This window comes from Agrobacterium sp. CNPSo 3708 (genome assembly GCF_028674915.1).
GTDB lineage: Bacteria > Pseudomonadota > Alphaproteobacteria > Rhizobiales > Rhizobiaceae > Agrobacterium > Agrobacterium cavarae.
This window is the reverse complement of record NZ_JAQZSF010000010.1, coordinates 1-57671: the sequence shown is the minus strand read 5'-3', so window position 1 is coordinate 57671 and position 57671 is coordinate 1. Positions and strand designations below refer to the sequence as shown.

The following is a 57671-nucleotide window of genomic DNA, read 5'->3' as shown; positions in this document are numbered from 1 at the left end:
AGGTGCCAGCCTTGAAGTAGGCTACATCGCCGGCGTAAAGATGATGCACGGAACCATCGGCTGCCGTCACATGCACGTCGCCCTCGATGATGTGAACGGTCTCATCCCACATGAAGAACCAACGGAATGTGCCCGCCGTGCAGTCCCATAACGCGGTATAGGCAGCTCGATCGCCGCTGCGGGAATGATCCGCCATGCGCGCCTGCGGATCACCGCCAATAATCCACTCCGGATTGATCGGTGCGGGCTTCATCTCCATCCGATCTGAAGCAGCCGAAACCACCGGCCGGGTCCGTCTCCGCCCCATAGCAATCGGCATGAGCGGCACAGTCCGCGACGCCATCGCAATAGCGGTCGCAATCATCATCTTAACAACCATCTTCGGTCCCCACCTTGATCGCTAACATCGTAGCAATGACGGGTGAGCAAAAGCTTCACAAATTATGTTGAATTGGAACTATCTCCATCCCTTAAGTGACGGAAAAAGGCGAGATGCTTCAATCTGGTGCTTATATTTGCTACGTCCACGCAAGACTTCGTCTACAATATGAATATATACTGATATAAGCTCATGCCTTGTATTGAATAATTCAACCAATGCTTTTACAGCATCATCTGAAAAGCGTTAAGCCGCAGCCGAAAGCCGCTCACCCGCGATTCGGTAGGAAATCGCTTCTGCCAGATGCAGGCGCCCTACAACGGGCTTATCGTCGAGATCGGCAAGTGTTCGCGCGACCTTCAGGATGCGGTGATAGCCTCTGGCGGAGAATTTCAGCTTCTCTGCGGCGTCGCGCAAAAGCTGGAGGCCGGCTGCGTCTGGTTCGGCGCATTTTTCGATGAGTGCCGTGGTGCAGCGCGCATTGGTGCGAATGCCTTGGAAGCCGGCGGCTGCGAAGCGTTCTTCCTGCATCTGGCGGGCACGCGCAACGCGGCGGGCAACATCGGCGCTGGCTTTGGCTGCCATCGGGCGGATAAGGTCTGCGGCCGAGACGGCGGGGACTTCGATCCGGATATCGATGCGATCCATCAGCGGGCCGGAAATACGCGCCTGGTAATCGGAAACGCATCTTGGACCGCGTGCACAGGTGAAGCCCGGTTCACCGGCCATGCCGCATTTGCAGGGGTTCATGGCGGCCACCAGCTGGATTTCGGCGGGATAGCTGACGCGATGATTGGCGCGCGCGATGATGCATTCGCCGGTCTCGAGCGGCTGGCGCAGAGCATCCAGCACCTGCGGGGAGAATTCGGGGAACTCGTCGAGAAACAACACGCCATGGTGAGCAAGTGAGGCTTCACCCGGCTTGGCTCGCAAGCCGCCGCCGACAAGCGCTGCCATGGTGGCGGAGTGGTGCGGGGTTCTGAACGGGCGCCGATTGGAGAGCTTGCCACCGGAAAGTTGTCCTGCGATCGAATGTATCATCGACACTTCGAGCAGTTCCGAAGCCGACAGTGGCGGCAGGATGGAGGGGAGGCGGGAGGCCAGCATGGACTTGCCGGAGCCGGGCGGGCCGACCATCAAGAGATTATGCCCACCAGCCGCTGCGACTTCCAGCGCGCGCTTGGCGCTTTCCTGACCCTTGATGTCGGCGAGATCGGGAAGATTATCAGGATTGGCGCGAATGGCCGGAACCGGTCTCGACAGAAGTTGCGTGCCGCGAAAATGGTTGGCGATAGCAATCAAGCTGCGCGGGGCGAGGATATCGATCTCAGCACCTGCCCACGCCGCCTCCGGACCGCTATCGGCTGGGCAGATCAGACCTTTGTCTTGAGCGTTGGCGGCAATGGCTGCCGGGAGAGCACCGGCAACAGCGCCGATCGTGCCATCGAGATTGAGTTCGCCCAACACGACAAAGCGTGTCAGCGCTTCGGCGGGAATGGCGCCGAGGGCTGCCATCAGGCCGAGCGCTATGGGGAGATCGAAGTGCGAGCCTTCTTTCGGCAGATCAGCGGGAGCGAGATTGACCGTGACCTTCTTGGCAGGCATGGCGAGACCTGATGCGTGGAGGGCTGCCTGTACCCGTTCACGGCTTTCGGCCACTGCCTTATCGGGCAAGCCGACGATCTGCATGCCGACCTTGCCAGGTGCCACCATGACCTGAACTTCGACAGGCACACCCTCGATGCCCTGAAACGCAATAGTATTGACGCGCGCTACCATGAAATGGCCCCCACAGCCGTAATCGCCGTCCGCACGGCTCTACCAGATCGCGTCCACAACTTGGCACAGGGATGAGAATAAAACAAGAACATGAGGGTGAGATTCAGTGGGCCAGAATGACAGCGGCGTTCGAAGTGGCGAATGCGGCAGTCTGTCCGACAACCAGTTGGCGCACGCGGCGCTCGGCGCACCGGCATCAATCCGTCATCGAAAAGACGCGAGACCTGTCCGTAAGCAGTTATGTTTGCGCTTGACAGAAAAGACAAACCTCCTAATAGCTTTCGCACGAAAAGGAGCGCACTGTTCATGCGGCATGTCCAGCACATGATTGTCATGCAAAGCCCGGCGGGTTCAGCCGGCGATCCTGCGCGCCTTTCTTATTCCATCCGAATTACGGCCAAAACGACGATTAAAACCGTCTGACGTCTCTGGCCCGCCGCTCTCTCCCCGGTTTGGCCGGGGAAAGGAAGCCGCAGTTTCGCGGCTCCCCCTCACCAAAAAGAGGAGAGGCAGAAAGAGAGCTTGATCATGGGTTTCAAAGTTGCAATCGCAGGCGCCACCGGCAATGTCGGGCGCGAAATGCTGAACATCCTGGCGGAACGTGGTTTCCCGGCGGATGAAGTTGTTCCTCTGGCTTCCGCACGCAGCCAGGGCACGGAAGTGTCCTATGGCGACCGCACGCTGAAGGTTTCCAATCTCGAGAATTACGATTTCTCCGATACCGATATCTGCCTGATGTCGGCCGGTGGCGATGTATCGAAGAAGTGGTCTCCGAAGATCGGTGCGCAGGGTTGCGTCGTTATCGATAACTCGTCTGCCTGGCGCTACGATCAGGACGTTCCGCTGATCGTTCCGGAAGTGAACGCCGATGCGGTAGAAGGCTTCAGAAAGAAGAACATCATTGCCAACCCGAATTGCTCCACGGCGCAGCTTGTCGTCGCTCTGAAGCCGCTTCACGATGCCGCCAAGATCAAGCGCGTTGTCGTCTCCACCTACCAGTCCGTCTCCGGTGCAGGCAAGGAAGGCATGGACGAGTTGTTCCAGCAGACCCGCGCCGTCTTCGTGGCCGATCCGGTCGAAACCAAGAAGTTCACCAAGCGCATCGCCTTCAACGTCATTCCGCATATCGATGTCTTCATGGAAGACGGTTATACCAAGGAAGAGTGGAAGGTTCTGGCAGAAACCAAGAAGATGCTGGACCCGAAGATCAAGGTCACTTGCACCGCTGTGCGCGTTCCCGTCTTCATCGGCCACTCGGAATCGGTCAATATCGAGTTCGAAAACGAAATCACCGCCGATCAGGCGCGTGATATCCTGCGCGAAGCACCCGGCTGCCTCGTCATCGACAAGCACGAAAATGGCGGCTACATCACGCCAGTCGAGTGCGCTGGTGAAGATGCGACCTATATTTCGCGCATCCGCGAGGACGCAACCGTTGAAAACGGCCTCAACATCTGGGTCGTTTCCGACAACCTGCGCAAGGGTGCGGCACTGAACGCCGTTCAGATCGCCGAACTTCTGATCAACCGTGGTCTGATCAAGCCACGCAAATCCGCTGCGTGATACGGTTTTTTAACAACTATTAACTATAACCCGTCCGTTACTTTCGAGAATGGGCGGGTTTCCAATCTTCGTGCCTATCACAGCCAGTTCATTTGCTGGTTATGAAGACGAACGGCAATTTGTGCCTTTCAATTCTCGCTAGTGGAATGAATTTGACGTTTGATACCCATCTGCGGTGATCTTGAGGATCAAATGTCACAGTCGGACCATTAGAAAGGCGAACATGGCGAGGGGCTGTCCCTCACTCTATCAAAGGCAGATACGGATGCGGGCAATAAAGGCTTTTTCCCTTGGTGCGACGGCAGTTGCGATACTGGCGGCGACGCCGCTTCAGGCGGCGCAATGCGGCAATACCTCGGCTGGTTTCGGCAACTGGGTGCAATCCTTCAAGCAGGAAGCGGCGGGCCGCGGCGTCAGCCCGGCAGTGCTTGATCGCGCTTTCTCCAACGTCAACTACAACCAGGCGACGATCCGCGCGGACCGCGGTCAGCACAGCTTCAAGCTTTCCTTCGATCAGTTCATGCAAAAGCGCGGTGGCCAGGCCATCATTTCACGCGGCAAGGCGATGAAGAAGAACAATGCGGCGCTGTTTGCCAATATCGAGCGCGCCTACGGCGTTCCGGCCGGCCCGCTTCTGGCGATTTGGGGCATGGAAACCGGTTTCGGCGGGTTCATGGGCAACCAGCACACACTGTCTGCCGTCGCGACGCTCTCTTATGATTGTCGCCGTTCCGACTATTTCACCGAGCAGCTTTACGCAGCCTTGAAGCTGGTGGGCAATGGTTCGCTCAACATCAACGCCAAGGGCGCAGCCCATGGCGAAATCGGCCAGACCCAGTTCCTGCCGCTTAACGTCGTGCGCTATGGCGTCGACTTCGATCGCGATGGTCGCATCGATCTCGTCGGATCGCGCGCCGATGCGCTGGCTTCGACCGCAAACTTCCTTGCTGGACATGGCTGGCAGCGTGGCGCCGGTTATCAGCCGGGCCAGCCAAGCTTTGCCGCGATCCAGGGCTGGAACGCAGCGACTGTCTATCAGCAGGCGATTGCCTACATCGGCAAGGCGATCGACGGGCAATAGTCGCGGTCAAAGCCGTTTGTAGAGCGGCTGGCGTGACATGATCCTCTACTTAAAGCGCCGTGTGTCCTATTGGACGCACGGCGCTTTACCTTTTGAGTTGAAGCACGGTGTTGTAGCCGGGGATCACGCTTCCGGACGACGGAAATCGCCGGTCTTGCTGTCCATCACCCACAATTCGCCAGTCGAGATATCGAACCAGGCGCCGTGCAGTTTCACTTTGCCTGCGGTCTCCTGCGCCTTGACGAAGGGGAAGCCACGGAGATTGTGGATGGAATTGCGGATGGAGACGCGCTCAAGCGCCGTCTGCCGTTCGCCTGAGGTCATCACATCATTGCTCTGGATTTGCTCGGCGGCGGATTTGACGAGGTTCATCCATTTGCCGATGAAATCGCCAGGCGAGAGCGACTCGAAATTCGGGTCAAGCGCCGCCTGGATGCCGCCACAGCGGCCGTGGCCCATGACCACGATGTCCTTCACCTTCAGAACCTGGACAGCATATTCGATGGCAGCCGAGGTTGCGTGATACTGGCCGTCCGGCTCGAAAGGCGGCACCATGTTCGCTACATTGCGCATGACGAACAACTCACCCGGGCCGCAATCGAAGATCGTTTCGGGTGCCGAGCGGGAGTCGCAACAGGCAATGAACAAGGTCTGCGGTTTCTGGCCGCTATCGGCAAGAGTGCGGTATCGGTCGCGTTCACCGGCATAACGGCCGCTCATGAAGTTCTTGTAGCCGTTCAGAAGATAATCTGGAAAATCCTTCATTCGATCTCGCAGTGCCGTTGGTCGCTACCGGGAACGCCTCGTCATGAAGCGCATGAAACTTGACCGCTATTTGCCCTTGCTTCGGGAAGGATGCAAGAGATGGCGCATCTGAACCATCGCCATGGGTGTGGAAAGGCTTGACGCATCTGTTTCGAGCGTCAGCTCGTTGGCGCCGCGCTTCATGGTGCGGGCCAGAATTTCAAAAACGCTGGCGGTTGCCAGTTGCAGTGCCTTTTCGTCATCCACGCCTTGAAGAACGCGGGCGAGAAAGACTGCCGCAAGCAGGTCGCCAAGTCCGTTCGGCACGTTTTCGATGGCGCGGTGTTCGGCAAGCAGCGCATGGCGTCCGCTGAGGAACAGATTGCCAATACCGTTTGCCATCATCGGAACAGCGGAGGTAACGAGCATCTTCGGCGGACCGAGCGCAAGGGCCGCATCCATGATCTCGCCATTGGTGTCGAGCTCAGCACCGCTCATCCAGGCCAGTTCATAGCGATTGGGCGTGGAAACGGTTGCAAGCGGCACGAGTTCGTCGCGTATTGCTTCAGCGGTTTCGATCGGGACATAAAGCCCGCCCTTGTCTCCCATGACGGGGTCGCAGACATAGATCAGATCGGGGTTGTTTTCTCTCAACGTGCGGATCAAACGCGCGACCGAACGCACCTGGTCGGCGCTGCCGAAATAGCCGGTGAGAACCGCTTTGACTTCTCCACGCCATTTCGATGCTGCCAGATCTCCCATGGCCGCATCGAAGGCCTCGCCATCGAAACGAAGACGGGTGGAGGGGCCTTGGCCGGGATGCCATGGCATCACGATCGTGGGCACAGCCCAGACAGGAAAGCCGAGCGTCTCCAGGCCAAAGACGGCAGCCCGATTGCCCACCGAGCCGCGCATGACATGGCTGGAAATGACGATGACGGAGCCGCTGATATTGTCTTGCACGAATGTCATTCCTTCATTGAAGGATCGGAGAGGCACACACTCTCTCACCCTAAGCAGAGGTATCGAAGTTTTTTAGGTTTTAGAGGGAGCGACATAGGGGCGCAAGGTCAGGACGTTTGGGATGGTTTCGAAGGAACGGATGACCTCAGGCTTTGCTGGTTTAGAGCTCACGCGGTCCCGCTTGCTAACCTGCGTAGCAGGAAAAAGCCCCGAACGATTGATCCGGGGCTTGTGGAAGAGACTATTGGTTGGCGGTGACGGTGACGCCCAGAACGCTCGGAACTGTGTTCGGCGCTCCCATTGCCGCGCCCATGATCATCGGGAAGGGAACGGGCTTTGCCGGCGCTGCCGAGATCGTGAAGTTCTTCGGGTCGTCGACATAGGTGTTCACAGCCGCAGATACGGCGTTCTGCAGTTCCGGAATGTTGAGCTGCGCGATCATCATAGGCGCCATGCCCTTGATCATCTGGGAAAGCTGCTCGCTCGTCGTGCCCTGCTCCTTGGCGGCGTAATCGATACCGCGCTTGGTAATGCCGGCATCATCAAAGCTGATCTTGGCATTGTTGAAGGTCAGCTGCTGCATGAGACCAAGCATGGCAAGGCCAAAGGCCTGATCTGCCTGTTCCTTGTTGGGGTTGGCTTCCTGCGCCTTGACGGCATCCTGCATCGACTTGATGAAAGCCATCGTATAGCCGGAGATGCTGAAGCTCATATCCAGGCGACCGACATTCTCGACGTCGATCGAGTATTCGTCGACATTGATCGTGCCGGGTGCAACTTCCCACGAACCGTTGACGGTGAGGTCGCCGCTCAAAGATTTCAGCTGAAGCGCGTCGATCGCCTCTTTCGACTTCGGATCGGTAACGCCGCTCAGATCGCCCTTGAAGCCCTCTGCGGTGAGATCGAAGCTAAGCGTGCCGCCATCTTCGCTCTTGGTCATCGTGGCATTGCTCTCGGCGATGGAGAACGCTTCCTTGCCATCGATCTTGACCGAGGCCGGACCGGTATGGGCTTCATCGTAAAACAGCATGGCATCGACTGTGTTTGCCGTTGCATCAGCTGGAACCACAACGCCAGTCATGTAAAGGTCGTCGATGGTGATCGCTACCTTTTCCTTGGCGTAGTTGACGTTCTCGAAGCTCATCTTCTCAATGGTGTAGCCGCCATTGTCCTCTTCAACGCCTTCGAGCGTGACGTTGCCAATCGGAAACTGCTGTGCCGGGTCAATGCCGCTGCCTATGACGACGCCGGACAGCGTGACATTGTCGCCGTTGGTGGCGACGGACTTGGCTGTGATTTCTGCGCCTTGCACGTGGTAGGCAGCATTCATTTTCTTCAGCACATCGGCGCCATCCAGGGCGAAAGCCGGAGACGCAAATGCCAGTACGGCTGCGCTGGCAAACAGGAAATTCCGTGTGGTTTCAAGTCTCATTCTGTCTCTTCCCTTAAGGCGCGAACATCCGCAACAAGAATAGGCACATCACGCGTTCATATATGCAGCACGAGCGCGATTGACCGAAGTGGTACTGCGCAACGAATGGCTGAATTGCGGCACAAAAACAAGGTTGCATAAAAATATAGGCTTAACGCTTGTCATCCACAGCGCAGAAAGCCCGGATTTCTTGCCGTAACCGCCTATTTCCGATAGGCAGTCGCCATGGGAAAAAATCTTAATCCGCCATCGGGCGGAGACGACGATCATATTGTGCCGGTCGATTTGAAGGCGGCGCTCGAAGAGCGTTACCTCGCCTATGCGCTATCGACCATCATGCACCGCGCGCTTCCGGATGTTCGTGACGGATTGAAGCCCGTTCATCGACGCATCGTGCATGCCATGAGCGAGATGGGTATTCGTCCCAATTCCGCGTTCAAGAAATGCGCCCGTATCGTCGGCGATGTCATGGGTAAATTCCACCCGCATGGCGATGCGTCGATCTACGATGCGCTCGTGCGACTTTCGCAGGATTTTGCCATTCGCTACCCGCTGGTTGATGGCCAGGGTAACTTTGGCAACATCGACGGCGATGGCGCAGCTGCCATGCGTTACACCGAAGCGCGTATGACCGATGTCGCGGCTCTGCTTCTGGAAGGCATCGAGCAGGACGCAGTCGATTTTCGTCCGACCTACAACGAAGAAGACGAAGAGCCGGTGGTTATGCCCGGCGCGTTTCCGAACCTGCTGGCCAATGGCTCCTCCGGCATTGCAGTCGGCATGGCGACATCCATCCCGCCGCACAATGCCCATGAAATCTGCGACGCGGCTCTTCATCTGATCAAGCATCCGGATGCGAGCGTCGAGAAGCTGTTGGAATTCATTCCCGGTCCCGATCTGCCGACAGGCGGCATCATCATCGAAAGCCGCGAGAATATTCTCGAGGCGTACAAGACCGGTCGTGGCGGTTTCCGCGTCCGTGCCAAATGGGAAACGGAAGATCTCGGCCGTGGCGGTTACCAGATCGTCATTACCGAAATTCCGTTCCAGGTGCAGAAGTCGCGGTTGATCGAAAAGATCGCCGAACTGCTGCTGGCCCGCAGGCTGCCGCTTCTGGAAGACGTGCGCGACGAATCCGCTGAAGACGTTCGTATCGTTCTGGTGCCGAAAAACCGCACGGTGGACGCGACACTGCTGATGGAATCGCTTTTCCGTCTGTCGGATCTGGAAAGCCGCATTCCGCTGAACATGAACGTGCTGTCGCTGGGCCGCGTGCCCAAGGTCATGGCGCTGAACGAGGTGCTGACCGAGTGGCTGGCCCACCGCAAGGAAGTTCTGGTTCGCCGCTCGAAGTTCCGCCTGGCGGCCATAGACCGTCGCCTGGAAATTCTCGGCGGCCTGCTGATCGCCTATCTCAATATCGATGAGATCATCCGCATCATCCGGGAAGAGGACGAGCCGAAGCCGGTGATGATGGCGCGATTTGGACTGACGGATAACCAGGCCGAAGCCATTCTTAACATGCGCCTTCGCTCTTTGCGCAAGCTGGAAGAATTCGAAATCCGTACGGAATTCGACGAACTCAGCAAGGAAAAGGGCGAGATCGAATCCCTCTTGGCATCCGACGAGAAACAGTGGCAGGCGGTCTCCTGGGAGATCGGCGAGGTCAAGAAGAAATACGCCAAGGCAACCGAACTCGGCCGCCGCCGCACGCAGTTTGCCGATGCGCCGAATGCCGATGTCGAAGCCATCCAGCAGGCAATGATCGAGAAAGAGCCGGTCACGATCGTCATCTCGCAGAAGGGCTGGATCAGGGCGTTGAAGGGCCATATGTCCGATACGTCGAGCCTGACCTTCAAGGAAGGCGACGGGCCGAAGCTGGCCTTCCCGGCGCAGACGACCGACAAGCTGCTTCTCGTGACCACCGGCGGCAAGGTCTATACGCTCGGCGCTGATAAGCTGCCTGGCGGCCGCGGCCACGGCGAGCCGGTACGCATCATGGTGGATATGGAAAATGATCAGGACATCCTGACCGCCTTTGTCCACGACGCATCCCGCAAGTTGCTGATCGTCTCGACCGGCGGCAATGGCTTTGTCATCCCGGAAACGGAAATGGTCGCCAACACCCGCAAGGGCAAGCAGATCATGAACGTCTCCATGCCGGATGAAACCAAGCTCGTGGTACCCGTCATCGGCGATCACGTCGCTGTCGTCGGCGAGAACCGCAAGATGCTGACCTTCCCATTGTCGCAAGTGCCGGAAATGTCGCGTGGCAAGGGTGTCCGCCTGCAGCGTTACAAGGATGGCGGCGTGTCGGATGTGAAGTGCTTCGCGATCGCGACCGGTCTTTCGTGGGAAGACAGCGCCGGGCGCTCCTTCTCCAAGGTCGGAGACGAGCTGCTTGAATGGATGGGCGATCGCGCCGGTGTCGGCCGCAGCGTTCCAAAGGGCTTCCCGCGCAGTGGTAAGTTCGGCGGCTAAAGTTGATAAATGACAGCTTCCGGGGACGGAAGCTGTCATCAATTAGCGGAATGCTACGGTGTGATCGTTGAAGAACGCGGTGATGCCCTTTTCGTCTATTTCACCCGCCGCCACGGCCAGAACGAATGCGATGACGGTGCTTTGATCGGCGACAATTTCGTAGCCATTGATCAGCAAGAACGTATAGGCGGCCAGAAAGCCGGTGCGCTTATTTCCATCAGAAAAAGGGTGGTTGCGGGCAATACCGAAGAGATATGCCGCAGCGAGCGCCATTAAATTTTCTTCGCCATACACCGCTTTGTTGACGGGCCGCGCCAGCGCCGCTTCAAGCGCGTTGTCATCCTTCAATCCAGGCAGACCACCATGTGCTTCGATCTGCTCTTGATGAATGATGGTTATGGCTGCTTTGGAGAGCCACTTGATCGTCACTTAGCAAGCTCCCGCAGGGCAACCTTGTACTTTTCCATGCCGCGACGAGCGGCTGCCAGTTGCTCTTGAAGATCAGATTGCTCTGGGACGAGCTCCAATTTCTGCCCGTCTTCACTCAATGTCAGGACATCGCCAGCCTTGACTCCAAGGCGATCCAGAACCTCTTTGGGAATGATGATCCCTTCCGAATTGCCAATCTTGCGAACCGTCACATTCATCTCAAACACTCCGTTATAACGCTGTTATAACATAATTTGAGAGATGCGGCAATGAGAGGGTTAAACCGTTTCTGGCGTGTATAATTCCCAGCCGCGCGGCGTCAGGTGCTCTTGGGGATGATACCGCGTCTTGTATCCCATCTTGTCTGAGCCATCGACCCAGTAGCCCAGATAGACATGAGGCAGACCAAGCGTGCGGGTGCGGGCAATGTGATCCAGGATCATGAAGGTGCCAAGCGAGCGCTTCTCGAGATCGGGATTGAAGAAGGAATAGACCATGGAGAGGCCGTCGCTCATCATGTCCGTGAGCGCAACAGCGATCAGCTCTCCGCGCTTGCTGTCATCGATACTCGCACCCGGTTCTCGCTTTCGATACTCGATGATGCGCGTGTTGACATGGGTGTCTTCCACCATCACCGCGTAGTCGAGCGCCGACATATCCGACATGCCGCCTGATGTATGACGCCGATCGAGGTAGCGGCGGAAGAGCGAGAACTGTTCGGTGGATGGTTCGGCCCGGTGAACCGTCGCCACGAGATCGTTATTCGTCGCCATTATTCGCCGCATCGACTTCGTTGGCGTGAAGCCATCGGCCAGGATTCTGACGGAGACGCAGGCACGGCAATTCTCGCAGGCAGGACGATAGGCGATGTTTTGAGAGCGACGAAACCCGCCCTGGGTCAGCAGGTCGTTCATCTCGGGCGCGCGAGGCCCCACTAGATGCGTAAAAACCTTCCGTTCCAACTGGTTCGGAAGATAGGGGCAAGTGGCCGGTGCGGTGAGATAAAATTGCGGAGAAGGCGTCGTCTGCGTGTTCATCGAACCCAATCGCTCCCTTCGCAAGCCAACCTTCTATGTCAGAATGACAAAAAGGTGGAAAACGTCAACTCTCGAAGAGACCTGTCAATAAAATTGAAGCCGCTGGAGCGGCTTCAATGCGTTTCGCTCTGAATTCCTAACGGGTTCTGATCGTCACTGTTCCCAGAAGGAAGTCGTGGACCAGTCTCGAGCGCTCGGTAAACAGGCCTGCCAGCAGGATAAGCGGCGTCAGGATCGAGTTGATAATCCAGAAGAGCGCGATATGAGCGGTCGAGATCAGGAAGTCGATTCGACGACCGTCAAGGCGCGCCATCTGAATGCCGGCAACCCGCATGCCAGGGGTGGCCTGCGCGGCGCTGCCAAGCGTCATGCCGAAATAGAGGATGGCGACGATGAAGAACAGCGCGGGAAAGAGCATGAAGCCAAAGCCGAGCGTCAGGATGCCGAGAAAGAACACGATCACGGCTGCCGGAATGCACAGCAGAAGCACCATCACATAGTCGATGATGAACGCCACGACGCGACGGCTCAGCACGCCCTCATAGGCGCGCCAGTCCTCGGTCGGAACGTAGGTCGGGTTCGGGTTGAAGCTCATCGGCGGTTTCTCCTTTTCAGCAAAGATATGGTGTGGACCGCCGCAAATGCAATGAGCCCACTCCTCAGCCCTTTGCGAGCTTTTTCGCCACGTCGACGGCGAAGTAGGTGAGGATTCCATCGCAACCGGCCCGCTTGAAGCAGAGCAGGGTTTCCATCATCACCCGGTCGCCATCGATCCAGCCATTCATCGCCGCCGCCTTGATCTGCGCATACTCGCCCGAGACCTGATAGGCGAAGGTGGGAAGGCCGAAAGCATCCTTCAACCGCCAACAGATGTCGAGATAGGGAAGGCCGGGCTTCACCATCAGCATGTCGGCGCCTTCTTCCACGTCGAGAGCGGCATCCCGCATCGCTTCTGTGCCGTTTGCCGGGCTGATGTAATAGCTGTTCTTGTCGCCTTTCAGCAGGCCGCTGGTGGAAATCGCCTCGCGATAGGGCCCGTAGAAACCCGAGGAGAACTTCGTCGCATAGGCCATAATGCCGACGCCCTGATGGCCCGCCGCATCAAGCCCACGGCGGATCGCGCCGATCCGGCCGTCCATCATTTCGGAAGGGGCGATGATATCCGCACCCGCATCCGCCTGCATGACAGCGGCTCTCACCACCTGGTCGACCGTTTCGTCATTGACGATATCGTCGCCGCGCAGGATCCCGTCATGCCCGTGGCTGGTGAAGGGATCGAGCGCCACATCGGTGATCACGCCGATATTGGGAACCGCCCTCTTGATCGCTGCCGTGGCCTGGTTGATCAGGTTATTGGCTTCCAGCACCTGGGAGCCCGTCTCGTCTCGCAGTTCCATTTCAATATTGGGGAATGTCGCAAGGGCAGGGATGCCGAGATCGGCGGCTTCCCTGGCTGCTTCGACCAGCTTGTCGACGCTCATGCGATTGACGCCGGGCATCGAGGGGATGGGATCGACGATGTTCGTACCGGGAACGACGAAGACCGGCCAGATCAGATCATCAACCGTCAGCTGGTTCTCGCGCACGAGCCTGCGTGTCCAGTCGGCCTTGCGGATGCGCCGCATGCGGCGGTGGCCAGTAATGTGATCTACCAGATGAGTCTTGTCGGTCATGTCTTTTCCTCAAAAGCCTGTCCGGTGGATCTGGTCCCTCGGCCATGCTCTCTTATGATGTTTCCGTCTGTATTTTGGAAGCTGCGCGTGAACGTGGCTTCGATAGAACGCCAGAGTGTGATGATGGCATAACATAGGAGAAGTGGTATGCGAATGCGACGGTCTGAACCACGGTCGGCTCGAAATTCCTGAGCGCTTTTCGATACGGGCGATCCGCCATGTCCTGACGTTTGAGCGCCGTAAAAGGAGCACTGCGGGCCGTGCCGCTCAACAGGGCTGTGACCTCCCGCAATTATCCATTGGCAGGAGCCACGCCAGAAACGTATCTTCGCGCCATGGAACCTGATTCTCCACCGCACCCGAAGCTGCCTTTGACGGAAATCCTCTACTTTGTCTTTCTCAGACTGGTGGCGGCTTCCTGTTTCTGGTTCGGACTGCAGTACTGGGCGATGCTGACGGGTTATACGCTGAGCGGCCACGCTCGCTTCGATATGCTCAATCTTCCCTGGCGGGTTGCGGGTACCGGGTTGGCCGTCGTCTTTCCGGTGGCTGCCCTTGGACTGTGGCTTGGCGTGTCGTGGGGCGCCGTCATCTGGGTTATCGGCGCGGGTGCGCAGATCGCCATGTACAAGGTGTGGCCCAATATCTTCGGCAGCAACACGCTGGTCCCGGTCATGCACTGCATCGTGGCAACTGTTTATATACTATTCCAGGTCGCTTTCTGGCTGGATGCGCGCCAAAATGACGAGCGCGCAAGGATTGATTCACCATAATAATAAAGCTGTTGCGGCCTGATTTTCCGGAAATTTATTGGCTAAGCTATTGATTCAATTGGCGCGGATAATTCCGTGCCGCTGCCCGTTGCTCCTGGGCTCGTGGGCGCCGACATCCGGTAACCACTCGTTAATGATGCATTTTAAGTAGAATTTTATGCGCATTGCTTAGGTTTGCTCTCAAGGCGGGAAACAAAATCAACACCGCCAAACAAAACAGTGAGGCAGTCATGATCAATAGCAAAGCAAAGCCACAGGCAGTTGTAACCGACGTACAGGAAGAAGCCATCCGTTCGCTCTACATGGAGTCTCTCCATCTCGTCGAACGCCTGCACCGCCGCCTTCTCGATGTCATCAAGGACGAGTTCGACCGTCAGGGTCGCGATGACGTCAACGCCGTCCAGGCACTCCTGCTCTTCAACATCGGCACCTCCGAACTGACCGCCGGCGAGCTTCGCTCGCGTGGCTACTATCTCGGCTCCAACGTTTCCTACAACGTCAAGAAGCTGGTCGACCTCGGCTTCATCAACCACCAGCGCTCGCGCATCGACCGTCGCTCGGTTCGCATTTCGCTGACCGACAAGGGCCAGGACATCGCCGAAACGGTCGCTCGCCTCTATGAGCGTCACATCGGCTCGATCGAAAAGGTCGGCGGCATCGGCACCGGCGAATTTGCCGAAATGAACAAGCTGCTCCAGCGCCTCGACCGCTTCTGGAACGACTCGATCGCATATCGCCTCTAATAGGTTAGAGAACAGATTTCGCTTTCAAATTAGAATACTCTAACTGGCGCGGTAATGCGTAGAAGGGCACTCAAATGCACGGGTGGCGTATATTCGCGCGCCACTCTCGCGCCACCGAATCCGACCTCCAGCGGTAAATTTTGGGCGCTCACGGATTCCCTCCGTGAAGTGCCTTTCCACCATTCTGTTGGACGTTAGAATGGGATGTCGTCATAGAGAATGGCTTGAACCACCATTACATTCTTCAATTTTACTTACGCCCTTGGCTAGGCCCCGACAATAAGCTGCGTTCCAACGCGGATACGTGCTCTGTGGCAGAAAGGTGAGCGCGATGTGCTCAGCCGCGAAGGCTTTAGCGGAAGGGAAGAGAGCGCGAGATGATCTCAAATCCATCCAAAACGCCGCTGATGCTATGGCTCGCAATCAGTCTCGTCCCGTGGATGAGCGGCTGCGCGACGCCCGCAAGCGCGGCTTGTATCGTGTACGCACAAAATCGCCCCACGATTAGCGAGAGCGACACACTGGAAACCCAGTTGAGCATTCAGAACCTTGATGTAGCCATGTATTCGGCCTGCAAATATTCCAAGAGAATCATATAGATGCGCTAGGTCGTGGTTGAAAGGCGATTTATTGGCTGAATTCGGCTGTTCAGAGCCTGTGAATAAGTCTTCTTTGTAAACGATGAATACATTTTAAAATCAATAACTAAGTCCAATAAATGGGTAGTTGCGCCTGTGTACTAGTTGGGGCTTCATCTTTACTGCTATTGCATCGAATCGGGTGTTTGGTCAGTATGCGCAGCAGGCAGCAGCACTTCTTGTTTTTATTTAAGCAGAGGTGCGCCCATGGAAGACCCGAGAGACTCCCTACATTTTGAAATTGGCTGGTTCAAAGCGTCGGCAGTTGGCCGCTTCACCATTGTATCCGTCTTAACCGTTTTTGTGGTTTTGGTGGGATGCGTGTGGGTGTTTGGATTTGGTCAGCTCGGAACCACTGTCACTGACGTAGCTCCTCAGATAGCAACGGGCAGATAAAAATCCGCCGAAGCGGGTTCTCTAGTCGTTATGCAGCTTCGTCTCGCCGTTGTTCCTCTGGAAATGCTTTGTCCCAAGAGGGCGTGTCGCCTTCGGAGGTCGGGTCGCAGCTCTGGCACAAGATGCCATCTTATAACATCACGGAAATCTATGCCTCGGCCTCGCCGGATTACCTCGAAAAGAGCGCTGTCGCGATAGAAAAGCTACTACGCGCCGCTATACCGTTGGACGCGCCACCGACCCCGAGCGCACGATGACGCGCCAAATACGCGCTAGTCTTCGGGAATTGTGAAGATAATTCAAGTGTGGAACGCTTGTGGAATGAATCGATCGCATATCGTCTCTGAGGACGTCGCCACAGAGTTTTGCATAGCCGCGTGCGCAAACGCGTCCGGCTTGTTGCATTTTTGTGCGGTTCACGCTGAAACGGCCCGGCGACACAGCTTCGTGAGCAGTGTCAAGGTGACACGAATTGGCCATATTGGTATGGGACCGCCAAAGCGAGGGAGCCGGCGGTCTCTTCCATCATCGCATGATGCGTCAGTTTTGTTTTCGCATGAAGTATTTCCTGCCGGCAGGCGTCCGAAAACGTTTGTTAATCATGTTGTTCTAGGCATCCATAAGGTTGCCTGACGAAATGGCTGGTAGGTAGAATGACTAAGAAATCCGTGCCCGAATTGCTCTCTCGCCGCGCCATGCTGCGCTCCGCCGTTTCGCTCGGCGCTGTCGCGCTGGCAGCACCCGCGCTGGCGCAGGATGCGTTCAACGATCTGATCGGATCCTCGCGCCGCGGCAATTGGGACGATCAGTTCGATGCGAACTCCTCGCGCTCGGCCGTTGGTGTCGTTTCCAACAACCCGGTTCTTGGCCCTGAAGCCCCCACCTACATGCAGCAGGCGATCATGCAGTATCAGCAGATCGTCTCCAATGGCGGCTGGCCGGAAGTGCCGGCAAGCCAGCAGCGTATGCAGATCGGCGTCAGCGATCCATCCGTTCAGGCGCTTCGCCAGCGTCTGATGATTTCGGGCGACCTTCCGCGTGAAGCCGGTATCTCCAGCGCTTTCGATTCCTACGTCGATGGCGCGTTGAAGCGCTTCCAGGCACGCCATGGCCTTCCAGCAGATGGCGTGATCGGCGAATATACGCTGAAGGCGCTGAACGTTTCGGCGCAGCTGCGCATGGCGCAACTGCAGACCAACCTCATCCGCATCCAGACGATGGCGGGCGATCTCGGCCAGCGCCACGTGATGGTGAATATTCCGGCAGCCTCCATCGAAGCGGTGGAAAACAATCGCGTGGTTCTGCGCAACACGGCTGTTGTCGGCCGCGCCAGCCGCCCGACGCACATCATCAACTCGAAGATCTACGAAATCATTCTCAACCCATACTGGACGGCTCCGCGCTCGATCGTCGAAAAGGACATCGTTCCGCTGATGCAGAAGGACCCGACCTATCTGGAGCGCAACAACATCCGCCTGCTGGATGGCCGTGGCCAGGAAGTGTCTCCTCAGACGGTGGATTGGTTCGCGCCCAAGGCGCCGAACCTGATGTTCCGTCAGGACCCCGGCAAGAACAACGCTATGTCCTCGACCAAGATCAACTTCCACAACCCGAACAACGAATACATGCATGACACGCCCCAGCAGGGCCTGTTCAACAAGCTGATGCGCTTTGAATCCTCCGGCTGCGTGCGCGTGCAGAACGTGCGCGACCTGACGACCTGGATGCTGCGCGACACGCCCGGCTGGTCGCGTCAGGAAATCGAGCGCGTCATTGCAAGCCGCGTCAACACGCCGATCAAACTCTCAACCGAAATCCCGGTCTACTTCGTCTACATCACCGCATGGTCGGCAAAGGATGGCGTCGTGCAGTTCCGTGACGATATCTACGGCAATGACGGCAATGCCGAATTGGCGCTCAATACGACGAACACGCAGGAGCAGCCATCCGGCTCGATCGGCGAGGATCTGTTGCCGCGCAACTGATTGCTGTTCAGAAAGACAAGAAAGCCGCGCCCCACCGGACGCGGCTTTTTTCTTTGTGCATGTCGCGCATTTTGCATTTTTTACGCGCGACGTCGCAGTTTGACGGTCAAATCTCGCTGCGCTTATTGCTCTTATACGGGTGGGGCGCTAAGACGCCATCGCATTACTGTTTCAGGAGCCTTCATCATGTCGAACACAGATGCCTTCTTCTCCAAGCCGCTTGCCGAAATTGATCCGGATATCTTTGGCGCGATCGAGAAGGAGCTGGGTCGCCAGCGTCACGAGATCGAGCTGATTGCCTCGGAAAACATCGTGTCCCGCGCCGTGCTCGAAGCCCAGGGCTCGATCATGACCAACAAGTATGCTGAAGGCTATCCGGGCAAGCGCTATTATGGCGGCTGCCAGTTCGTCGATATTGCCGAAGAGCTTGCCATCGACCGCGCCAAGAAGCTATTCGGCGTCAACTTTGCCAACGTTCAGCCAAACTCCGGTTCGCAGATGAACCAGGCCGTTTTCCTCGCGCTCTTGCAGCCGGGCGATACGTTCATGGGTCTCGACCTGAATTCGGGAGGTCACTTGACCCACGGTTCGCCGGTCAACATGTCCGGCAAGTGGTTCAACGTCGTCTCCTATGGCGTTCGTGAAGGCGACAACCTGCTCGACATGGACGAAGTGGAACGTAAGGCCAAGGAAACCAAGCCGAAGCTCATTCTGGCTGGAGGCACGGCCTATTCCCGCGTCTGGGACTGGAAGCGTTTCCGCGAGATCGCCGACGAAGTCGGTGCCTATCTGATGGTCGACATGGCGCACATTGCAGGCCTCGTTGCCGGTGGCCAGCATCCTTCGCCATTCCCGCATGCGCATGTGGCAACCACCACCACCCACAAGTCTCTGCGCGGCCCGCGCGGCGGCATGATCCTGACGAACGACGAAGATCTGGCGAAGAAGTTCAACTCCGCCGTCTTCCCTGGTCTCCAGGGCGGTCCGCTGATGCACGTCATCGCTGCCAAGGCTGTTGCCTTCGGCGAAGCGCTGAAGCCGGAGTTCAAGGACTACGCAGCCCAGGTCGTCAAGAACGCCAAGGTTCTGTCCGAAACGCTGATCGAAGGCGGCGTCGATGTCGTATCCGGCGGCACGGACAACCACCTGATGCTGGTCGACCTTCGCAAGAAGAACGCCACCGGCAAGCGGGCGGAAGCAGCACTCGGTCGCGCCTACATCACCTGCAACAAGAACGGTATTCCCTTCGATCCGGAAAAGCCTTTCGTCACCTCCGGTATCCGCCTCGGCACGCCAGCCGGCACGACCCGTGGCTTCAAGGAAGCCGAGTTCCGCGAAATCGGCAAGCTGATCGTGGAAGTTCTCGATGGTCTGAAGGTTGCCAATTCCGATGAAGGCAATGCTTCGGTGGAAGCAGCGGTACGCGAGAAGGTCGTCGCTCTGACCGATCGCTTCCCGATGTATCCCTACATGTAAGAAGGCGATAGGATGCGCTGCCCTTTCTGCGGTTCTGAAGACACTCAGGTCAAGGACTCACGTCCGGCGGAGGATAACACCTCCATCCGCCGGCGGCGCATCTGCCCGGATTGCGGCGGCCGCTTCACCACCTATGAGCGTGTGCAACTGCGCGAACTCATGGTGATCAAGAAGAGCGGCCGCAAGCTGGCATTCGATCGGGAGAAGCTGGTGCGATCCTTCGAGATCGCGCTACGCAAGCGCCCTGTCGATCGCGATCGTATTGAGCGCGCAGTGTCTGGCATCGTGCGCCGGCTGGAAAGCTCGGGCGAAACGGAAATTGCATCGGAAGAAATCGGCCTGCAGGTGCTGGAAGCGCTGAAGAGTCTCGATGACGTGGCATTCGTTCGCTATGCCTCGGTCTATCGCGATTTTTCCCATGCGGAAGACTTCGAAAACGTCATCGCGGAAATCAACGCCAAGATCGCCCGCGATACAGACTCCGGAACCTGAGACTGTGGCTTCCCAGGCCGAAGACGAAAGATTCATGGCGCGGGCCATCGAGGTTTCGCGCCAGAATACTGGCTTTACCGATACCAACCCTTCCGTTGGATGCGTTCTCGTCAAGGATGGCGTGATCGTCGCCGAAGCCGTCACATCGGTCGGCGGCAGGCCGCATGCCGAGCGCAATGCGCTGGACCTTGCCGGTGAAGCGGCGCGTGGCGCCACCGCCTACGTGACGCTCGAGCCCTGCGCCCATTGGGGAAAGACGCCGCCCTGCGCCAACGCACTGGCGCATCATGGCGTCGCCCGTGTCGTCGTCGCCGTGGACGATCCGGACGAACGCGTCTCGGGCCGCGGCTACCAGGTCTTGCGCGACGCGGGGATCGAAGTCCAGACAGGTGTGCTACGGAGGGAAGGCGAGCGAGCGCTTTCCGCCTATCTCACGCGCAAGATCAAGAAGCGCCCCCACGTGATCCTGAAACTCGCGGTCTCTGCCGATGGCATGATTGGCCGAAAGGGCGCTGGCCAGGTTGCGATCACGGGATCGGAAGCGCGCCGTGCCGTGCATGAATTGCGTGCCCGCTGCGACGGCATTCTCGTGGGGATCGGAACGGCTGTCGCCGATGATCCCGAGTTGAATGTCCGCATATCGGGATTGGAACAGTATTCGCCCATTCGCTTCGTGCTGGACAGACGACTGGAATTGCCGACCCATTCCAAGCTGGTGAAGACCGCGCGCGACGTTCCGCTTGTCGTCGTGGAAATGCCAAGTTCTGCAGAGGCACGCGATCTTGCGGAGAGGCGCGCTGTGCTGGCATCGGCAGGCGCCGAAGTGCTGAGCGCGAAGAACATTGAGGATCTGCTCCTCATACTCGGTGCACGCGGGCTTTCGGAGCTTCTCGTCGAAGGTGGTGCGGTTGCCGCCAAGGCCTTCCTCGAGGCAGGCTTGGTGGATCGCATCCTGTTGTTCGAAAGCCCTACCGTCATTGGTACCGGCGGTATTGAAACGCCGATCATGCGCGCCGATATCCCTGACACCTATTCCCTCGTCGGTGAGACCGTCTACGGTCCCGACCGCTGTTTCGATTATGAAAGGCCGCTTTGATGTTTACCGGTATCGTCACCGATGTTGGAACCGTTTCCGAGCTTCACCCGCTGGCCGAAGGCGTGCGTCTGCGCGTCGCCACCAATTACGATCCGAAGACCATCGATATGGGCGCGTCCATTTCTCATGGCGGGGTCTGCCTGACGGTGACGAAACTGCCTGAAGAGGGCAGCAACGAGCGCTGGTATGAGGTCGAGGCCTGGGAAGAGGCGCTTCGCCTCACCACCATATCCGCTTGGCAAACGGGAACGCGCGTCAATCTCGAGCGCGCCCTGAAAATCGGCGACGAACTCGGCGGCCATATCGTTTCAGGTCACGTTGATGGCAAGGCCGAAATTCTCGCCGTCGAGCCGGAAGGGGAGGCGGTGCGTATCCGTTTGCGCGCGCCGGAGCATCTGGCAAAGTTCGTTGCGCCCAAAGGCTCGGTGGCGCTGGACGGAACCTCGCTGACGGTGAATGCGGTGGACGGTCCGGATTTCGATGTGCTGTTGATCCGCCACACGCTCTCCGTCACCACCTGGGGTGATCGCAAGCCTGGCGATTTCGTCAATTTCGAAGTCGATACCATGGCCCGTTACGCAGCACGGCTTGCGGAATTTCCGTCGAAGTAGGATGCTCCGTCACAATCATGAAGGCGCTGAGTGAGCGCCAAACTCTACGGAGCTCACAATGGCGTCTTATGAACTACTTGCGGCATTCCTGGTTACGACGGCTCTGTTTGCCTATGTGCCAGGACCTGCGATGCTTTACACAATAGCCCAGACCATGGCGCGGGGCCGCGCTGCCGGCTTGATGGCCGTGCTCGGCATTCACCTTGGCTGTTATGTCCATATCATTGCGGCGGCCGCTGGCCTTTCGGTCCTGTTTCAGGCAGTCCCATGGCTTTATCTCGCGGTGAAGTTCGGCGGTGCCTGCTATCTCATCTGGCTTGGCTTCTCAATGCTCAGAGCCCGGCTCAACGACGAAGCAACGGGCAGCGTCACGATTTCTCAGAAGTCTGCAAAACGGGCCTTCATCGATAGCATTGTCGTTGAGGTGTTGAACCCGAAGACGGCTTTGTTCTTCCTGGCATTCCTGCCGCAATTCGTCGATCCGGCCGCGGCGTTTCCGATCTGGCTGCAGTTCCTGATCCTCGGCGTTGCCGTCAACATCATCTTCACCTCGGCGGATTTTGTCGTGGTTCTGGTGGCGGGGCTTGCAGCTGGACGGTTGAAGCGGTCGGCTTTGGCGCAAACGGTTGCCCGGCGTGGAGCCGGTGCGATTTTGATGGGGCTCGGTCTCCATCTGGCGTGGCAGAGAAGCTGATCGTAGCCACGAAAACCGGCTCGCGGCACCGCGCACGCGGCAGCATTGCATTAAAAATGCTTGCCAAGCGCGGCCAGCCATGGTTTGACCGCCCCAAAAGCCGGTATGATCCGGCGCAAATTTTCAGGAAACCCCCATGTCCCAGCCCCATCTTCTCATCGTGGAAGCACGCTTTTATGACGATATGGCCGATGCCCTGCTCGATGGCGCAAAGTTCGCGCTCGAAGAGGCTGGCGCCACCTATGACATCATCACTGTTCCGGGCGCGCTGGAGATTCCCTCCGCGATTGCCATGGCGCTCGACGGCGCAGACAATGGCGGCACGGAATATGATGGCTTCGTTGCGCTCGGCATGGTCATCCGCGGTGAAACCTATCACTTCGATATCGTCGCCAATGAATCCTCCCGCGCTATTATGGACCTTACCGTCAGCGAGTCGCTCGCCATCGGCAATGGCATCCTGACCGTCGAAAACGACGAGCAGGCCTGGGCGCGCGTTCGTCGTTCCGACAAGGACAAGGGCGGTTTTGCCGCACGTGCCGCGCTGACCATGATCGAGTTGAAAAAGAAGCTGGGTGGTTGATCGGATGACGAGTGTCGAAAACGGCGCAGAGCCGCGTCAGCCTTCCATCAAGCCCGTCAACCAGCGTGGCGCTGCCCGCCTTGCGGCGGTACAGGCGCTCTACCAGATGGATGTCGGCGGTACCGGCGTCATGGAAGTGGTTGCCGAATATGAGGCGCACCGCCTTGGCAAGGAAGTGGATGGCGAGACCTATCTGAAGGCCGACCCGTCCTGGTTCCGCTCGATCGTTTCAGGCGTCGTGCGCGACCAGACGAAGATCGACCCGCTGGTGCGTTCCGCACTTCAGGAAGACTGGCCGCTGTCGCGCCTCGACACCACCGTTCGCGCTATCTTGCGCGCTGGCGCCTTCGAAATCCTCGAGCGTAAGGACGTGCCGGTTGCAGTGGTCGTCACCGAATATGTCGAGATCGCCCGCGCGTTCTTCGAAAATGACGAGCCGAAGCTCGTCAACGCGGTTCTTGATCGTATCGCAAAGCAGGTTCGCGGCGAGACCAAGCGTTAAGTTTCACGCCCTCACTTTTTGATTTCCCGCAAGGCTGGCCAGCAAGCCGCATTATAGTCTTTGCGGGACATACTCCGATTGGGAAGGTGGGGACGAGATGAGCGCGGTATCGGTTGCGGGCCTGGAAGGCCAATTGTCTGAGGCCAGGCGCAACGTTTTCCTCCTCACCCTTGCACAGGCCATTCTCGGTTCCGCCGGACCGTTGAGTTTTTCGGTGGGTGCGCTTGCGGGTTACCAACTCCTTGGAGCCGACAAATCCCTGGCGACGGCGCCGCTTACCGGCTTCAACATCGGTGTTGCCCTCGGTGCCGTGGCGGTTGCACTTGCCGCTCGTTTTCTCGGGCGCAAAGCAGGCTTCATTCTGGGAGCGCTTCTGTGTTCGACCGGCGGCGCGCTGGCTGCCGTCGCACTCTTTCGGATGGATTTCTGGCTCTTCGCGCTCGGCTTGATGCTCATCGGTCTTGCTGGCGGCTTCACCCAGAAAATCCGTTTCGCAGCGGCCGATGCCTCGCCCTCCTTCTATAAGCCGAAGGCCATTTCCTGGATTCTTGCGGGCGGTGTTGTCTCTGCCATTGTCGGCCCCCAGCTTGCGATTTTCGGTAAGGATGTCCTTGCTCCGGTTACTTTCGCAGGCACATTCATTGCGCTCGTGCCGCTTGGACTTCTGGCGGGTGGGATCTTGTGTTTTCTGAAGCTGCCGGAGTTGAAGCAGACGGTGTCTAGTGCTCCGGCTCGGCCGCTCTTCGAGATCATAGCCACCCGCCGCTTCATCACTGGCATGATCTGCGGCATCGGCTCCTATGCCCTGATGACCTTCATGATGACAGGCGCGCCGCTTGCCATGGTCATCGGCTGCGGCTTTCCGAGCGAACTGGCAACGCTTGGAATACAATGGCACGTGCTTGCGATGTTCGGGCCAAGCTTTTTTACCGGTGTCCTGATTGCCCGCTTCGGCGCGGAGAAGGTGGTGGCCGCGGGCCTCGTCATACTCATGGCCTGCGCCATCGTCGCCCATATGGGCGTCGAACTCTGGAACTTCTGGCTGGCACTGATCCTGCTCGGGGCAGGGTGGAACTTCGGATTCATCGGCGCAACCTCGATCGTATCCTCCAGCTACCGGCCGCATGAAGCGGACAAGGTGCAGGGATTTCACGACATCATCCTCTTCGGCACGGTTGCGCTTTCGTCCTTCTCGTCAGGGCAGGTCTTCACCGCCTGGGGCTGGTCGGTGATGAACCTCGTCATCTGGCCAGTTGCCGGTTTTTGCATCATCCTTGTGCTGACATTGATTTTCAGCCGGACGCAAAAAGTGGTCTGAATCAGAACCATACGCACCAGCACGTGATCTTCGGGCTTGACGCGACGCGTCATCGCAACGCAATCTTGCCACCGCAAGCCATTCTTCCCGGGGAGGGGATGAAATGGCTCATCCTGGTGTAAGGCGTTCTGCGCCTCACGCCCCGCATGTGGTTTCGCCCGCCGGGGAAATGTGACGAACCGGCACAATGGGAGGTAAGTGCGAATGACCGTCATTGCATTGGTAATTTTATGCGGTGTCCTATCGATCGCTTATGCGATTTGGGCAACGAAGAGCGTTCTGGACGCCGATCAAGGCAACGAGCGCATGCGTGAAATAGCAGGCTATATTCGCGAGGGGGCTCAGGCCTATCTCGCACGTCAATATCTGACCATCGCAATCGTCGGTATCATCGTCACGATCGCTGCGTGGATTCTTCTCTCTCCGGAAGCCGCAGTCGGTTTCGTCATTGGAGCCGTTCTTTCCGGTGCTGCCGGTTTCGTCGGCATGCATGTTTCGGTGCGGGCCAATCTTCGCACGGCCCAAGCCGCATCCCACAGCCTCGCAGCCGGTCTCGATATCGCCTTCAAGTCCGGCGCCATCACCGGCATGCTTGTTGCTGGCCTGGCACTGCTCGGCGTCTCCATCTATTATTTCATCCTAACCTCGGTGCTCGGCCACCCAGCCGGCTCGCGCGACGTGATCGATGCGCTGGTCTCGCTCGGATTCGGCGCATCGCTGATCTCGATCTTCGCCCGTCTTGGTGGCGGCATTTTCACCAAGGGTGCGGATGTCGGCGGTGACCTCGTCGGCAAGGTCGAGGCTGGTATCCCGGAAGACGATCCGCGCAACCCGGCCACCATTGCCGACAATGTCGGCGATAATGTTGGCGACTGCGCAGGCATGGCCGCCGACCTCTTCGAAACCTACGCGGTTTCCGTGGTGGCGACGATGGTTCTAGCGGCCATCTTCTTTGCCGGAGCGCCGGTGCTGGAAAACGCCATGCTCTATCCGCTCGCCATCTGCGGCGTCTGCATCCTGACGTCGATTGCCGGGACCTTCTTCGTCAAACTCGGCACCAACAATTCGATCATGGGCGCGCTCTATAAGGGCCTGATTGCCACCGGCATCTTCTCGATTGCTGGACTTGCGGTCGCAACCTCGCTCACCATCGGCTGGGGTTCTATCGGAACCGTTGCCGGCATGGACATCACCGGCACTAACCTGTTCTTCTGCGGCCTTCTCGGCCTCCTGGTAACGGCACTGATCGTCGTGATCACCGAATACTATACCGGCACCAACAAGCGTCCGGTCAACTCCATCGCTCAGGCGTCGGTCACCGGCCACGGCACCAACGTCATCCAGGGGCTTGCGGTCTCGCTTGAATCGACAGCACTCCCCGCCATCGTCATCGTTGGGGGCATCATCTCCACATACCAGTTGGCGGGCCTGTTCGGTACGGGCATCGCGGTTACCGCGATGCTCGGTCTTGCCGGCATGATCGTTGCGCTCGATGCCTTTGGCCCGGTGACGGACAATGCCGGCGGCATTGCCGAAATGGCGGGTCTCGACCCGGATGTGCGCAAGGCCACCGACGCGCTCGACGCAGTCGGTAACACCACCAAGGCCGTGACCAAGGGCTATGCCATCGGCTCGGCCGGTCTCGGCGCCCTCGTTCTGTTTGCGGCGTATTCCAACGACCTTGCCTACTTCGCGGCGAACGGCGCAACCTATCCCTACTTCCAGGATGTCGGCGAGATTTCCTTCAGCCTCTCCAACCCTTACGTGGTGGCGGGTCTGATCTTCGGCGGTCTGATCCCCTATCTCTTCGGTGGTATTGCCATGACCGCCGTCGGCAAGGCGGCCGGCTCCATCGTGGAGGAGGTTCGCCGCCAGTTCCGCGAAAAGCCCGGCATCATGCAGGGCACGGAAAAGCCGGATTACGGCAAGGCCGTGGACCTGCTGACCAAGGCAGCCATCCGCGAAATGGTCATCCCGTCGCTGCTGCCGGTGCTGGCACCGATCGTCGTCTATTTCGGCGTGCTGCTGATTTCCGGCTCCAAGGCGTCTGCCTTTGCAGCCCTCGGCGCCTCGCTGCTCGGCGTCATCATCAACGGCCTCTTTGTTGCAATTTCCATGACCTCGGGCGGCGGTGCCTGGGATAACGCCAAGAAGAGCTTCGAAGACGGCTTCGTCGACAAGGATGGCGTGCGCCATGTCAAAGGCTCGGACGCCCACAAGGCATCCGTTACCGGCGATACGGTGGGTGACCCTTACAAGGATACGGCTGGTCCCGCAGTCAATCCGGCTATCAAGATCACCAATATCGTGGCGCTGCTGCTGCTGGCGGTCTTGGCGGGTTGATATCAAAAATTAGGCCGCTCCTCAGCTTTGAGGGGCGGCCTCAGCCAACCAGGCGGTCATCGCCGCTTCCGCTTCGGCCCGCGTCGGCGTGCCTGTTCGCCCACCGAAAACCTGACACTTCAACGCTGCCGCCACGGACGACAGCTGGATGGCGGCACGGCTCTCCATCCGTTCCGCCACAGCCAAGGCAAAGGTTCCATGAAACACGTCGCCGGCGGCGAGCGTGTCCACCGCTTCGATGGCCATGGTCGACTGAAAATGGATGGTCGGGTCGCCGGCTTCCGTCCAATAGCATCCTGAAGGCCCGGCGGTGACAGAAATGAATGTCTCCGGGTAGCGCGCATGGAGAACCGAAACCATCGCCGAAACATCGGAAAGGCCGGTCAGCCGTTCCGCTGCGGGCTCGGAAAAGATGATGTGGCTTGCAGCGGGTGCGAGCTTCTCCAACGTTTCCACCGGCGCAACATCTCCGTCCAGAATGGCGGGTTTGCCAAGTTGTCGCGCAACGGTCAGCACATCAAGGGCGAGTTCGGGCCAGCGGACGTCCACAAGAACGGCATCGAAGGGCGCGATATCGGCTTTCGTGCAGGAGCGTTTGTTCTCGTGCAGCCTGTGATCGTAGAAGGGGACGATCAGTCGCTCGCCCCGGTCATCGATCAGGATGGTGGAGAGCGCAGAGCGCGCACCCTTGGCGACTGTCATGCCGGACGTATCGATTCCGCTCTCCGACAGGTCGCGCAGAATGCGCGCGCCCGTCTCGTCATCGCCAACAGCGCCCCATAGGCTTGCGCGACCGCCCATGCGGTGGACGGTGTAGGCAGCGCTCGATGCCATGCCCTCGGCAATCTGCAGCATGTCGTAAGGCAGAACCTTACCTTGCCCCGTCGGCATGTCATGCACGCGAAACAGCGTGTCCAGCACGGCCGCGCCGACGCAGAGCACGTGGCGGCCGTGGCCCTCATCTTTTTTCTCGCTTTGCATCGATGCTCAGATTCGCTTGCCGGTTTCCTTATCGAACAGGTGCACCGAATCGGGATCGATGGCAACACGAACCGTATCGCCAAAACGGATATCCAGGCGCTCGCGGAAGAGGCAGGCAATGTCTTCGCCATTGCAATTCAGCTTGGCATAGATTTCCGAGCCGGTGCCTTCCACCAGCTCCACCCGTCCCTCGATGCCGGTTTCGGCAGCGCGAATGTGCTCGGGGCGGATGCCGTAGACGAGGTCACGCCCGCCAAGCGTTGCGGGATTGGCTGTTGGCGGCAGAGGCAGCGTCAGGCCCTTGGCGGTACGGAAAACGCCTTCCTCGACACGGCCGCGAATGAAGTTCATGGCCGGCGAACCGATGAAGCCGGCGACGAAGAGATTGGCTGGGCGGTCGTAAAGTTCGAGTGGCGCACCGATCTGCTCGATGATGCCGTCATGAAGCACGACGATCTTGTCGGCCATGGTCATGGCTTCGACCTGGTCATGCGTCACATAGATCGTGGTGGTGCCGATGCGCTGATGCATGGACTTGATCTCGCCGCGCATCTGCACTCGCAGCTTGGCATCCAGGTTGGAGAGCGGCTCGTCGAAGAGGAACACCTGCGGATCGCGCACCAGGGCACGGCCCATGGCAACGCGCTGGCGCTGACCGCCGGAGAGCTGGCGCGGGTAGCGATCCAGCAGTTTTTCCAGTCCAAGAATGCCAGCGGCCTTGTCCACCTTGGCCTTCGTCACGGCGGCATCGACCTTCTTGAGCTTCAGGGCAAAGCCCATGTTCTCGGCGACGGTCATGTGCGGATAGAGGGCGTAGTTCTGGAAAACCATGGCGATATCGCGGTCACGTGCCGGCAGGTGGCTCACCTCGCGTGCACCGATATGGATTTCGCCGTCGCTCAGCTCTTCGAGACCGGCGATCATGCGAAGCAGGGTGGATTTGCCGCAGCCGGACGGGCCGACCAGAACGACGAATTCTCCGTCACGAATATCGATATCGATACCGTGGATGACATTGACGGCGCCGAAGCGCTTCTGGACATTCTGGATATTGACGGGTGCCATGATGATTATCCTGTAATAAAAGCCATTGCAGCGATCGGTCGGATCAGCCGCCCTTGACGGCGCCAGCGGTAAGGCCTGCGACGATCTGCTTTTGTGCGAACATGGTGAGTAACAGCACCGGCAGCGTGACGATCAGCGCTGCTGCGGCAAGCGGACCCCAACTGACCTGCTCGAAGGACAGCATGTTGTAGACCGCAACCGGGAGCGTTCGCGTTTCGCGACTGGCCAGCACAATGCCAAAGACGAAGTTGTTCCATGAGAAGATGACGGCGAGGATGAAGGATACTACGATGCCAGGCTTGGCAATGGGCAGCGCCACGAGGCGAAACACCTGCCAGGACGACGCACCGTCGATGCTCGCCGCCTCTTCCAGTTCCTTCGGGGTCGTCTCGAAATAGCCGATCATGATCCAGACGACGATCGGAACCGTCACCACCAGGTGGATGATGATCTGCGGCCAGAGCGTGCCAAGCAGGTTCAGCCATTGGAACAGAAGAAACAGCGGAATGAGGAAGGAAAGGCCAGGCGTCATGCGCGCTATCATGATGACGATCGCTGCTTTTTCCGCCTTCAGCCGCGCAATGCCGTAGCCTGCCGGAACGCCGATCACCAGCGCAAGAATGGTGGCGGCGCCCGTGACCAGCACGGAGTTCCAGAAATACAGGAAGAAGTTGTTTTCCTCGAACACCTTCACATAGTTCGACCAGGCGAAGCGCTCAGGGATGAGGATCGGCGGATAGGCGCCGTTATCGATCTCGAATTTCAGCGAGAGCGAAATCATCCAGAGGAAAAACAGGATGACGGGGGATATCATCACCAGCGCGATGAAGAACAGGCCGATGCGGTCTAGGTTTCTGCGGGACATCAGCGATCCTCCATCTCGTTCCACTGGGTGCGCGCACGAACCATCAGAAGAACGAAGGAGAGCGCGATGATGACGATGAAGAAGACGACGGCCATGGCCGAGGCATAGCCGATGTCGTAATAGGCAAAGGCGGTATTGTAGAGGTAGATGTTGATCGTTTCCGATGCCGTGCCAGGGCCCCCTTGCGTCATCGCGTAGATGATGTCGAAGCTCTTCACTGCATCGATGGAGCGGATGATGACGGCAATCATCAGGAAGGGTGCGATCATCGGCATGGTCAGATAACGGAACTTCTGCCAGGCATTGGCGCCGTCGATTTCAGCACTTTCATAGGGCTCGCGCGGAACGGCTGCCAGACCACCGAGAACGATGAGCATGACCAGCGGCGTCCACTGCCAGGTTTCCACCAGAACCAGCGAGGGGATGACGGTGGACTGGTTGTAGATCCATTCCAGCGGGCCGATGCCAATGAAAGACAGAAGATAGTTCAGCACGCCAAGCTGCGGGTGGAACATCATTGTCCAGACCAGCGCGATGGCGACCGGGGTCGCCATCATCGGCATGACGAAAACGCCGCGCAGGAAACCGCGCAGCGGGAACTGCGCATCGAACACAAGGGCAGCCAAGGTGCCGAGGAAGAGCGGCGCGACAACCGACAGGACTGTGTAGACCAGCGTGTGCCAGAGCGATTCCCAGAACCGCGCATCACTTGCCAATCGGATGTAGTTGTCGAAACCGATGAAACTCTGCTCTTGCCCAAGCGTCCAGCGTTGCGCGCTCATCCACAGGGTAAAGACCCAGGGGAAGACGATCACGGCGCCAATGACGACGAGAGCGGGAATGACGAAAGGCCAGTAATTTGGAGCAAGCCGTGGCGGCTTGCTCCCCTGCGCGACCTTCGTCACCGCTGCATTATGTTCGATGCTGACAGACACCATTATCCCTCGCTGCGTGCCAGAACAGGTGCGAACTGTTCGGTCGCTTTCTTGAGTTCTGCGGCGGGATCTGCACCGCCGATCATGTTGGTGAGACCAACGCCGTAGATGTCGCGGAACTCGGTCACCGGAATGATGACCGGCAGCGCAAGCTTCGACACCTTGCCGGAACCGACCACCGCATCCAGCCATTCGGCTGGCATCTTCACGCCTTCACGCACCTTCGCATCTTCGAGGATGGACTGGCGGAACGGAACGCCGGCACCGGCCTGCAGAAGACGCGCACCCATGTCGTGAGAGATCGCCCACTGGCAGAAGAGATAGGCCGCTTCCTTCTTTGTGCTGGCTTCGACGACGCCAAGGCCATCACCGAATGTGCCAGCCGCCTGCGCTGCCGGACCCTTCGGCATCACGCCATAGCCAGTCTTGCCGACGACGCGGGACTTTTCCGGGTTTTCGATCGGCGGTGCGAAGCCGACGCCATCCAGCCACATGCCGATCTTGCCCTGAAGGAAGGCAGACTGCGCTTCGGCCCAGTTGAAGCCGGAAACGCCGGGAGGTGCGGCCTTGGTCATCAGACGCTGGTAGAGCTTGGCCGCTTCTACCGCTTCCTTGGACTCGGTGTTGATCTTGCCATCGGTGATCGGCTCGCCGCCGTAACCGAGCATCAGGGTGGTCCAGACCGGGGTGTTGGCGTTTTTCAGGCCGCGGGCCACGAAACCGTAGGTGTTGGTGGACGGATCGGTGATCGCTTCTGCAGCGGCGACCAGTTCCTCGAAGGTCTGAGGGTACTTCAGGCCCTTGGCTTCGAAGAGATCCTTGTTCCAGTAGAGAATCCAGTAATCCACCGAGAATGGCAGCGAGCGCAGGACGCCGTCGCTATCCTTGGCAAACTGCATGCCGGCCGCGGCAAAATCGCTTTCGACCAGCGACGGATCGGTCAGCGAAGGGTCCTTCATGAAGCCGCTGATATCGGCGAGCCACTTGCCCTTCTCGAACTGGCGCTTCTGAACGTGGTAGCTCAGGTGCACGACGTCGAAGCTCGGCTTGCCGGAGGACAGTTCGATGACGACCTTCTGGCGCTGCTGCTGTTCCGGCGTCGCCTCGGCATTGACCTTGATGCCGGTCAGTTCTTCGAATTCCTTGATGTATTTCAGAAGCGTTTCGCTGCGCGGGCTCTTGACCAAGTTGACCTCGAGCGTCGTGCCGGCATGCTTCTTCCAGTCCACTGCGGCTGACGCGGAGCGCACACCGAACATGGCTGCGCCGCCAAGGGCCGCCGTGCCGGCCAGGAAGGCGCGGCGCGTTGGGCTCATAAATGAATGTGTCATGAAGTCCTCCTCTTGACGCCGGGATCTCCTCATCCCGGCTTTATGGTGATCTCTCAAACCGCGAGTGCTCTATCCCTCGCGCTGCGAATATGGGCAACCAGTCTCTCGACCGCTTCGTCGACATCGCGTCGTTGAATGGCCTCGATGATGGCAAGGTGCTCGGCCATGACCGATTTGACATGGCCGGCGATGCGGAAGCGCTCCTGATTGATCAGGCGCATCTTGATCGAATTGACGCGATAGGCGTTCGAGATGATCGAGTTGCCGAGCGCGTCGATAAAGGCGTCATGCATGCCCCAGTCCACGGCCTGGGCGCGTGCATCGAGTTCGGTCGAGCCGTTGCCGCTATTGGCAAGTTCGGCGATCTCGCGATGGTCTTTCAGCAACGCCGCAATCGCGTCGTCGGAGGCGGTGCGGGTGAAATTCGCCACCGCTTCCTTTTCCAGCAGGATGCGGAACTGAAAGGCTTCGCGGATGAGGTTGATGTCGATATGGGCGACCTGGAGACCACGCTGCGGCACGGTCTTGATCAGCCCCTCAGCCTCCAGTCGCGGGATTGCCTCGCGGATTGCACCGAGAGGCAGCCCTGTCATCTCTACGAGCCGACGCTGGGAAATAAACTGACCGGGCCGGACGTCACGCGCGAGGAGATGGTGCGTAAAGCTCTCATACGCCTTCTCTCTCAACGTCGTCTGTTCGGCCACATCATCCATTTACGATCCCTTTCAAGCCGCCTGTTTGCTGAAGAGCGACCCGAATGCCGCTTCGATCTTTTTACGATCTTCTGCGGAAATGGAGACCAGCGGTGGACGCACAGTGTGCCAGATCGTCTCGCCGGTCACGTAGGAGACAAGCACCTTCACCGCAGGCGTCACCGGGAACTTCAGCAGCTCGACGACGAGGTCTTGCACACGCTTGTCATCCTTGCCCTCGACCGCCATGGCGCGAATTTCAGCGGGTAAGAAGTTGGCGCAGCCGGAGATCGCACCCTGACCGCCCATACGAACGCCCTGGGCCAGATGGCGCTCGTCGCCGATGAGGATGATCAGATCGCCATGCTCCTTTAGAAGCCGTTCCGTATGCGGCCAGTTGCCGGATGAGTCTTTGACGCCAACGACGATACCGGGAAAAGCCTGCTTCAGGCGACCGACAAGCTCGACCGACAGCGTCACCATCGTCACCGACGGAATATTGTAGACGAGGATGTCGCGCGCGGTGGATCCGATCTGCGAGAACACCGAAGAGAACCAGTCGAACAGACCGTCATCGCTGACATTCTTGAAATAGGAAGGAGGGGCAAGGAGGATGTTACGCACGCCGGCGTCGAGGGCGGCAAAGGCCTGGTCGGCAGCATCCTGCGCCGAGTCGACCAGAACGCCGACGACGATATTTTTCGGCGAGATACCGGCACTCAGGCATGAGGCGAGGATATCGGCCCGCTCACGGGTGCCGATCGAGCTACCTTCGCCGGTGGTGCCGAAAAGGGTGATGCTGTCGCAACCCGACGACAAGGCGCGCTCGGCCTGCTTGATCATTGCATCTATGGCAATCGTTCCATCTTGCATAAAGGGTGTCGTCAACGCTGCCGAGAGGCCGAATTTACCAGTCACGTCCATGCTCCTCCAAAACTGATGGAGATGTGATAAGACATTAACATGTCAGTTGTAAAGTCACCGGTGTTCAGTTTGTTGTTATGAAGCGCGATGAATTGGGGAGAGGGAGGTCGGCAGGCCCCCTTACTGAGGATTGCAAAAAACACCGTGTCGGCTGCTGGATAAAACGGCGAGGGGGAAAGTACTGAATTGCGTGGCACGGTCGCCACAGCCAGCTTTAACTCTGTTGAAATTCGCGAGTTCGGCCGCTTTAGCAATAGGTGGTTAACCTTTATTTTTTATCTCAGTTGCTGTGCCAATTGTCCGTTTATGATGAGTGTACAGGCTGTCATGCGTTTTCCCCGATCCAATTTTAATAATCCAGGCAATGCGATAGAGGGGGGAGAGGCTGAATCGGCAGACAACATGGTTCAGCATCCCCAAATCCCGGACGTGCCGGCGCAAAGCTTGACGAGGGCTGAGCGCGCCGCCGTGGGTCGTAACGCCGATCAGATCGCTGCCAATGCGATTGAAGGCCGCCCGGATATGCCCGGCTGGCAGAATGCGTTCACGCTCGGCCCGAATGTGCGCTTTTCCCGCACACCGCAGAGCATCTTCTCCAGGAAGAACGCTGCCGGTGAAGACATCGTCGCAGAGCAATCAGCCGAACAGGGCGAGGGAGAATCTCCCGTGGTTGAAGATGCCGCCCATGCGTCTGCGACTTCAACTGAGAAACAGTCGGCGCCGGTGGAGCGCCGCATCGCAAAGCCTGCAGTGCTGCCGCAGCCGCCAGGTGCCACGGGTGCCAGGGCTCTCAGCTATCGTCTGCGTCGCGAACTGGCATTGCGCCAGCAGCAGGAACTAATGCAGCAGGCCGAAGCCGGTACATCGGTGGAAGCCCCGGTTCAGCCAGCCGCGATCGAAGCGAGGCGCGAGACCGGTGCCGCCGAACAGATCGATGTGGCCTGCTTCCCGGCAGAGCACCAGCACAAGCCCACGCTCGACGTGCCAGCCTTCGCCGCCCATCTTTCCGACGACATGTTCTGGGAAGTCATGAACCTTGACGTCGAGGGCACGATTGCGCCGGACCGTCAGCCCATGCGCCTGTCTGAACTGGCAAGGCTGAAGGCGCAGCGTCTGGCCGCAACGAAACTCACCGCAGTTGAGCAGCAGCCGGCCCCCATCCGTGTTCCTCTCTTGCGCCAGCCACGCGCGGTCGAGCCTGTCGTCATTCGCCAGCAGCCCCGGCCAAGCCTGCCTTCCATGCCGGCATCGGCCGATTTGAACGGATCGGCCGTCTCGCTCTATCGCGAAGTCGGCATTCGTGGCTATCAGCCGGCCCAATCCGAGCCGGAAGAGATCGTCGAGGCGACGCTGGTCGATGAGGCCGTCCCTGTAGTCGATATTGTCGAACCGGTTGCGATTGAGGCGCCGTCGCCGCGCCGCGAGATCCGCACGGTTGCCCGCAACAATCAGCCAATGTTCCTCGATGCACCTGTCTTCGGGGAAGGCGAATATGAGTATCCGCCAATCGACCTTCTGCAGCCACCGCAGGTGCAGCAGACGACGACAATGACGCCGGAAGCGTTGGAGCAGAGCGCAGGGCTTCTGGAAAGCGTGCTGGAAGATTTCGGCATCAAGGGCGAGATCATCGATGTGCGCCCCGGCCCCGTCGTGACGCTTTATGAATTCGAGCCAGCCCCGGGCGTCAAGTCGTCGCGTGTCATCGGCCTGTCGGATGATATTGCTCGCTCCATGTCGGCGCTATCGGCCCGCGTGGCGGTTATTCCTGGCCGCAACGTTATCGGCATCGAATTGCCAAACCCGGTGCGCGAGACCGTCTACTTCCGCGAACTGATCGAATCCCACGACTACGCCGATACGCGGATGAACCTGGCGCTCTGCCTTGGCAAGACCATTGGCGGCGAGCCGGTGGTGGCCGAGCTCGCCAAGATGCCCCACCTACTGGTGGCGGGCACAACCGGATCGGGCAAGTCCGTTGCCATCAACACCATGATCCTCTCGCTGCTCTACCGGTTGAAGCCGGAAGAATGCCGCCTGATCATGGTGGATCCCAAGATGCTCGAGCTTTCCGTCTATGACGGTATTCCGCATCTCCTGACTCCCGTCGTCACCGATCCGAAGAAGGCCGTCATGGCGCTGAAATGGGCGGTGCGCGAGATGGAGGATCGCTATCGCAAGATGTCGCGCCTCGGCGTTCGCAACATCGACGGCTACAATGCGCGCGCTGCCGCTGCTCGCGCCAAGGGCGAGACGGTGATGTGCAACGTCCAGACCGGTTTCGACCGCGCAACGGGCGAGGCAGTCTACGAGCAGGAGGAAATGGACCTCACGGCCATGCCGTACATCGTCGTCATCGTCGACGAGATGGCCGACCTGATGATGGTGGCTGGCAAGGAAATCGAAGGCGCGATCCAGCGCCTGGCACAGATGGCGCGTGCTGCCGGTATCCACCTGATCATGGCAACGCAGCGTCCCTCGGTCGATGTCATTACGGGCACGATCAAGGCCAACTTCCCGACGCGTATTTCCTTCCAGGTCACCTCGAAGATCGATAGCCGCACGATCCTGGGCGAACAGGGTGCTGAACATCTTCTCGGCCAGGGCGACATGCTGCACATGATGGGCGGCGGACGCATCGCCCGTGTTCACGGACCCTTCGTCTCCGACGAGGAAGTCGAAAAAGTTGTCGCGCATCTGAAGACGCAAGGTCGTCCGGAATATCTTGGCACGGTAACGGAAGATGCCGACGAGGCCGATGAAGGCGAGGATGAGGACAGCGCCGTCTTCGACAAGACCGCTATGGCCGAAGACGATACGGCCGACCTTTACGAGAAGGCCGTGAAGGTGGTGCTGCGCGACAAGAAGTGCTCGACCTCCTATATCCAGCGTCGCCTGTCGATCGGCTACAACCGCGCGGCATCGCTGGTGGAGCGGATGGAGCAGGAGGGCATCGTCGGTCCTGCCAACCATGTCGGCAAGCGCGCCATCATCATCGGTGAGCGGGATGCTCACGAGGTACCCGGCGCTGGCGACTGAGAGTGGGTCGCTAGAATAGCGGATTGAAAGTAAGAAGGCCGGCTGCCCTGACAGGCAGCCGGCCTTTGTGTCTTATTGGAGCCAGGTGCTCGTGTTGGACTGAGGGCGATAGACGTCGCCACAACTAAGGTCGCTATGACGGGCTCGAAGCAAAAAGATCCGGACTATCGCGCACCCTTCACGCCATTCGCCCCCGACACCTCGAAGGCATCGGCAGTGACTGGGCGGCCGACGAAGTAGCCTTGTACGTGGTCGATCCGGAACTGGTGCATCAGGTCCAATTGCTCGACGGTCTCCACACCCTCGACCAGGATTTTAGGTCCGCGGTTGCGGATGAGGCCGATGATGTCCTTCAACATCATTCGGCCCCGAGGCGTCGCGCCGTCATGCAGGAAGGACTTGTCGACCTTGACGGTGTCGAAATCGATCAGTCTCAGCCAGGAGAGACCGGCAAAGCCAGTGCCGAAATCGTCCAGCCACATCTTGATTCCGAGCATCCTCAGATCGCTGATGCAGCGCAGGACGTCCGAATCCATGTCCATCTCGAGACCTTCGGTGATTTCGAGAGCCAGTTGCCCGCCTGAAATTCCGAGTTCTCCCAAAATGGCAGCGACTGAGGTGGCAAAACCCGGGCGCTTGAGCTGGATGGGGGAGACGTTGACGCTGACGACCTGCACCTTGCCGGTTTGCAGCATCTGCTGGCAGGCGGTTCGGATCGCCCAAAGGCCGAGATCGGTAATCTTGCCGATCCGCTCCGCTATGGGGATGAAGATGCTGGGGGGAACCTGCGTGCCGTCCAGCAGTCTGAGGCGCATCAGGGCTTCGGCCGCCTGGACACGATCGGTCACGAGGCTGCGGATCGGCTGATAGACCAATGAAACGAGATCCTGCTGAATGGCAATATCCAACAGGGCGGCGACATTTTCCGTATCGTCGCTGGTCAGTGGATCGTCGGGGTCGAAGAGCTTGATCCGGTTGCGCCCGCTTTCCTTGGCAAGATAGAGCGCCCGGTCGGCCTCGTGGATCACGCGCTCTAGTTTCGACATCGGGATCGGGCGTGCATAGGATACCCCAACGCTAACGGTGATGACGGAGGTGCCATCGCGTCGGCGTTCATGAGCGAGACAAAGATTTTCGACCGTGCGGCGGAGAAGCTCGGCAACCTGTTCGATCTCCTGATGCGTTTTATAGCGCATCAGCGTGATGAACTCTTCTCCACCATAGCGCCCCACCACGGCATCGTAGTCGCTCATTGCTGCCTGGAGTGTATGGGCAACCTGGACGAGACAGCGATCGCCCTCCTGATGACCGTAATAATCGTTGTATTTCTTGAAGAAATCGACGTCGATAAGAAAGACCGCGAAACTCCGCTTCGAGGTGATCCAGTCGCTCCAGAGGCGGCGCAAATGTGCGTCGACAGCGCGCCTGTTGGCAACGCCGGTCATCGGGTCGGTATTGGAAAGCCTTAACAAGGCTTCGCCGCGATCGTCGGCCTCACGCTGGCGAACCTTCGCCTCGACAGTGCTTACGAAGACGCGGGTGCGCTCCCGATTGAGGCGCCAGTTCACATAGGAGGTGAAGCTGAAGCAGGCGAGATAGAAGGTGCCGAACGCGATCTGATAATAGATGTCCTTGTGCAGGGAGCTCAGCGCCACGAAAAAGATCACGAGGATGACGCCGGACGCAAACAGCGAGAGCGCAAAGTTGAAGGTGAAAAACAGGTTCGCGCCCATCATGAAGATCGCGCCGAAGACCATGTAGTAGGACATGTTGATGGTGTAGGCCGTCATCATCGCAGGCAGCAGCCAGCCAAGATAACCGCAGACCAGCGCCGCAGCGCAGGTCACATCCATGAGGTCGGTTCTCGTTTCCACTCTCACCTGGGTTTCCAGGATCAGCAGGGCAGCAATGCCAACGACGAAGCGAGCAAATGTCGTGTGAACGGAGACATCCGGAACGAGAAGCACATCTGTGACTGAAAACAGCAGATAGATCAGAACGGCAACCCAAAGACCCTTACGGATTGCCACTCGGCGTTTGACGTCGGCCTCTTCGAAGAAGTGCTGCCGCACGAGCGTCTCGGCGCCGGTGCGAGATGCATCCGCCTGCAGATCGAGCTCCACACTATGTGCCAAACTGTGCTTCATGCACGTTCCTAAAGTTGTACGAATTTTCAGCGAGCGATCATGCTCACCTGATAAATTCCAATGCTCGGTCTGCTTCACCCCCTACCGTCCGTCCTCTCCCTTTGCGGGAACGGGGAAGCTTGCGCAATATTCATACTCGCATGCCGATTAAGTTTGTTTGAATCCTACTCGCGTAATTTTAGTCATTAGTCATACCTTAATAGTTAAGTCCTAGAAAAGAATTCCTCTTCGCTGCTTCTCCAATCGTCGGTGCCGCGCTGGCACTCCGCCGATTAATCTAGTATTAACAATGGCTTATAAGGGGATTTCTTAGTGGCTCGAAACAATCGTATCGCGCTGGACGGGCAAAGCCTGGTCACGCCGGATTCAGTTTCAAAGGAACTGCTGACACAGAATGAAAGCAACTCGCAACGCGATCTTGCTGTTGCGGAAGCAGAAGTGGCACTTATTCTCAACCTGGCACACCAACAGTTTCTTGCCGGTGGCGCGCCTGCAACCATAATACACGCGGTTGCTGGCAGGCTGCATCAAATGCGTAGAAAATACGACTATAGCGTGTGGACTGAGCTTCTGCCGCTCATCCAGCATCATCCTGTTGCCGATTACTTCCTCGAAGATCCCTTTACCCGATGGTCCTTCGAAAAGCCGCGCGGTTATTCCGGCGATGCGCAGCTTCTGGACTTCATCTACGGCCACGACAGTGTTGCCGACCCTCTTGCAGCGGCCTCTCCTCTGGGAACCGCCCTCTATGACTATACCCGCGAAGCGTCATCCTCCGTCGCAGTTCGCGAGCGGCGCGATATTCTGACGCGTTACGTCGATGACATTGCGCAGGAGAAAGGGTCGGAGACCGAGATCCTCACGATCGCAGCCGGTCATTTGCGCGAGGCAAACCGCTCGCAAGCGCTTGCCTCGAAGGGGATCAAGCGCTGGGTTGCTCTCGATCAGGACCCCTTAAGCATCGGCTCCATTGCGCGCGACTTTGCCGGCACGTGCGTCGAAGCTGTCGACGGTTCGGTCAAAGATCTTCTTGCCGGCTCCCACGATCTTGGACAATTCGACTTCGTCTATGCCGCAGGTCTTTATGATTATCTGACGGATAAGGTGGCAATCAAGCTGACGAATAGATGCCTCGATATGCTCAAACCCGGCGGCACCTTCCTCTTCGCCAATTTCGCCGAAGACATTGCCGTCGATGGCTACATGGAATCCTTCATGAACTGGACGCTGCTTCTGCGCAGCAAGGCGGATATGTGGAAGATCATCAATGCCAGCATCGCTCCGTCCCTTGCTGAGAGCGAGGTCTTCCATGGGCAGAACCACAACATTGTCTATGGCGTGATCAGAAAGCTCTGAAAATCCAAATGACCTCACCGTTTCGATGAGAAGAAGGGTAAGGCTATTTTAGCCGTCCTAGTTCAGATCGACGAGCGATAGTAATGTTCGTCGATCTGAGTCATCGAGTGTGACCAATACAGCGACCCTCCAAATGGTCGCGCCTATTATCCCTTGATACTTGGCTTGTTAGTTATCCAAGCCCAGTATTGGTGATTGTCGCGCTCACCATAATCTGTAAGATTTCATCTCGGGGCACATTATCTTCTGAGGGGGTGATTATGATGGTTTGGGCGGGACGCGTCATTTCGGCGCTCGTTGTTCTTTTTTTGCTTGTCGATGCTTACACAGGGCTGTTTGCGGCACAGACGCTGAAGGCGGAGATGGATGCCACGGGCTTTCCTCCCAACCTTGTGCCCGCCATCGGAATCATCGCGCTGATTTGCGGCGTCCTCTACGCTATCCCGGCCACCTCGGTGATCGGCGCGGTTCTGACGACAGCCTTTCTCGGCGGCGCGATCTGCACCCACTTTCGCGTCGGAGAGATTTTGAGCCCTCCTCAGATCGTTTGTCTGGTGGTGGGCGTTGCCGCCTGGGCAGGGCTTTATTTTCGCGATAGCCGCGTGAGGCAGCTCATGCCTTTCAAAATCTGAGGCAACGAGATTTCCGGCTTCGAGCGAGCGAGCTATCGCATCTCACGGCGCAATCTCCGTGCTTCAAAAAATCGAAGAAGTCTGGAAATCGCGCTGGCGAGTGGAACGATTGCGGGGTAATCCTAGCTGTGAACAGGCCACGCGATGCTTGCGGCTCGATATAAAATCTTTGGAGTGCATGATGGAAAAGAAGCGTTACTACTCTGATTTTGGCGGGTTGCCAGGGCAGACGGAGCTGCTTTCCAGCAAAGCGGTGTTCACCACCGCCTATGCGGTCATTCCAAAGCGGGTCATGTCCGACATCGTCACCAGCGTGTTGCCGCACTGGACCGATACGCGCGCCTGGATCATCGCCCGGCCGATGACCGGATTCTCCGAGACTTTCGCACAGTATATCATGGAAGTGCAGCCGGGCGGTGGAAGCGACAAGCCGGAGCCGGATGCGCGCGCCCAGGCGGCGATCTTCATGGTCGATGGCGAGATGACGATCACCTTCGAAGGCCAGGAGCACGCTCTTCGCTCGGGCTCGTTTGCCTACATCCCGGCGGGAAGCCAATGGTCGCTGCGAGCCAAGGGCGGCTCGGCTGCGAAATTCCACTGGGTTCGCAAGGTTTTCGACAAGGTCGAAGGACTTGAGTTGCCGCCAGCCATCTTCACGCATGAAGACGAGCATGAACTCTCCGCCATGCCGGACACCGACGGCAAGTGGGCAACCACCCGCTTCATCGATCCGGCGGATGGCCGTTACGACATGCATCTCAACATCGTCACCTTCGAACCCGGCGCGACCATTCCTTTCATGGAAACTCACGTCATGGAGCACGGCCTTTTCGTGCTCGAAGGCAAGGCGGTCTATCGCCTCAACGATGATTGGGTGGAAGTCGAAGCGGGCGACTTCATGTGGCTTCGTGCTTACTGCCCGCAGGCCTGCTACGCCGGTGGCCCAGGCCGTTTCCGCTATCTTCTCTACAAGGACGTCAACCGTCACGTGAAGCTGTGGTAATCGTCGCAGCATCGTCCTGAAAGCCCGGTGACGTTTAAGATCAAGGCTCAGGAGCGCGCCCATAGAGAATGGGTGCGCTCTGTCTGCTTTGAGCTAGTGCATTCTGCTTTCCCAAAATCGTCTCCGATTTTGGGCGGATGCCGTAGGGGTCTCAGCCAGGCAGCTGGATGTCCATCCCGCCGATTCCTTCCCAGCGAGCGGTGATCCGCGTCGCTTCGCCAAGGCGGATCATCCCGCACAGGCTTCCGGTGGTGATCACCTGACCACGCTTCAACCCGCCTAAGTGATCGTTCTGCGCATTGGCGTAAGCGAGGAGAGGTCCAACCGGGTCCATTTGCGGATGCGCCGGGATGGCGCCGAAGAGAACGTCTTCTTCCGCCTCGACCATGAGCGGCGGCAGGTTCGGATCCTGAAGGGCAAGGGCTTCCATGACGGATGCTTCGATCGCCGGTCCGAGGACGAAGGAATGGTTGGCAAGCCTGTCGGCGAGAAACAGCGGAAAGGGCACGCGGTTTTCTTCCGTCAACCGATAGCTGACGAACTCTGCGCCGAGATTGATGGATTCGACCGCTTTCAGGATCGTCTCACGCGTATAGGTCTCGCCGAGCGGCAGCGCGGGCAGATCCTCGGCAAGCACGAAGCAGACTTCGATTTCGATGCCGACGGCACCGGGCTTCGGGACTGTCAGCGTGCTGTCCTGCACCTCGTCATAAAGATCGAGCAGAGGGGCGGCGACCGGGCGACCATTGTTCAGACCAAGCTTCCAGCCGGCGACGTCCTTGCCGATCGTTCCGACAGCCAGCGCCTGAACAGCCATGGCGCTATCGATCGTCGGCGGGATGAGGTCTCGGCTTTCGAGCTTCTCGGCGCTGATGGACGACTGTCGTGCTTCCGCTTCAGCCAGAATCATACCGAGTCTGATATTCGCTTCCGTGATCGTCGTCATATATTTCCCCGCAGGTCCGGCTTTCACAGCTTCATTACAGGCAAATCTCACGCTGACAAGAGAACGGCGCAAGCGCTGGGAAACAAAAGGCCGGTCGTCAACACAATATTAAGCATGAAGTTACGTCGGTCTACAGGCCAGTCACGGATAAACCGTAGACGCTAATACAGCTTCTCCTGTTTCTTGTCGCAGTAACGATCTGAATATTTTCAAGCATCTACCGCCAGGAAGTCCTCAACATAAAGAGGCTGGTCGCCAGCTTTCACACTCTGATCATCTGGCTAACTTCGGAAGATGTGGCTCTGAGGACCCGGGGCAAGACCTGGAGGGTTTGATCTTGAAAAATGCCGCAGGCTTAAGGTGCCGCGCGTTCGATTGGACGCGCAGCACTGTACCTCTTTGATTTGACGCATCGGCCCGAAAATCGAGTCGGATTTTCGGGCCGATGCAGTAGAGACAGCGGGCGGCTTCTTCAAGTCAGATACGGCGGCCGGGCAGTTGCGGCAGAAGAACGGTCAGCAGGCCCAGAAGCGGAAGATACGAGCAGATTTGATACACAAATTCTATGCCCTGCCGATCGGCGAAGACGCCAAGGACCGCGGCACCAATCCCGCCGAAGCCGAAGGCAAAGCCGAAAAACATGCCGGCAATCAACCCCACGCGACCGGGTACCAGTTCCTGAGCGAAAACGACGATCGCGGAAAAGGCAGACGAGAAGATGAAGCCGATGACGACCACCAGGACCGCTGTCCAGAGGAGGTTGGCATAGGGCAGGATCAGGGCAAAGGGTATGACGCCGAGGATCGAGAACCAGATAACGACGCGAGAGCCAAAACGGTCGCCGATCGGGCCGCCAAAGAAGACGCCGGCAGCGGAAGCGCCGAGGAACAGAAACAGCAGGATTTGCGCATTCTGCACCGATACACCGAACTTCTCGATGGTGAAGAAAGTGAAGTAGCTGGAAATGCTGGCAAGATAAGCGTTTTTCGTCGCGGTCAGAACCACGAGAACGGCAAGCGTCATCAACACCTTGTTGCGGGGCAGCGGCAACTCACGGCTGACAGGTCGTTTTCCTGCCGCACTGCGCCGATGGCGGCTGTACCAGATACTGACCCATGACAGGATGGCAAAGCCGGTGAGCGCAATGATCGAAAACCAGCTGAGAACCTCCTGGCCTCTCGGAATGACGATGAAGGCCGCAAGCAGCGGTCCGATTGCGGTGCCCGTATTGCCGCCCACCTGGAAGAAGGATTGTGCCAGACCGTGGCGTCCACCGGAGGCGACGCGCGCCACTCGGGAGGCTTCGGGGTGAAAGATCGCCGAGCCGACGCCGATCAGGCAGGCGCCAAGCACCAGAACCGGGAAACTATGGGCATAGGCAAGTGTGATCAGGCCCGTGCAGGTGGAGAGCATCGCGGCTGGAAGCGAGAATGGCATGGGCCACTTGTCCGTCGCGACACCGACAGCCGGCTGCAACAGCGACGCCGTCACCTGGAAGGCGAAGGTCAAAAGCCCGATCTGCCCGAAGTCGAGCGCATAATTGGCTTTGAGCAGCGGATAAAGCGATGTCAGCAGCGACTGCATGATGTCGTTCAGCATGTGGCAGAAGCTTGCCGCTGCGATGATGGAAAAGGTCGTTACTTCGGGGGGGAAGCCGGGATTGGTCACTCTGGCCATGAGGGGATCTCCAAACACGCGCTTGCACGCGTTTGCCTCTTCTGAGAGTTCGGGCCCTCGTGTTCAAGGTCAAATTTCCGGATTTCGTGTATTTTAGGAAATTAAGATTTGCCTAAGGCATCTTTTTCCTCAGCCAGACTGATCGCGAACGCAGCTTCGGTTTTGAAAGCCGAAGCTGCGATTGGTTCGATGATCAAACCGTCCTGAAAACCAGGAAAGGGTGACCTTCATCGGACGCGACCAATTTCAGAATATCGCTCGTTTCGATCTGATCTTCCGTCCACACGTTTCGGAGCCGCTTGTTTTTCAGCGCCGCCGGAAGGTCTACGGTAGCGTCGCCAAGCGTTGGCGGAAGGGATCGACCCTCGCCATCGCCAAGCGTGAAGCGTGGGAGAACGACGAGCACGGCTTTCTCACCGTTCACTCTTGCAAAGGCGATCAGCTTCCCGCCGGACCCGGTTGTGGCCTCAAGCGGCACATAGTCCCCGTCGTTGAAGAGGTCAGGCTCCGATTGCCGAAGGCGGAGCAGCGCGGCGGTGACATATTGCTTCAGCGAACCGTCATACCAGGCGGAGATATCGGCCGCATCCGGCTTGCGTCCTTCTGCCAGTCGTTTTGACAGGGTGTCATAATCCGGCTCGCGGCGATTGTCCGGATCGACAAGGCTGAAATCGAAGCCTTCGCTTCCCTGATAGATATCAGGGATTCCGGGCGCCATGAGCTTGATGATCGTCTGGGTAAGGCCGTTTGCAAGCCCGGCCTCGATGAAGGGTTTTATGGTCTCGGCAAAGCGCGTCAGGAAATCTTTGTTGTCTTTCGAAAAGAGGTGCGAGGCATAGGCCAGAACAGCCTCTTCATACGCCTCGTTGGAGTCACCCCAGTCGGTCCTAAGTTTTGCCTCACGCAGCGCTTTCTCCAGATAGGTAAGGAAGCGATCCCTCAACGCCTCGACCGCGTTTTCGTCATCGGCGTCGAAGCGCGGAGGAAGAAAGCCGGCCAGCGCCTGGTAAATCATCCACTCGACTTCAGGCTCAGGAGCAGGGCCATCTGTAAGCTGCTGAACAGCCTTGGCATTCGTTGCACGCCATTCCTCAACGGCTGCAATCCACACTTCGGGCGCTTCCGACAGCGCATAGAGGCGGGCTCTCGCATCTTCGCCACGCTTCGTGTCGTGGGTGGAGGTGCTTGAAATCCCCATGGGCTGCCGTTCCTTGCGGATCCGCATTTCCTCATGAAAATGATCGAGAGAAAAATCAGGCTGGATAGGCTCAGCGCCGACTTCATTCAGGCCAAGCAGCATATTGTGACGGAAAAACAGCGTATCCTCGATGGACTTCGCCATGATCGGGCCTGTCAATTGCTGGAATTTGGTACGGAAAATCACCGCATCCTGCGCCGCAGAGGTTGGCACATCGCCCTTGAGGATGCCGTTGATCAAGGCAAGCGCCTCGATCGAGACGGTATGGCCAGCGTCCCTAATGGCTTCAATGACCTGATCGAGGAGCGCCTTGTCGTCCGCGCGCATGCCCTCAGGTGTTCCGTAGGTGCGGTAGACCGGGAAGGCGATCAGCATTTCGCTAAGCGCGTCTTTCAGCTCACTTTCCGTTGTAGGGCGTCCTGCTTGCTCGGCAATCTTGGCTGCCAGTTTCACCAGGACAGTGACCTCACCCTCGAAGTTCCTGCTGACCATCAAGAGCTTTGCAGCGCGCAACTGCTCCTTCGCATCGACCCGTTTCTCTCCGAGGCCTTCATAGGCGGATTGCAACACCTTAAGTTTCGCGCCATCCACAAAGGCATGGCTGAGGGCAGCAACGAACTCGTAGCCGGTCGTACCAGAAACCGGCCAGTCGGCTGGCAGCTGTTCGCCCTCGCCTAAGATTTTCTCGACGACGATATAGCAGTCCGGTCCTGCGGCTTGCCGCAGCCGGTCGAGATATCCCTTCGGATCCGCAAGACCATCGATGTGGTCGAGACGCAGACCCTGGACGGCGCCGCTGCGCACCAGTTCGAGGATCAGCCGATGACTATCCTCGAAGACCGCCTCGTCTTCCACCCGCACGCCAGCAAGTCCCGTGACCTCAAAAAAGCGTCGATAGGACAGGTCACGCGCCGCATCCCGCCAGGACATCAGCCGGTAGGGCTGATGCTCATGCAGTTGTGAAAGCGAGGCCTTGTCCGAAATCTTCAAAATCTCGTCTTCACGCCCGTCATATGTGGCCGGGTTCAGCGGAAAGAAGGATTCGAAGTAAGCCAAACTTGGCTTGCCCGTCTTGGGATCGGGCTTGACGGCCAGGTCGCCCGCCTCCAGCACAGCCTCAAAATCATCGCCGAGAACCGGCAACGTCAAGCGCCGCGACCAGTCGATATCGAAATGGCGCGCATATCGGCTTTCCGCGCCATGCTCGACCACATCCTTCCACCAAGGCGTCTCAAGCGATGCTGCCATGTGATTGGGAACGATATCGAGAATGAGACCGAGCCCCGCATCCTTCAACGTCTCGACCATGCGGTCGAAGCCAGCACGGCCGCCGATCGCGGGATCGATCTCATTCGCGTCGGTGACATCGTAGCCATGTGTCGATTCCGATGTCGCCGTGAAAATCGGTGACGCATAAAGATGGCTGATCCCGAGCGTTTTCAGATAGGGAACGAGCGCGCTCGCCCGATCGAAGGTCATGCCGTTGCGGAATTGCAGGCGATAGGTGGCGGTCGGAAATTTCATGCGACAATCCCAAAAGTGGCCGCTGCTTTGGCCGGTGAAAGCTGGTGAGAGAACAGTCGATGGCTTCGACGTTCTGGTCCCGAAGAGCTGTGAAGCGCTGCGCAAACTGCGCTTGTGGGCGAGTAGTTCCACCAGAGGAGTCGCTTTGCGCGATGTCGAACAGGCAGTGAGAAATTCAGGAAATGCTCGTGAACTTTTTTCACGAAGTTCGGTTTGATGCAGTGCACAACAGCATGAGGGTCTTCGGTGGTTCACACATTCGATTTTGGTCCAGCCATTTCCGATCAGGATATCGAGTTTCGCCTTTGGGCACCTTTGCATGATGAGGTGCTGCTCAACATCGAAGGTGCAACGCCGGAGACGATGAAGCGGGACAATGAGGGCTGGCATCGGCTGCGCAAGCCGAGAGCTCAGGCCGCACTACGATACAGCTTTACTCTGCCGGATGGCCTGGAGGTTCCAGATCCCGCCTCACGCTTTCAACCGCGCGACGTCCATGGTCAAAGTGAGGTCGTCGATCTGTCGAGCTTCCCATGGAAGAGCGCCAACTGGCACGGACGACCTTGGGAGGAGATCATTATCTATGAACTCCACATCGGCACCTTCACCAAAGAAGGGACGTTCCAAGGCGCGATCGCCCATCTCGATCATCTGCGTGATCTCGGCGTCACGGCGATCCAGATAATGCCTGTCGCGGATTTTCCAGGTGGCTATAATTGGGGCTATGACGGCGTCATGCCCTACGCGCCGGACAGCAGCTACGGCCGTCCGGAAGATTTGATGGGGCTTGTCGATGCCGCCCATGAGCGCGGGCTCTGTGTCTTCCTCGATGTCGTTTACAATCACTTTGGCCCGGACGGCAATTACATGCCCAATTACGCGCCGCTCTTCTCGCCGCATCACGAGAACCCGTGGGGACAGGGCCTCAACTATGATGATGAGCAATCCGAGCATGTGCGCGAATTCATCATTCAGAATGCCGTCTATTGGGTAACGCAATTCCGGTTCGATGGCTTAAGGCTTGATGCCGTTCATGCGATCGTTGACGACAGCGACGAACACCTTTTGAGCGAACTTGCCCGCCGTGTTCGTGCCGCCGTAACTGACCGCCACATTCATCTGATCGTCGAGAACGAAGAGAATGACAGCGATCTCTTGAGCCGTGATGAGGAGGGAAAGCCGGAGCGTTTTACCGCGCAATGGAATGACGATATCCACCATGTGCTCCATATCGCAGCGACGGGTGAGACCTTCGGTTACTACAAGGCCTATTCGGGCGATGACGACAAGATCGGTCGCGCCCTAGCCGAAGGCTTCGCCTTTCAAGGCGAGCATATGCCCTACCGCGACGAGGAGCGCGGCAAGCCGAGCGCTCACCTGCCGCCAACAGCCTTTATCTCCTTCATTCAAAATCACGATCAGATCGGCAACCGGGCGCTCGGCGACAGGATGCAGACCTATGCTCCTGAAGCGGCACTCAAGGCGATCACCGCGATCTATCTGCTCGCGCCGCAAATCCCCATGCTGTTCATGGGGGAGGAGTGGGGCTCGCGCGATCCCTTCCGCTATTTCTGTGACTTCAACGAAGACTTGAACCAGAAGGTGAGGGATGGGCGCCGCGAGGAATTGTCTCGCCTGCCGGGCTTCGACGGCGAGAATGTGCCCGATCCGACCGCAAGGGAAACCTTTATAGCCAGCAAGCTCGACTGGTCGAAGGTTGGAGATGAAAAAGCGACCGAGCTGCTCAGCTTCTACAAGACGCTGCTCGACCTGCGGAAACGGCACATCGTGCCGCTGCTGACGAAGATCGTCCCCGATACAACGCACTACGATGTCAGGGATGGCATTGTTACGGTCGACTGGGGAATGGAGGACGGAGCAACGCTTCGACTGATCGCCAATCTTTCCGGAAAGAACGGTGAGACCGAGACCGACGCGACAACAGGCGGCGAGCTTTTCAGCCTTGGAACCATCAGCGCGAAGGCCATATCGCCATGGGCTGTCCACTGGACCTTACAGCCAGCTTGATTGAGACGTCAGGCGGTTTCAACGCCTGACAATCATCCACTTTACAAAGGCCGTGAAGCAGCAGCCTCCGCTGCCTCGAACCTGCGTGGCTTGCAATCGACAATACCGATAGCCAAGCATGCAATATTTTCGGTTGATCTTTGCGTCCAGTCGGGTGAGCATCCCTCTTTCGGGCCAATTTGCCGATTGCGCGATAGGCCCATTGGCCCACGATTCATTGATCTATTTCAGCCGAGGGGAACGAGAAGACTTAAACAATCTGTCGTCGAAATAGTCGATCCGCCGGGGCTTGAGGCTGATGCCACATCTATGCCGTCCCCGGTGCTGCAAGTCACAGAGCATTATCGGTAGAGTTCGAAGAAGGACATATTTATGGAAATTGGAGTCTTTATCCCGATTGGAAACAATGGCTGGCTGTTGTCGGAGAATGCGCCGCAATACAAGCCAAGCTTCGAGCTGAACAAAGAGATCACCCTCAAGGCTGAGAAATACGGTTTCGATTTCGCCTTGTCGATGATCAAGCTTCGCGGCTTTGGGGGGAAGACCGAGTTCTGGGATCATAATCTCGAATCCTTCACGCTGATGGCAGGTCTTGCCGCCGTCACCACGCGCATCAAGCTGTTTGCCACAGCCGCCTCACTCGTCATGCCGCCGGCCATCGTCGCAAGAATGGCCTCCACCATCGACAGCATTTCCAACGGCCGCTTTGGCCTCAATCTCGTGACTGGCTGGCAGCGGCCGGAATATTCGCAGATGGGCATGTGGCCGGGCGACGAGTATTTCGGCAAGCGCTACGCATACCTTGCCGAATACGCCACGATCCTGCGCGAATTGTGGGAAAAGGGGCAGAGCGACTTCAAGGGCGAGTTCTTCCAGATGGACGACTGCCGGCTGTCGCCGCAGCCTCAGGCCGATATGAAGGTAATTTGTGCGGGCTCCTCCAATGCCGGCATGGAGTTTTCCGCCAAATATGCCGACTACAATTTCTGTTTCGGTGTCGGCGTCAATACGCCCACCGCGTTTGCGCCCGCCGCCGAGAGGCTGAGGGAAGCAACAGCCAAGACGGGCCGCGATGTATCGTCCTTCGTGCTCTTCATGATCATCGCCGACGAGACGGACGAGGCCGCCCGGGCGAAGTGGGAGCACTACAAGGCCGGCGCCGACGAAGAAGCGATCAAGTGGCTTGGCGTCCAGGGTGCCGCAGACACCAAATCCGGTTCGGACACCAATGTCCGGCAGATGGCCGACCCGGTGTCCGCCGTCAACATCAACATGGGAACGCTTGTCGGCTCCTACGAAACCGTAGCGCGACTGCTTGATGAGGTGCCGACCGTGCCTGGGACGGGCGGCGTGCTTCTGACGTTCGATGATTTCGTCAAGGGCGTCGAAGATTTCGGAACCAAGATCCAGCCGCTGATGGCATGCCGCAAACATGTAAAGCCCCTTCTCGAGGCGGCGGAATGAGCACCATGACAACAGGATACCAGGCACCCGCCGTTCACAGCAAAAGCGTCACATTGCCGGCCCGTCCGGAGCCGATCATGCTAAAGCCGGAAGAAACCGCTGTCGTTGTCGTCGACATGCAGAATGCCTATTCGACGGAAGGCGGCTATGTCGATCTCGCCGGCTTCGACATTTCCGGTGCCAAGGGTACGATCGATAATATCCGTAAAACCCTGGATGCGGCGCGCGCTGCCGGCGTTCAGGTGGTCTACTTCCAGAATGGCTGGGACAAGGATTATGTCGAGGCTGGCGGTCCGGGCTCTCCCAACTGGCACAAATCCAATGCGCTGAAATATATGCGCGCCAATCCGGATGCTCAGGGCAAGCTGCTTGCCAAAGGCACCTGGGATTACGCCATCGTTGATGAGCTTCAGCCGAAACCCGGCGACATCCTTGTGCCGAAGACCCGCTATAGCGGCTTCTTCAACACGCAGATGGACAGCATCCTGCGCGCCCGCGGCATCCGAAACCTCGTCTTCGTCGGCATTGCCACCAATGTCTGCGTCGAAAGCTCGCTTCGCGATGCCTTTCATCTGGAATATTTCGGCATCATGCTCGAAGACGCGACCCATCATCTCGGCCCCGATTTCATTCAGCAGGCGACTGTCTACAACGTCGAAAAGTTTTTCGGATGGGTAGCGACCGTCAATGACTTCTGTGGTGTCATCAGCCAGGCTGCGCCCGCCAATTCCTGATCGTAGAAGGACAAACTCATGCCGAAGAAGATCATCGTTCCAGAAGGCACATCGAAGCCGATTGCACCTTTTTCGCCCGGCACGCTGGCAGATGGGATCGTCTATCTCTCCGGAACGCTGCCATTCGACAAGAACAACGACGTCGTTCATGTGGGTGACGCCAGCGCCCAGACCCGCCACGTGTTGGAGACGATCAAGTCGGTGATCGAAACTGCCGGTGGCACGATGGAAGATGTGACGATGAACCATATCTTCATCACCGACTGGGCCAATTATCAGGCGGTCAATGCCGTGTATGCCGAGTACTTTCCAGGCGACAAGCCGGCGCGCTACTGCATTCAATGCGGTCTGGTGAAGCCGGATGCCCTGGTGGAAATCGCAACCGTCGCTCATATCGGCAAACCGTAAGCGCGATGCATTTCGATCTGCACGGAAGACAAGACGCAGATGCACCGACGATTATCCTGTCGTCGGGCCTCGGCGGATCGGCAAGCTACTGGGCGCCGCAGCTTGCGGCGCTATCGGACGACTATCGGATCGTTTCCTATGATCATCGCGGTTGCGGACGCACCGGTGGCGAGGTGCCAGCCGATGGCGGCATCGCGGCCATGGCGGATGATGTGCTGGAGATTGCCGAGCAACTGGGTCTCACCCGCTTCGATTTCATGGGACATGCATTGGGCGGCCTGATCGGCCTTGATCTTGCCCTTCGCAAGCCCGGAATCATCGGAAAACTTGTCCTCATCAATGCCTGGAGCAAGGCCGATCCGCATTCCGGACGGTGCTTTGATGTGCGCATCGAGCTTCTGGAAAAGTCAGGCGTTCCGGCTTTCGTCAAGGCGCAGCCTTTGTTTCTCTATCCGGCAGTCTGGATGTCGGAAAATGCGGAAAGATTGGAGGCGGAGGAGCGTCACGCCATCCATCATTTTCAGGGGCACGCCAATATCCTTCGCCGCATCGCTGCCCTGCGTGCCTTCGATGTCGACAACCGGTTACAGGATATCAAAACGGAAACGCTGGTCATCGCCACCCGCGACGATCTTCTCGTGCCTTACACGCGGTCGATCCGTCTGGCGGAGGGCTTGTCAAACAGCCAGTTGCAGCTCGTCGACTTTGGAGCCCACGCTTTCAACGTCACGGCTCCGGATGCCTTCAACGCTGCCATACTGCGCTTTTTGCGTGCCGCCTGATACTTTTTCGTTACGTGTTCGGCCGCAGCGACATCACCCCTTCCAAGAAACAGAAATGGCACAAAGGAAGGGGTTGCTTTCCGCCGCCTGACGTTTCATCACCTTCTTATAGAGCGCCGTGCGTCCTTTAGGACGCACAAAGGACGCTCTAACTTTTTGAATCTACGCATCGTGCTTTCCGAAAATCGCTTCCGATTTTCGGGCCGATGCTGTGGACGCGTGTCGCATCAAGATTGAAGGAGGAAACGATGAAGGCTCTGGTTCTGGAGGAAAAGGGAAAGCTGTCGCTTCGCGACTTCGATATTCCCGGCACGCTCGGCCCGAAAGATGTGAAAATCCGCACCCACACCGTCGGCATCTGCGGCTCGGATGTGCATTATTACACGCATGGCAAGATCGGCCATTTCGTCGTGAAGGCGCCGATGGTGCTCGGCCACGAGGCAGCCGGTACGATTGAAGAAGTTGGCGCAGAGGTCACGCATCTTAAGGTCGGAGACCGTGTCTGCATGGAGCCTGGCATTCCCGACCCGACCTCGCGTGCCGCCAAACTCGGCATCTACAATGTCGACCCCGCCGTTACCTTCTGGGCGACGCCGCCGGTTCATGGCTGCTTGACGCCGGAGGTCATTCACCCCGCCGCCTTTACCTACAAGCTGCCCGACAACGTCTCCTTCGGCGAGGGCGCCATGGTCGAGCCCTTCGCCATAGGTATGCAGGCAGCACTGAGAGCACGGATCCAGCCGGGCGATGTGGCTGTGGTCACGGGTGCCGGACCGATTGGGATGATGGTGGCGCTTGCAGCCCTTGCGGGCGGTTGCGCCAAGGTGATTGTTGCCGATCTTGCTCAGCCCAAACTTGATATCATCGGTGCCTATGACGGTATAGAGACGGTCAATATCCGCGAAGCATCCCTGCCAGATGCTGTCGCCAAGGCAACCGATGGCTGGGGCTGCGACATCGTGTTCGAATGCTCAGGCGCTGCTCCTGCCATTCTCGGCATGGCAAAGCTTGCTCGTCCGGGCGGGGCAATTGTGCTTGTCGGCATGCCGGTCGATCCAGTGCCGGTCGATATCGTCGGATTGCAGGCCAAGGAACTGCGGGTCGAGACCGTCTTCCGTTACGCCAATGTCTACGACCGCGCGCTTGCGCTTATCGGTTCCGGCAAGGTCGATTTAAAGCCGCTGATCTCGGCCACCATCCCCTTCGAAGACAGCATCGCCGGTTTCGATCGTGCGGTGGAAGCGCGCGAAACCGATGTGAAGCTGCAGATCACCATGCCGCAATGACCGGCGCGGTGCCGGGTGCCAAGCTCTTTTTGGCACCCGCTGAATTATTTCGCTCCAAAGGCCCGAATGGCTATTGACCTAGAGTGCGCTCTAACTTGTAGCTTCCTCTGCGTTATGACGATGAGGTGCTGATGAAGATCGGTGAACTGGCAGAACGCTCCGGCCTTTCGGCCTATACGATCCGCTATTACGAGCGGATCGGCTTGCTGCCCTATGCCGATCGCGACCGCTCGAGCAGGCGCGATTACGATCCCGAGATATTGATCTGGATCGAGTTTCTCGGAAGGCTGAAAACGACGGGAATGCCGATCCGGGACATGCTGCGCTATGCCGCCTTGCGAAAGCAGGGCGACACGACCGTGCCCGAACGGCAGGCGATGCTGGAAACGCATCGAGACCAGGTTCGCGATCGAGTTGCCGAACTTCAGCAGTGCCTCCTCGTCCTCGACCAAAAGATCGCCGGATATGCCGGCGAAGATCAGAGGATGACGGATGATGACGCAGCCACAGGAAAATCCAAACGAAAGCCGGCTGGAGCGCGGCAAGCGCGTACTCGCTGAGATTGATGGTGAGGCCGGAGAAAAGGTAATTGCGGCGCTCGCCGATATCGCACCGGACTTCGCGACCTATCTGTTCGAGTTTCCCTTCGGCGACATTTACAGCCGGCCCGGGCTCGATACCAAGGCAAGGGAAATCGCAACCATCGCCGCACTGACAGCCATGGGCAATGCCACGCCACAGTTGAAGGTGCACATCGAAGCGGGTCTGAATGTCGGGCTCTCGCGTGATGAGATTACCGAAATCGTCATGCAGATGGCGGTCTATGCCGGATTTCCAGCAGCGCTGAACGGGCTGTTTGCCGCCAAGTATGTCTTCGCTGCGATGGACGAGCGGAAAGCCGCGGCGGCGTGAGGGGCGACTTCAAGGGCTAAATCCGCACCAACTCACCGCGGGCGCTATTTCTCCATCTCCCTGTAGCCATGGGACAGAAAGGGATATAGCGTCCCGCCGCCGAACCAGCGTTGCCCCTGAGGATGTCATGCCCCTATCCGACCAGCAGATTGCCGAGCTCAACACGCCCGCCGTTGTCGTGGACCTCGATATCGCCAAGAAGAATATCTCCCGCTTTCAGGATTATGCCGACATCCACGGGCTGAAGGTCAGGCCGCATATCAAGACGCATAAGCTCCCGGCTGTCGCGGAAATACAGCTGGCTGCAGGGGCGGTGGGCATTACCTGCCAGAAAGTATCGGAAGCCGAGGCGATGGTCGCCGGAAGCGATGCGATCAAGGACGTGTTGATCACCTACAACATTCTCGGTGCCGCGAAGTTGAAGCAGCTGCGTACCCTAGCCAGTAAGGTTCGGCTATCGGTGGTTGCCGATAGTGCCGAGGTCGTGCAGGGTCTCTCGCAGGCCTTTGCCGATGCGCCGGAACCGCTCACCGTTCTGGTGGAGTGCAATACGGGTGCGAACCGCTGCGGCGTTCCAACGCCGGATGCTGCTGCCGAACTGGCCGTCATCATTGATCAGGCGCCGGGACTGGTATTCGGCGGATTGATGACCTATCCGGCACCTTCAGGTGAGGCTGCGGTTCAGAGCTTCATGACGGACGCCAAGCGATTGATCGAAGAGAAGGGGATTGCAGTTGCCGTCATCACCTCCGGCGGCACACCGTCGATGATGCATGCGGCGAAGGCACCGGTCGTGACGGAATATCGCCCAGGAACATACGTTTATAACGACAGATCGCTTGTGACCCGTGGCGTCTGTGGCTGGGACGAATGCGCCTTGAACGTGATTGCCACGGTCGTTTCGGTTCCGGCGGAAAACCGCGCCATCATCGATGCCGGCTCGAAAGCGCTGACGTCGGACCTTCTCGGTCTCACGGGCTATGGCCATGTTCTCGGCCGTGAGGACATCACGATCGATCAGCTGTCGGAGGAGCACGGGCGTCTTGTGACCGAAGGACCGATCGGGCTGAAGGTAGGCGACAAGCTTCGCATCGTCCCAAACCACGCCTGCGTCGTCACCAACCTGGTCGATAGCTTGACGGTGATTGGCGAAGACATGTCTGAGCCGGAAGTCTGGCCTGTCGCGGCGCGCGGCCTGATCGTCTGAGTTTTTTGCTCGAAAGGATGAACCGCAGAGAGGCTGTCGCGTTTGTGAGTTTTATTGACCTCTGAGAATTTTGATGATTGCGACGCCTCAGCCCGAACGCTTCGTTTTACTGGATGGAATTCGGGGCGTTGCAGCTGTCGCAATTGTCCACCGCCACGCGGAATTCTTTTTCGGCAGGCCGGACGCATCCAGCTATCTGGCCGTCGATCTGTTCTTCGCCCTGAGTGGTTTCGTTCTCGCACATGCCTATGGCGAAAGACTGCGAACCGGCAAAATCTCAACGCTCACTTTCATGAAGGCGCGCTTTTACCGGCTCTATCCGCTCTACATCATCGCACTTGCAATCATGGCGGCCTTCTTCGTCCTCCTCTACGCGCTTGACCTGCCAACGCCGATCGACGACCTGCACCGAAAGATCAGTCTGGGTGAACTGGCTTTTGCCTTGATCACAAGCATTCTGTTCCTGCCGGCGCCGTTTACGTTGACGCTCAATGGCGCGCTCTTCCTTGTCAGCCCGGCATGGTCCCTGTTCAACGAGCTGGTGGCCAACGTCGTCTACGCCAAGTGGGGTGCGCGCTGGAAGAGCGGGAGGATCGCAGTCGTCATCGCAGTCGCAGCGATCGGGCTGGTGGTTGCCGCCATCGAATTCGGTAAATTGCACGCAGGTTTTCGCTGGCATGAGATGTATGCCGGTATGGCACGCGTGTTCTTTTCCTTCTTCGTCGGCGTGTTGATCTATCGCTTTCATACCGGTTTTCAGATCAGGCATCAGCTCCTTGCCCTTTTGTGCCTGGCGTTCGTCTGCCTGATCCTGTTCCTGCCAATTACCAAGGAGGTTCGTCCCTTCTTCGATCTCTTCATCGTCTTCGTCGTCTGGCCAGTCTTGCTCGCCGTCGCCAGCAAGGTCGCGCCGGAAGGATGGTTGGCTGCCATCTCTTCGTTTCTGGGAACGGCCTCCTACGGCCTCTACGTGCTCCACGTTCCGTTGCTTGCATGGGTCGCTTTCCTCATGCCTTGGACGGGTACGGGGTGGATCGCCTATCCTGCCGGACTGCTTTTCACCGCATGCGCCACGACCTTTGCCTGGGTTTTGACGAGATACTTCGATCAACCGATGCAGAAACGCTTGAGGCGCAGGGTGAAGTTGGTGAACGCGACGCAGTTTTGAGTGCGCGAGCGTTTCGCCAAGCGCGAATTGGAACCGCTCTGAACGCCCAACTTTATGCCCCCTCAAAAAAACCCAATAATTACTGTCACTTACGAGAAAACGACAGATTTATGAAAAACCTCTGTTGACTTGTTTGGGGTGTGTCTCTTATAAGTCCGC

The 57671-nt window shown here is 58.2% G+C and carries 50 protein-coding genes (1 of these 50 running past the window's edge); 29 read left to right on the top strand and 21 right to left on the bottom strand.

The annotated features are described in order from the left end of the window. A protein-coding gene (locus PVA19_RS20190) for a cupin domain-containing protein (RefSeq protein WP_144619876.1) crosses the window boundary here: on the bottom strand, nt 1-379 show its 5' portion. It extends 128 nt beyond the left edge of the window; 379 of the gene's 507 nt are visible here — the first part of the coding sequence; its start codon is at nt 377-379; its stop codon lies beyond the left edge, outside the window. Between the two features lie 246 nt (nt 380-625). Continuing rightward, entirely contained in the window at nt 626-2158 is a 1533-nt protein-coding gene (locus PVA19_RS20185; protein WP_274103956.1) for a YifB family Mg chelatase-like AAA ATPase, read from the bottom strand. Between the two features lie 528 nt (nt 2159-2686). On the opposite strand from PVA19_RS20185, the gene PVA19_RS20180 reads away from it, so the two are divergent. Beyond that, entirely contained in the window at nt 2687-3721 is a 1035-nt protein-coding gene (locus tag PVA19_RS20180) for an aspartate-semialdehyde dehydrogenase (RefSeq protein ID WP_112952777.1), read from the top strand. Between the two features lie 265 nt (nt 3722-3986). Then, nucleotides 3987-4802 (top strand): lytic murein transglycosylase, encoded by an 816-nt coding sequence (locus PVA19_RS20175; protein WP_112520541.1) that lies wholly within the window; start codon nt 3987-3989, stop codon nt 4800-4802. A 123-nt stretch (nt 4803-4925) separates the two neighbouring features. Here PVA19_RS20175 and PVA19_RS20170 read toward each other — a convergent pair whose 3' ends face one another. The 3 genes from PVA19_RS20170 to PVA19_RS20160 all read right to left on the bottom strand — a co-directional run bounded on the left by PVA19_RS20170 (nt 4926) and on the right by PVA19_RS20160 (nt 7941). Next, nucleotides 4926-5567 (bottom strand): carbonic anhydrase, encoded by a 642-nt coding sequence (locus PVA19_RS20170; protein ID WP_274103955.1) that lies wholly within the window; start codon nt 5565-5567, stop codon nt 4926-4928. A gap of 66 nt (nt 5568-5633) precedes the next feature. Next, nucleotides 5634-6518, bottom strand: a complete 885-nt coding sequence (pdxY, locus tag PVA19_RS20165) for a pyridoxal kinase PdxY (protein ID WP_376784914.1) — start codon at nt 6516-6518, stop codon at nt 5634-5636. 232 nt (nt 6519-6750) lie between these two features. Continuing rightward, a complete protein-coding gene (locus PVA19_RS20160; RefSeq protein ID WP_274103953.1) occupies nt 6751-7941 on the bottom strand; it encodes a hypothetical protein in 1191 nt (396 codons plus the stop codon). A gap of 225 nt (nt 7942-8166) precedes the next feature. Between PVA19_RS20160 and parC the strand changes: the two genes are divergently transcribed. Beyond that, nucleotides 8167-10422, top strand: coding sequence for a DNA topoisomerase IV subunit A (parC, locus tag PVA19_RS20155; protein ID WP_062423532.1), 2256 nt, complete (start codon nt 8167-8169; stop codon nt 10420-10422). Nucleotides 10423-10464: 42 nt separating this feature from the next. Here parC and PVA19_RS20150 read toward each other — a convergent pair whose 3' ends face one another. The 5 genes from PVA19_RS20150 to hemB all read right to left on the bottom strand — a co-directional run bounded on the left by PVA19_RS20150 (nt 10465) and on the right by hemB (nt 13561). Beyond that, on the bottom strand, nt 10465-10851 hold the full coding sequence (locus PVA19_RS20150; RefSeq protein ID WP_274103952.1) for a type II toxin-antitoxin system death-on-curing family toxin: 387 nt from the start codon (nt 10849-10851) through the stop codon (nt 10465-10467). Then, entirely contained in the window at nt 10848-11069 is a 222-nt protein-coding gene (locus PVA19_RS20145; protein ID WP_062423530.1) for an AbrB/MazE/SpoVT family DNA-binding domain-containing protein, read from the bottom strand. The genes PVA19_RS20150 and PVA19_RS20145 overlap by 4 nt, the downstream gene beginning before the upstream one ends. Before the next feature lie 60 nt (nt 11070-11129). After that, nucleotides 11130-11888, bottom strand: coding sequence for an arginyltransferase (locus PVA19_RS20140; protein WP_062600516.1), 759 nt, complete (start codon nt 11886-11888; stop codon nt 11130-11132). A gap of 136 nt (nt 11889-12024) precedes the next feature. Beyond that, nucleotides 12025-12483 carry an RDD family protein gene (locus PVA19_RS20135; protein WP_062443497.1) on the bottom strand — a complete coding sequence of 153 codons (459 nt, stop codon included), beginning with the start codon at nt 12481-12483 and terminating at the stop codon, nt 12025-12027. A gap of 64 nt (nt 12484-12547) precedes the next feature. Further along, the gene (gene hemB / locus PVA19_RS20130) at nt 12548-13561 is read right to left on the bottom strand and encodes a porphobilinogen synthase (RefSeq protein ID WP_116492515.1); all 1014 of its coding nucleotides are present in this window, start codon (nt 13559-13561) and stop codon (nt 12548-12550) included. 335 nt (nt 13562-13896) lie between these two features. Between hemB and PVA19_RS20125 the strand changes: the two genes are divergently transcribed. From PVA19_RS20125 to PVA19_RS20070, 12 genes are all read left to right on the top strand, one after another. Then, entirely contained in the window at nt 13897-14334 is a 438-nt protein-coding gene (locus tag PVA19_RS20125; protein ID WP_062444167.1) for a DUF6163 family protein, read from the top strand. A 233-nt stretch (nt 14335-14567) separates the two neighbouring features. Next, nucleotides 14568-15077 carry a transcriptional regulator LdtR gene (ldtR, locus tag PVA19_RS20120; protein WP_186330162.1) on the top strand — a complete coding sequence of 170 codons (510 nt, stop codon included), beginning with the start codon at nt 14568-14570 and terminating at the stop codon, nt 15075-15077. A gap of 1687 nt (nt 15078-16764) precedes the next feature. Next, nucleotides 16765-18096 (top strand): L,D-transpeptidase family protein, encoded by a 1332-nt coding sequence (locus tag PVA19_RS20115; protein WP_274103951.1) that lies wholly within the window; start codon nt 16765-16767, stop codon nt 18094-18096. 186 nt (nt 18097-18282) lie between these two features. Further along, the gene (gene glyA / locus PVA19_RS20110; protein WP_111849861.1) at nt 18283-19572 is read left to right on the top strand and encodes a serine hydroxymethyltransferase; all 1290 of its coding nucleotides are present in this window, start codon (nt 18283-18285) and stop codon (nt 19570-19572) included. A 12-nt stretch (nt 19573-19584) separates the two neighbouring features. Next, nucleotides 19585-20064 carry a transcriptional regulator NrdR gene (nrdR, locus tag PVA19_RS20105; RefSeq protein WP_062423522.1) on the top strand — a complete coding sequence of 160 codons (480 nt, stop codon included), beginning with the start codon at nt 19585-19587 and terminating at the stop codon, nt 20062-20064. Between the two features lie 4 nt (nt 20065-20068). Further along, on the top strand, nt 20069-21160 hold the full coding sequence (gene ribD / locus PVA19_RS20100; protein WP_274103950.1) for a bifunctional diaminohydroxyphosphoribosylaminopyrimidine deaminase/5-amino-6-(5-phosphoribosylamino)uracil reductase RibD: 1092 nt from the start codon (nt 20069-20071) through the stop codon (nt 21158-21160). Further along, a complete protein-coding gene (locus PVA19_RS20095) occupies nt 21160-21771 on the top strand; it encodes a riboflavin synthase (RefSeq protein ID WP_062423520.1) in 612 nt (203 codons plus the stop codon). The genes ribD and PVA19_RS20095 overlap by 1 nt, the downstream gene beginning before the upstream one ends. A gap of 58 nt (nt 21772-21829) precedes the next feature. Beyond that, nucleotides 21830-22465, top strand: a complete 636-nt coding sequence (locus tag PVA19_RS20090; protein WP_113260448.1) for a LysE family translocator — start codon at nt 21830-21832, stop codon at nt 22463-22465. A 136-nt stretch (nt 22466-22601) separates the two neighbouring features. Further along, nucleotides 22602-23048, top strand: coding sequence for a 6,7-dimethyl-8-ribityllumazine synthase (gene ribH, locus PVA19_RS20085; protein WP_062443485.1), 447 nt, complete (start codon nt 22602-22604; stop codon nt 23046-23048). A gap of 4 nt (nt 23049-23052) precedes the next feature. After that, on the top strand, nt 23053-23550 hold the full coding sequence (nusB, locus tag PVA19_RS20080) for a transcription antitermination factor NusB (RefSeq protein WP_274103949.1): 498 nt from the start codon (nt 23053-23055) through the stop codon (nt 23548-23550). A gap of 97 nt (nt 23551-23647) precedes the next feature. Continuing rightward, nucleotides 23648-24868 carry an MFS transporter gene (locus tag PVA19_RS20075; RefSeq protein WP_274103948.1) on the top strand — a complete coding sequence of 407 codons (1221 nt, stop codon included), beginning with the start codon at nt 23648-23650 and terminating at the stop codon, nt 24866-24868. A 204-nt stretch (nt 24869-25072) separates the two neighbouring features. Continuing rightward, on the top strand, nt 25073-27211 hold the full coding sequence (locus PVA19_RS20070; RefSeq protein ID WP_112359320.1) for a sodium-translocating pyrophosphatase: 2139 nt from the start codon (nt 25073-25075) through the stop codon (nt 27209-27211). A 21-nt stretch (nt 27212-27232) separates the two neighbouring features. Here PVA19_RS20070 and PVA19_RS20065 read toward each other — a convergent pair whose 3' ends face one another. From PVA19_RS20065 to PVA19_RS20035, 7 genes are read right to left on the bottom strand one after another with little or no spacing between them, the layout of a single operon-like run. Beyond that, entirely contained in the window at nt 27233-28192 is a 960-nt protein-coding gene (locus PVA19_RS20065) for a sugar kinase (RefSeq protein WP_274103947.1), read from the bottom strand. Between the two features lie 6 nt (nt 28193-28198). Continuing rightward, entirely contained in the window at nt 28199-29257 is a 1059-nt protein-coding gene (locus tag PVA19_RS20060; protein ID WP_274103946.1) for an ABC transporter ATP-binding protein, read from the bottom strand. A gap of 43 nt (nt 29258-29300) precedes the next feature. Continuing rightward, nucleotides 29301-30122: a carbohydrate ABC transporter permease gene (locus PVA19_RS20055; protein ID WP_062423513.1), complete on the bottom strand. Its 822-nt coding sequence runs from the start codon at nt 30120-30122 to the stop codon at nt 29301-29303. After that, nucleotides 30122-31060 carry a carbohydrate ABC transporter permease gene (locus PVA19_RS20050; RefSeq protein WP_113179230.1) on the bottom strand — a complete coding sequence of 313 codons (939 nt, stop codon included), beginning with the start codon at nt 31058-31060 and terminating at the stop codon, nt 30122-30124. Before PVA19_RS20050 ends, PVA19_RS20055 begins: the two co-directional genes overlap by 1 nt. Further along, the gene (locus PVA19_RS20045) at nt 31060-32388 is read right to left on the bottom strand and encodes an ABC transporter substrate-binding protein (protein ID WP_113326034.1); all 1329 of its coding nucleotides are present in this window, start codon (nt 32386-32388) and stop codon (nt 31060-31062) included. Before PVA19_RS20045 ends, PVA19_RS20050 begins: the two co-directional genes overlap by 1 nt. A gap of 53 nt (nt 32389-32441) precedes the next feature. Then, on the bottom strand, nt 32442-33101 hold the full coding sequence (locus PVA19_RS20040) for a GntR family transcriptional regulator (RefSeq protein WP_062423510.1): 660 nt from the start codon (nt 33099-33101) through the stop codon (nt 32442-32444). Between the two features lie 12 nt (nt 33102-33113). After that, on the bottom strand, nt 33114-33998 hold the full coding sequence (locus PVA19_RS20035; RefSeq protein WP_113326550.1) for a dihydrodipicolinate synthase family protein: 885 nt from the start codon (nt 33996-33998) through the stop codon (nt 33114-33116). A 408-nt stretch (nt 33999-34406) separates the two neighbouring features. Here PVA19_RS20035 and PVA19_RS20030 point away from each other — a divergent pair, with 408 nt between their 5' ends. Then, the gene (locus tag PVA19_RS20030) at nt 34407-37040 is read left to right on the top strand and encodes a DNA translocase FtsK (RefSeq protein WP_443111651.1); all 2634 of its coding nucleotides are present in this window, start codon (nt 34407-34409) and stop codon (nt 37038-37040) included. 164 nt (nt 37041-37204) lie between these two features. Here PVA19_RS20030 and PVA19_RS20025 read toward each other — a convergent pair whose 3' ends face one another. After that, a complete protein-coding gene (locus PVA19_RS20025; protein ID WP_274103945.1) occupies nt 37205-39187 on the bottom strand; it encodes a putative bifunctional diguanylate cyclase/phosphodiesterase in 1983 nt (660 codons plus the stop codon). A gap of 312 nt (nt 39188-39499) precedes the next feature. On the opposite strand from PVA19_RS20025, the gene PVA19_RS20020 reads away from it, so the two are divergent. The 3 genes from PVA19_RS20020 (at nt 39500) to PVA19_RS20010 (ending at nt 42178) form a co-directional block, all read left to right on the top strand. Then, nucleotides 39500-40543: a class I SAM-dependent methyltransferase gene (locus tag PVA19_RS20020; protein WP_274103944.1), complete on the top strand. Its 1044-nt coding sequence runs from the start codon at nt 39500-39502 to the stop codon at nt 40541-40543. A gap of 191 nt (nt 40544-40734) precedes the next feature. Then, nucleotides 40735-41175 (top strand): DoxX family protein, encoded by a 441-nt coding sequence (locus PVA19_RS20015; protein ID WP_274104031.1) that lies wholly within the window; start codon nt 40735-40737, stop codon nt 41173-41175. Nucleotides 41176-41356: 181 nt separating this feature from the next. Further along, nucleotides 41357-42178: a bifunctional allantoicase/(S)-ureidoglycine aminohydrolase gene (locus PVA19_RS20010; RefSeq protein WP_062600648.1), complete on the top strand. Its 822-nt coding sequence runs from the start codon at nt 41357-41359 to the stop codon at nt 42176-42178. Nucleotides 42179-42329: 151 nt separating this feature from the next. On the opposite strand, the gene PVA19_RS20005 is transcribed toward PVA19_RS20010, so the two are convergent. From PVA19_RS20005 to treY, 3 genes are all read right to left on the bottom strand, one after another. Continuing rightward, the gene (locus tag PVA19_RS20005) at nt 42330-43124 is read right to left on the bottom strand and encodes a hypothetical protein (RefSeq protein ID WP_062423505.1); all 795 of its coding nucleotides are present in this window, start codon (nt 43122-43124) and stop codon (nt 42330-42332) included. Nucleotides 43125-43601: 477 nt separating this feature from the next. After that, nucleotides 43602-44801: an MFS transporter gene (locus PVA19_RS20000; RefSeq protein WP_274103943.1), complete on the bottom strand. Its 1200-nt coding sequence runs from the start codon at nt 44799-44801 to the stop codon at nt 43602-43604. Between the two features lie 193 nt (nt 44802-44994). Next, nucleotides 44995-47523, bottom strand: a complete 2529-nt coding sequence (gene treY, locus PVA19_RS19995) for a malto-oligosyltrehalose synthase (RefSeq protein WP_274103942.1) — start codon at nt 47521-47523, stop codon at nt 44995-44997. A 246-nt stretch (nt 47524-47769) separates the two neighbouring features. Between treY and treZ the strand changes: the two genes are divergently transcribed. The 10 genes from treZ to PVA19_RS19945 all read left to right on the top strand — a co-directional run bounded on the left by treZ (nt 47770) and on the right by PVA19_RS19945 (nt 57512). Beyond that, the gene (gene treZ, locus PVA19_RS19990; RefSeq protein WP_274103941.1) at nt 47770-49551 is read left to right on the top strand and encodes a malto-oligosyltrehalose trehalohydrolase; all 1782 of its coding nucleotides are present in this window, start codon (nt 47770-47772) and stop codon (nt 49549-49551) included. 372 nt (nt 49552-49923) lie between these two features. Continuing rightward, nucleotides 49924-51015 (top strand): pyrimidine utilization protein A, encoded by a 1092-nt coding sequence (rutA, locus tag PVA19_RS19985; RefSeq protein WP_116492483.1) that lies wholly within the window; start codon nt 49924-49926, stop codon nt 51013-51015. After that, the gene (gene rutB / locus PVA19_RS19980) at nt 51012-51749 is read left to right on the top strand and encodes a pyrimidine utilization protein B (RefSeq protein ID WP_062423500.1); all 738 of its coding nucleotides are present in this window, start codon (nt 51012-51014) and stop codon (nt 51747-51749) included. The genes rutA and rutB overlap by 4 nt, the downstream gene beginning before the upstream one ends. An 18-nt stretch (nt 51750-51767) precedes the next feature. Next, on the top strand, nt 51768-52157 hold the full coding sequence (gene rutC / locus PVA19_RS19975; protein ID WP_274103940.1) for a pyrimidine utilization protein C: 390 nt from the start codon (nt 51768-51770) through the stop codon (nt 52155-52157). 5 nt (nt 52158-52162) lie between these two features. Further along, nucleotides 52163-52939 (top strand): pyrimidine utilization protein D, encoded by a 777-nt coding sequence (gene rutD / locus PVA19_RS19970; RefSeq protein ID WP_274103939.1) that lies wholly within the window; start codon nt 52163-52165, stop codon nt 52937-52939. A 248-nt stretch (nt 52940-53187) separates the two neighbouring features. Further along, nucleotides 53188-54225, top strand: coding sequence for an NAD(P)-dependent alcohol dehydrogenase (locus PVA19_RS19965; protein WP_116492938.1), 1038 nt, complete (start codon nt 53188-53190; stop codon nt 54223-54225). A gap of 131 nt (nt 54226-54356) precedes the next feature. Continuing rightward, complete coding sequence (locus PVA19_RS19960) at nt 54357-54785, top strand: MerR family transcriptional regulator (RefSeq protein WP_274103938.1); 429 nt, start codon at nt 54357-54359, stop codon at nt 54783-54785. Beyond that, nucleotides 54721-55137 carry a carboxymuconolactone decarboxylase family protein gene (locus PVA19_RS19955; protein ID WP_274103937.1) on the top strand — a complete coding sequence of 139 codons (417 nt, stop codon included), beginning with the start codon at nt 54721-54723 and terminating at the stop codon, nt 55135-55137. The genes PVA19_RS19960 and PVA19_RS19955 overlap by 65 nt, the downstream gene beginning before the upstream one ends. A gap of 127 nt (nt 55138-55264) precedes the next feature. After that, a complete protein-coding gene (locus PVA19_RS19950; RefSeq protein WP_274103936.1) occupies nt 55265-56344 on the top strand; it encodes a D-TA family PLP-dependent enzyme in 1080 nt (359 codons plus the stop codon). A 76-nt stretch (nt 56345-56420) separates the two neighbouring features. Continuing rightward, nucleotides 56421-57512, top strand: coding sequence for an acyltransferase family protein (locus tag PVA19_RS19945; RefSeq protein WP_443111653.1), 1092 nt, complete (start codon nt 56421-56423; stop codon nt 57510-57512). Nucleotides 57513-57671 lie beyond the last annotated feature (159 nt).

Coding starts and splice junctions, on each gene's coding strand:
- PVA19_RS19955 (WP_274103937.1), top strand. CDS start 54,721: ATGACGCAGCCACAGGAAAATCCAAACGAAAGCCGGCTGGAGCGCGGC.
- PVA19_RS20095 (WP_062423520.1), top strand. CDS start 21,160: ATGTTTACCGGTATCGTCACCGATGTTGGAACCGTTTCCGAGCTTCAC.
- PVA19_RS20065 (WP_274103947.1), bottom strand. CDS start 28,192: ATGCAAAGCGAGAAAAAAGATGAGGGCCACGGCCGCCACGTGCTCTGC.
- PVA19_RS20005 (WP_062423505.1), bottom strand. CDS start 43,124: ATGACGACGATCACGGAAGCGAATATCAGACTCGGTATGATTCTGGCT.
- ribH (WP_062443485.1), top strand. CDS start 22,602: ATGTCCCAGCCCCATCTTCTCATCGTGGAAGCACGCTTTTATGACGAT.
- PVA19_RS20175 (WP_112520541.1), top strand. CDS start 3,987: ATGCGGGCAATAAAGGCTTTTTCCCTTGGTGCGACGGCAGTTGCGATA.
- PVA19_RS20025 (WP_274103945.1), bottom strand. CDS start 39,187: ATGAAGCACAGTTTGGCACATAGTGTGGAGCTCGATCTGCAGGCGGAT.
- PVA19_RS20180 (WP_112952777.1), top strand. CDS start 2,687: ATGGGTTTCAAAGTTGCAATCGCAGGCGCCACCGGCAATGTCGGGCGC.
- PVA19_RS20170 (WP_274103955.1), bottom strand. CDS start 5,567: ATGAAGGATTTTCCAGATTATCTTCTGAACGGCTACAAGAACTTCATG.
- pdxY (WP_376784914.1), bottom strand. CDS start 6,518: ATGACATTCGTGCAAGACAATATCAGCGGCTCCGTCATCGTCATTTCC.
- parC (WP_062423532.1), top strand. CDS start 8,167: ATGGGAAAAAATCTTAATCCGCCATCGGGCGGAGACGACGATCATATT.
- PVA19_RS20040 (WP_062423510.1), bottom strand. CDS start 33,101: ATGGATGATGTGGCCGAACAGACGACGTTGAGAGAGAAGGCGTATGAG.
- PVA19_RS20060 (WP_274103946.1), bottom strand. CDS start 29,257: ATGGCACCCGTCAATATCCAGAATGTCCAGAAGCGCTTCGGCGCCGTC.
- PVA19_RS19950 (WP_274103936.1), top strand. CDS start 55,265: ATGCCCCTATCCGACCAGCAGATTGCCGAGCTCAACACGCCCGCCGTT.
- PVA19_RS20135 (WP_062443497.1), bottom strand. CDS start 12,483: ATGAGCTTCAACCCGAACCCGACCTACGTTCCGACCGAGGACTGGCGC.
- PVA19_RS20115 (WP_274103951.1), top strand. CDS start 16,765: ATGACTAAGAAATCCGTGCCCGAATTGCTCTCTCGCCGCGCCATGCTG.
- PVA19_RS20145 (WP_062423530.1), bottom strand. CDS start 11,069: ATGAATGTGACGGTTCGCAAGATTGGCAATTCGGAAGGGATCATCATT.
- PVA19_RS19965 (WP_116492938.1), top strand. CDS start 53,188: ATGAAGGCTCTGGTTCTGGAGGAAAAGGGAAAGCTGTCGCTTCGCGAC.
- hemB (WP_116492515.1), bottom strand. CDS start 13,561: ATGACCGACAAGACTCATCTGGTAGATCACATTACTGGCCACCGCCGC.
- PVA19_RS20160 (WP_274103953.1), bottom strand. CDS start 7,941: ATGAGACTTGAAACCACACGGAATTTCCTGTTTGCCAGCGCAGCCGTA.
- nrdR (WP_062423522.1), top strand. CDS start 19,585: ATGCGCTGCCCTTTCTGCGGTTCTGAAGACACTCAGGTCAAGGACTCA.
- treY (WP_274103942.1), bottom strand. CDS start 47,523: ATGAAATTTCCGACCGCCACCTATCGCCTGCAATTCCGCAACGGCATG.
- glyA (WP_111849861.1), top strand. CDS start 18,283: ATGTCGAACACAGATGCCTTCTTCTCCAAGCCGCTTGCCGAAATTGAT.
- nusB (WP_274103949.1), top strand. CDS start 23,053: ATGACGAGTGTCGAAAACGGCGCAGAGCCGCGTCAGCCTTCCATCAAG.
- rutA (WP_116492483.1), top strand. CDS start 49,924: ATGGAAATTGGAGTCTTTATCCCGATTGGAAACAATGGCTGGCTGTTG.
- PVA19_RS20030 (WP_443111651.1), top strand. CDS start 34,407: ATGGTTCAGCATCCCCAAATCCCGGACGTGCCGGCGCAAAGCTTGACG.
- PVA19_RS20045 (WP_113326034.1), bottom strand. CDS start 32,388: ATGACACATTCATTTATGAGCCCAACGCGCCGCGCCTTCCTGGCCGGC.
- rutD (WP_274103939.1), top strand. CDS start 52,163: ATGCATTTCGATCTGCACGGAAGACAAGACGCAGATGCACCGACGATT.
- PVA19_RS20010 (WP_062600648.1), top strand. CDS start 41,357: ATGGAAAAGAAGCGTTACTACTCTGATTTTGGCGGGTTGCCAGGGCAG.
- PVA19_RS20070 (WP_112359320.1), top strand. CDS start 25,073: ATGACCGTCATTGCATTGGTAATTTTATGCGGTGTCCTATCGATCGCT.
- PVA19_RS20050 (WP_113179230.1), bottom strand. CDS start 31,060: ATGGTGTCTGTCAGCATCGAACATAATGCAGCGGTGACGAAGGTCGCG.
- PVA19_RS20185 (WP_274103956.1), bottom strand. CDS start 2,158: ATGGTAGCGCGCGTCAATACTATTGCGTTTCAGGGCATCGAGGGTGTG.
- PVA19_RS20090 (WP_113260448.1), top strand. CDS start 21,830: ATGGCGTCTTATGAACTACTTGCGGCATTCCTGGTTACGACGGCTCTG.
- PVA19_RS20055 (WP_062423513.1), bottom strand. CDS start 30,122: ATGTCCCGCAGAAACCTAGACCGCATCGGCCTGTTCTTCATCGCGCTG.
- PVA19_RS20140 (WP_062600516.1), bottom strand. CDS start 11,888: ATGAACACGCAGACGACGCCTTCTCCGCAATTTTATCTCACCGCACCG.
- PVA19_RS20075 (WP_274103948.1), top strand. CDS start 23,648: ATGAGCGCGGTATCGGTTGCGGGCCTGGAAGGCCAATTGTCTGAGGCC.
- rutB (WP_062423500.1), top strand. CDS start 51,012: ATGAGCACCATGACAACAGGATACCAGGCACCCGCCGTTCACAGCAAA.
- PVA19_RS20125 (WP_062444167.1), top strand. CDS start 13,897: ATGGAACCTGATTCTCCACCGCACCCGAAGCTGCCTTTGACGGAAATC.
- PVA19_RS19960 (WP_274103938.1), top strand. CDS start 54,357: ATGAAGATCGGTGAACTGGCAGAACGCTCCGGCCTTTCGGCCTATACG.
- rutC (WP_274103940.1), top strand. CDS start 51,768: ATGCCGAAGAAGATCATCGTTCCAGAAGGCACATCGAAGCCGATTGCA.
- PVA19_RS20000 (WP_274103943.1), bottom strand. CDS start 44,801: ATGGCCAGAGTGACCAATCCCGGCTTCCCCCCCGAAGTAACGACCTTT.